Annotated in this window: 50 protein-coding genes, 2 tRNA genes and 1 other RNA gene (1 of these 53 running past the window's edge); 30 read left to right on the forward strand and 23 right to left on the reverse strand. The window is 68.3% G+C overall.

The features are described from left to right. Together PFX91_RS17360 and ffs are read right to left on the reverse strand one after the other, a co-directional pair. Positions 1–1,804, reverse strand: a 1,804-nt coding sequence (locus PFX91_RS17360; protein WP_285733190.1) for a DNA polymerase III subunit gamma and tau, incomplete at its 3' end; no start/stop codon positions are given. Between the two features lie 107 nt (positions 1,805–1,911). Beyond that, an RNA gene (ffs, locus tag PFX91_RS17365) (signal recognition particle sRNA small type) lies at positions 1,912–2,007 on the reverse strand. A gap of 179 nt (positions 2,008–2,186) precedes the next feature. Here ffs and PFX91_RS17370 point away from each other — a divergent pair. From PFX91_RS17370 to PFX91_RS17390, 5 genes are all read left to right on the forward strand, one after another. Next, on the forward strand, positions 2,187–3,566 hold the full coding sequence (locus PFX91_RS17370; RefSeq protein ID WP_285733192.1) for a DUF2252 domain-containing protein: 1,380 nt from the start codon (positions 2,187–2,189) through the stop codon (positions 3,564–3,566). 58 nt (positions 3,567–3,624) lie between these two features. Beyond that, positions 3,625–3,712: transfer RNA gene (locus PFX91_RS17375), tRNA-Ser, on the forward strand. Positions 3,713–4,019: 307 nt separating this feature from the next. Further along, positions 4,020–6,029: an oxidoreductase gene (locus PFX91_RS17380; RefSeq protein ID WP_285733194.1), complete on the forward strand. Its 2,010-nt coding sequence runs from the start codon at positions 4,020–4,022 to the stop codon at positions 6,027–6,029. Between the two features lie 89 nt (positions 6,030–6,118). After that, positions 6,119–6,976 carry a Rieske (2Fe-2S) protein gene (locus PFX91_RS17385; protein ID WP_285733196.1) on the forward strand — a complete coding sequence of 286 codons (858 nt, stop codon included), beginning with the start codon at positions 6,119–6,121 and terminating at the stop codon, positions 6,974–6,976. Between the two features lie 150 nt (positions 6,977–7,126). Beyond that, positions 7,127–7,663: a PadR family transcriptional regulator gene (locus PFX91_RS17390; RefSeq protein ID WP_285733198.1), complete on the forward strand. Its 537-nt coding sequence runs from the start codon at positions 7,127–7,129 to the stop codon at positions 7,661–7,663. A gap of 129 nt (positions 7,664–7,792) precedes the next feature. On the opposite strand, the gene PFX91_RS17395 is transcribed toward PFX91_RS17390, so the two are convergent. Continuing rightward, positions 7,793–9,037 (reverse strand): ROK family transcriptional regulator, encoded by a 1,245-nt coding sequence (locus PFX91_RS17395; RefSeq protein ID WP_285733200.1) that lies wholly within the window; start codon positions 9,035–9,037, stop codon positions 7,793–7,795. Positions 9,038–9,302: 265 nt separating this feature from the next. On the opposite strand from PFX91_RS17395, the gene PFX91_RS17400 reads away from it, so the two are divergent. The 4 genes from PFX91_RS17400 to PFX91_RS17415 all read left to right on the forward strand — a co-directional run bounded on the left by PFX91_RS17400 (position 9,303) and on the right by PFX91_RS17415 (position 14,551). Further along, positions 9,303–11,771, forward strand: a complete 2,469-nt coding sequence (locus tag PFX91_RS17400; protein ID WP_285733202.1) for a glycoside hydrolase family 2 protein — start codon at positions 9,303–9,305, stop codon at positions 11,769–11,771. Next, positions 11,771–12,631 (forward strand): LacI family DNA-binding transcriptional regulator, encoded by an 861-nt coding sequence (locus tag PFX91_RS17405; RefSeq protein ID WP_285733204.1) that lies wholly within the window; start codon positions 11,771–11,773, stop codon positions 12,629–12,631. Before PFX91_RS17400 ends, PFX91_RS17405 begins: the two co-directional genes overlap by 1 nt. A gap of 778 nt (positions 12,632–13,409) precedes the next feature. Next, positions 13,410–14,258, forward strand: a complete 849-nt coding sequence (locus PFX91_RS17410) for a hypothetical protein (RefSeq protein WP_285733206.1) — start codon at positions 13,410–13,412, stop codon at positions 14,256–14,258. Next, the gene (locus PFX91_RS17415; RefSeq protein WP_285733208.1) at positions 14,255–14,551 is read left to right on the forward strand and encodes a hypothetical protein; all 297 of its coding nucleotides are present in this window, start codon (positions 14,255–14,257) and stop codon (positions 14,549–14,551) included. Before PFX91_RS17410 ends, PFX91_RS17415 begins: the two co-directional genes overlap by 4 nt. A gap of 323 nt (positions 14,552–14,874) precedes the next feature. Here PFX91_RS17415 and PFX91_RS17420 read toward each other — a convergent pair whose 3' ends face one another. Beyond that, positions 14,875–15,600 (reverse strand): XRE family transcriptional regulator, encoded by a 726-nt coding sequence (locus PFX91_RS17420; RefSeq protein ID WP_285733210.1) that lies wholly within the window; start codon positions 15,598–15,600, stop codon positions 14,875–14,877. A 260-nt stretch (positions 15,601–15,860) separates the two neighbouring features. Between PFX91_RS17420 and PFX91_RS17425 the strand changes: the two genes are divergently transcribed. The 4 genes from PFX91_RS17425 (at position 15,861) to PFX91_RS17440 (ending at position 17,478) form a co-directional block, all read left to right on the forward strand. Further along, positions 15,861–16,190: a hypothetical protein gene (locus PFX91_RS17425; protein ID WP_285733212.1), complete on the forward strand. Its 330-nt coding sequence runs from the start codon at positions 15,861–15,863 to the stop codon at positions 16,188–16,190. After that, positions 16,187–16,345, forward strand: a complete 159-nt coding sequence (locus PFX91_RS17430; protein ID WP_285733214.1) for a hypothetical protein — start codon at positions 16,187–16,189, stop codon at positions 16,343–16,345. Before PFX91_RS17425 ends, PFX91_RS17430 begins: the two co-directional genes overlap by 4 nt. Positions 16,346–16,430: 85 nt before the next feature. Further along, positions 16,431–16,916, forward strand: a complete 486-nt coding sequence (locus tag PFX91_RS17435) for a GntR family transcriptional regulator (protein ID WP_285733216.1) — start codon at positions 16,431–16,433, stop codon at positions 16,914–16,916. A 124-nt stretch (positions 16,917–17,040) separates the two neighbouring features. Further along, the gene (locus PFX91_RS17440) at positions 17,041–17,478 is read left to right on the forward strand and encodes an HD domain-containing protein (RefSeq protein WP_502888330.1); all 438 of its coding nucleotides are present in this window, start codon (positions 17,041–17,043) and stop codon (positions 17,476–17,478) included. A gap of 3 nt (positions 17,479–17,481) precedes the next feature. Here PFX91_RS17440 and PFX91_RS17445 read toward each other — a convergent pair whose 3' ends face one another. The 6 genes from PFX91_RS17445 to PFX91_RS17470 all read right to left on the reverse strand — a co-directional run bounded on the left by PFX91_RS17445 (position 17,482) and on the right by PFX91_RS17470 (position 20,689). Then, positions 17,482–17,955, reverse strand: coding sequence for an NUDIX hydrolase (locus PFX91_RS17445; protein WP_285733220.1), 474 nt, complete (start codon positions 17,953–17,955; stop codon positions 17,482–17,484). 10 nt (positions 17,956–17,965) lie between these two features. Beyond that, the gene (locus PFX91_RS17450; RefSeq protein ID WP_285733222.1) at positions 17,966–18,703 is read right to left on the reverse strand and encodes an XRE family transcriptional regulator; all 738 of its coding nucleotides are present in this window, start codon (positions 18,701–18,703) and stop codon (positions 17,966–17,968) included. A gap of 380 nt (positions 18,704–19,083) precedes the next feature. Next, positions 19,084–19,171, reverse strand: a tRNA-Ser gene (locus tag PFX91_RS17455). 10 nt (positions 19,172–19,181) lie between these two features. After that, positions 19,182–19,658, reverse strand: coding sequence for a nucleoside deaminase (locus PFX91_RS17460; protein ID WP_285733224.1), 477 nt, complete (start codon positions 19,656–19,658; stop codon positions 19,182–19,184). After that, positions 19,655–20,143 (reverse strand): tRNA adenosine deaminase-associated protein, encoded by a 489-nt coding sequence (locus PFX91_RS17465; RefSeq protein ID WP_285733226.1) that lies wholly within the window; start codon positions 20,141–20,143, stop codon positions 19,655–19,657. The genes PFX91_RS17460 and PFX91_RS17465 overlap by 4 nt, the downstream gene beginning before the upstream one ends. A gap of 45 nt (positions 20,144–20,188) precedes the next feature. Continuing rightward, positions 20,189–20,689 carry a tRNA adenosine deaminase-associated protein gene (locus PFX91_RS17470; RefSeq protein WP_285733228.1) on the reverse strand — a complete coding sequence of 167 codons (501 nt, stop codon included), beginning with the start codon at positions 20,687–20,689 and terminating at the stop codon, positions 20,189–20,191. A gap of 319 nt (positions 20,690–21,008) precedes the next feature. On the opposite strand from PFX91_RS17470, the gene upp reads away from it, so the two are divergent. The 6 genes from upp to abc-f all read left to right on the forward strand — a co-directional run bounded on the left by upp (position 21,009) and on the right by abc-f (position 26,090). After that, positions 21,009–21,662, forward strand: a complete 654-nt coding sequence (upp, locus tag PFX91_RS17475; RefSeq protein WP_285733229.1) for a uracil phosphoribosyltransferase — start codon at positions 21,009–21,011, stop codon at positions 21,660–21,662. Between the two features lie 358 nt (positions 21,663–22,020). Continuing rightward, the gene (locus PFX91_RS17480) at positions 22,021–22,254 is read left to right on the forward strand and encodes a hypothetical protein (protein WP_285733231.1); all 234 of its coding nucleotides are present in this window, start codon (positions 22,021–22,023) and stop codon (positions 22,252–22,254) included. 433 nt (positions 22,255–22,687) lie between these two features. Next, positions 22,688–22,852: a hypothetical protein gene (locus PFX91_RS17485; protein ID WP_170293704.1), complete on the forward strand. Its 165-nt coding sequence runs from the start codon at positions 22,688–22,690 to the stop codon at positions 22,850–22,852. An 18-nt stretch (positions 22,853–22,870) separates the two neighbouring features. Continuing rightward, positions 22,871–23,380 (forward strand): PH domain-containing protein, encoded by a 510-nt coding sequence (locus PFX91_RS17490; RefSeq protein ID WP_285733235.1) that lies wholly within the window; start codon positions 22,871–22,873, stop codon positions 23,378–23,380. 370 nt (positions 23,381–23,750) lie between these two features. Continuing rightward, positions 23,751–23,981, forward strand: a complete 231-nt coding sequence (locus PFX91_RS17495) for a hypothetical protein (protein ID WP_285733237.1) — start codon at positions 23,751–23,753, stop codon at positions 23,979–23,981. Positions 23,982–24,437: 456 nt separating this feature from the next. Continuing rightward, positions 24,438–26,090: a ribosomal protection-like ABC-F family protein gene (gene abc-f / locus PFX91_RS17500; protein ID WP_285733239.1), complete on the forward strand. Its 1,653-nt coding sequence runs from the start codon at positions 24,438–24,440 to the stop codon at positions 26,088–26,090. 108 nt (positions 26,091–26,198) lie between these two features. Here abc-f and dnaB read toward each other — a convergent pair whose 3' ends face one another. After that, positions 26,199–28,604, reverse strand: coding sequence for a replicative DNA helicase (gene dnaB, locus PFX91_RS17505; RefSeq protein ID WP_285733241.1), 2,406 nt, complete (start codon positions 28,602–28,604; stop codon positions 26,199–26,201). A 349-nt stretch (positions 28,605–28,953) separates the two neighbouring features. Here dnaB and PFX91_RS17510 point away from each other — a divergent pair, with 349 nt between their 5' ends. After that, positions 28,954–30,303 (forward strand): MATE family efflux transporter, encoded by a 1,350-nt coding sequence (locus tag PFX91_RS17510; RefSeq protein ID WP_285733244.1) that lies wholly within the window; start codon positions 28,954–28,956, stop codon positions 30,301–30,303. A gap of 63 nt (positions 30,304–30,366) precedes the next feature. Here PFX91_RS17510 and PFX91_RS17515 read toward each other — a convergent pair whose 3' ends face one another. From PFX91_RS17515 to PFX91_RS17540, 6 genes are all read right to left on the reverse strand, one after another. Further along, positions 30,367–31,191, reverse strand: a complete 825-nt coding sequence (locus PFX91_RS17515; protein WP_285733246.1) for a peptidoglycan recognition protein family protein — start codon at positions 31,189–31,191, stop codon at positions 30,367–30,369. A 228-nt stretch (positions 31,192–31,419) separates the two neighbouring features. Then, complete coding sequence (gene rplI, locus PFX91_RS17520) at positions 31,420–31,866, reverse strand: 50S ribosomal protein L9 (protein ID WP_285733248.1); 447 nt, start codon at positions 31,864–31,866, stop codon at positions 31,420–31,422. A 26-nt stretch (positions 31,867–31,892) separates the two neighbouring features. Then, complete coding sequence (gene rpsR, locus PFX91_RS17525; protein ID WP_285733249.1) at positions 31,893–32,129, reverse strand: 30S ribosomal protein S18; 237 nt, start codon at positions 32,127–32,129, stop codon at positions 31,893–31,895. A gap of 126 nt (positions 32,130–32,255) precedes the next feature. Then, positions 32,256–32,831 (reverse strand): single-stranded DNA-binding protein, encoded by a 576-nt coding sequence (locus PFX91_RS17530; protein WP_285733250.1) that lies wholly within the window; start codon positions 32,829–32,831, stop codon positions 32,256–32,258. Between the two features lie 112 nt (positions 32,832–32,943). Beyond that, a complete protein-coding gene (gene rpsF / locus PFX91_RS17535) occupies positions 32,944–33,234 on the reverse strand; it encodes a 30S ribosomal protein S6 (RefSeq protein ID WP_285733251.1) in 291 nt (96 codons plus the stop codon). A 256-nt stretch (positions 33,235–33,490) separates the two neighbouring features. Then, positions 33,491–36,358: a transglycosylase domain-containing protein gene (locus PFX91_RS17540; RefSeq protein ID WP_285733252.1), complete on the reverse strand. Its 2,868-nt coding sequence runs from the start codon at positions 36,356–36,358 to the stop codon at positions 33,491–33,493. Between the two features lie 886 nt (positions 36,359–37,244). Between PFX91_RS17540 and PFX91_RS17545 the strand changes: the two genes are divergently transcribed. Both PFX91_RS17545 and PFX91_RS17550 read left to right on the forward strand, forming a co-directional pair. Next, on the forward strand, positions 37,245–38,315 hold the full coding sequence (locus PFX91_RS17545; RefSeq protein WP_285733253.1) for an inositol-3-phosphate synthase: 1,071 nt from the start codon (positions 37,245–37,247) through the stop codon (positions 38,313–38,315). Positions 38,316–38,396: 81 nt separating this feature from the next. Beyond that, positions 38,397–39,692 carry an MFS transporter gene (locus PFX91_RS17550; protein WP_285733254.1) on the forward strand — a complete coding sequence of 432 codons (1,296 nt, stop codon included), beginning with the start codon at positions 38,397–38,399 and terminating at the stop codon, positions 39,690–39,692. A 168-nt stretch (positions 39,693–39,860) separates the two neighbouring features. On the opposite strand, the gene PFX91_RS17555 is transcribed toward PFX91_RS17550, so the two are convergent. After that, positions 39,861–41,363 (reverse strand): CCA tRNA nucleotidyltransferase, encoded by a 1,503-nt coding sequence (locus tag PFX91_RS17555; RefSeq protein ID WP_285733255.1) that lies wholly within the window; start codon positions 41,361–41,363, stop codon positions 39,861–39,863. Between the two features lie 355 nt (positions 41,364–41,718). On the opposite strand from PFX91_RS17555, the gene PFX91_RS17560 reads away from it, so the two are divergent. From PFX91_RS17560 to trxA, 8 genes are all read left to right on the forward strand, one after another. Continuing rightward, positions 41,719–44,220, forward strand: coding sequence for a DUF6049 family protein (locus PFX91_RS17560; protein ID WP_502888331.1), 2,502 nt, complete (start codon positions 41,719–41,721; stop codon positions 44,218–44,220). Between the two features lie 175 nt (positions 44,221–44,395). Continuing rightward, complete coding sequence (murJ, locus tag PFX91_RS17565) at positions 44,396–46,237, forward strand: murein biosynthesis integral membrane protein MurJ (RefSeq protein ID WP_285733257.1); 1,842 nt, start codon at positions 44,396–44,398, stop codon at positions 46,235–46,237. A 135-nt stretch (positions 46,238–46,372) separates the two neighbouring features. Continuing rightward, positions 46,373–48,157, forward strand: coding sequence for a murein biosynthesis integral membrane protein MurJ (murJ, locus tag PFX91_RS17570; RefSeq protein ID WP_285733361.1), 1,785 nt, complete (start codon positions 46,373–46,375; stop codon positions 48,155–48,157). Between the two features lie 279 nt (positions 48,158–48,436). Continuing rightward, positions 48,437–50,053 carry a protein kinase family protein gene (locus tag PFX91_RS17575; protein WP_285733258.1) on the forward strand — a complete coding sequence of 539 codons (1,617 nt, stop codon included), beginning with the start codon at positions 48,437–48,439 and terminating at the stop codon, positions 50,051–50,053. A gap of 63 nt (positions 50,054–50,116) precedes the next feature. Further along, positions 50,117–50,743 (forward strand): RNA polymerase sigma factor SigM, encoded by a 627-nt coding sequence (gene sigM, locus PFX91_RS17580; RefSeq protein ID WP_285733259.1) that lies wholly within the window; start codon positions 50,117–50,119, stop codon positions 50,741–50,743. Beyond that, positions 50,740–51,618 (forward strand): cupin domain-containing protein, encoded by an 879-nt coding sequence (locus PFX91_RS17585; RefSeq protein ID WP_285733260.1) that lies wholly within the window; start codon positions 50,740–50,742, stop codon positions 51,616–51,618. Before sigM ends, PFX91_RS17585 begins: the two co-directional genes overlap by 4 nt. Positions 51,619–52,158: 540 nt before the next feature. Beyond that, on the forward strand, positions 52,159–53,091 hold the full coding sequence (gene trxB, locus PFX91_RS17590) for a thioredoxin-disulfide reductase (protein WP_285733261.1): 933 nt from the start codon (positions 52,159–52,161) through the stop codon (positions 53,089–53,091). 66 nt (positions 53,092–53,157) lie between these two features. After that, complete coding sequence (trxA, locus tag PFX91_RS17595) at positions 53,158–53,487, forward strand: thioredoxin (protein WP_285733262.1); 330 nt, start codon at positions 53,158–53,160, stop codon at positions 53,485–53,487. A gap of 146 nt (positions 53,488–53,633) precedes the next feature. Here trxA and PFX91_RS17600 read toward each other — a convergent pair whose 3' ends face one another. The 5 genes from PFX91_RS17600 to yidC all read right to left on the reverse strand — a co-directional run. Next, on the reverse strand, positions 53,634–54,575 hold the full coding sequence (locus PFX91_RS17600) for a ParB/RepB/Spo0J family partition protein (protein WP_285733263.1): 942 nt from the start codon (positions 54,573–54,575) through the stop codon (positions 53,634–53,636). A gap of 58 nt (positions 54,576–54,633) precedes the next feature. After that, positions 54,634–55,458 carry a ParA family protein gene (locus tag PFX91_RS17605; RefSeq protein ID WP_285733264.1) on the reverse strand — a complete coding sequence of 275 codons (825 nt, stop codon included), beginning with the start codon at positions 55,456–55,458 and terminating at the stop codon, positions 54,634–54,636. A 158-nt stretch (positions 55,459–55,616) separates the two neighbouring features. After that, complete coding sequence (gene rsmG / locus PFX91_RS17610) at positions 55,617–56,345, reverse strand: 16S rRNA (guanine(527)-N(7))-methyltransferase RsmG (protein WP_285733265.1); 729 nt, start codon at positions 56,343–56,345, stop codon at positions 55,617–55,619. A 348-nt stretch (positions 56,346–56,693) separates the two neighbouring features. After that, positions 56,694–57,182 carry a Jag family protein gene (locus PFX91_RS17615; RefSeq protein ID WP_285733266.1) on the reverse strand — a complete coding sequence of 163 codons (489 nt, stop codon included), beginning with the start codon at positions 57,180–57,182 and terminating at the stop codon, positions 56,694–56,696. 195 nt (positions 57,183–57,377) lie between these two features. Next, positions 57,378–57,671, reverse strand: partial view of a membrane protein insertase YidC gene (gene yidC, locus PFX91_RS17620; RefSeq protein ID WP_285733267.1) — the 3' end only. It continues 639 nt past the right edge of the window; the window shows 294 of its 933 coding nt (coding positions 640–933); its start codon lies beyond the right edge, outside the window — the gene reads right to left on this strand; it ends in the stop codon at positions 57,378–57,380.

Here is a 57,671-nt window from a genome sequence, read left to right on the forward strand (position 1 = left end):
TCCGCGCGAGGGGCTGGGCGGGCGCGGGTTCGGGCCGGGGCTCGGCCGGAGCGGGTCGCGTCGGCTGCGGCGCCGCTACGTCCCAACCGGAGGGCTCGGCGGGGCGCACGGGTTCGGGCCTGCGGGCGGGAGCGGCCGTGCCTCCGCCCGCGGCGGCGATGCGCACCTCCACCCCGAGCACCTGCTGGATGGCGGTGGCGACCACCTGGTCGCTGCCACTGTTGCCGAACCCCTTGGCGTCGTTGGGTCGGGCGAAGGCGAGCAGGACCGTGTTGCCCTCCACTCCGACCGGGCGGACGTCGCTGCCGGTCAACACCATCCAGGTGAAGCGCCGGAGCCCCTTGACCGCCTCCAGGATCTGGTTCCAGGCGCCCTGCACCCGGCCCAGGTCCAGGGCCCCTCCGGGCGCGGCCCCCGGGGCCGGGGCGGCGCTCCGCCGGGCCGGGACGTCCCAGCCCGCGGGTTCGGAGCGGTTCTCGGCCGGGGAGGGCTGGGACCGGGGTGCCGGGGCCGGATCGGGCCGGACCGCCGGAGCCGGGGCTGCCTGGGCCCGCACCGGTTCGGACGGGGCCGCCGGAGAGGGCTGTGCGACCGGAGCGGACACGGTCGGGGCCGGGGCGACGGGGGGCGCGACCGCCCCGGAGGACACCCGGCGCTCCAACTGCTCCAGACGGGCCAGCAAGGCCGGGCCCCGTTCTCCGTCGGTGCTCGGCAGCAGCACCCGCGCACACATGAGTTCCAGGACCAGTCGGGGCGCGGTGGCGCCGCGCATCTCGGTCAACCCCTGGTTGACGATGTCGGCGGCGCGGGTGAGTTCGGCCGATCCCAGACGGGAGGCCTGTGCCCTCATCTGTTCCGCCGCCTCGGGAGCGACGTTGACCAGGCCCTTGTCCAGGGCGTCGGGGACGGCGGAGAGGACGACCAGGTCGCGGAAGCGCTCCAGGAGGTCCGTGGCGAACCGACGCGGATCGTGTCCGCCCTCCACCACACGGTCGATCAGGCCGAACACCGCGGCACCGTCGCGCGCGCCGAGCGCGTCGACCATCTCACCGAGCAGGCTGGAGTCGGTGTAGCCCAGCAACGAGACGGCGCCCTCACGGGTGATGCCGCCCTCGTCCGAGCCGGCGATGAGCTGGTCCAGCACCGAGAGCGTGTCGCGCGCCGAACCCGCTCCCGCGCGTACGACCAACGGCAGGGCCGCCGGGTCGTAGGGGACGTCCTCCTGCTGGAGCAGGTCCTCCATGAGCTCCCTGAGGGTGCTCGGCGGGATGAGACGGAAGGGGTAGTGGTGGGTCCGCGAGCGGATCGTGCCGATGACCTTCTCCGGCTCGGTGGTCGCGAACACGAACTTCAGGTGCGGCGGGGGTTCCTCCACCAGTTTGAGCAGCGCGTTGAAACCCTCGCGGGTCACCATGTGCGCCTCGTCGATGATGTAGATCTTGTAGCGCGAGCTGACCGGGGAGAAGAAGGCGCGTTCGCGCAGGTCCCGGGCGTCGTCCACACCACCGTGCGAGGCGGCGTCGATCTCGATGACGTCGATGCTGCCGCCGCCGTCGGGGGCCAGCGCCACACAGGAGTCACAGGTGCCGCACGGGTCCGGGGTAGGGCCTTCCGCGCAGTTGAGGGAGCGGGCCAGGATGCGGGCGCTGGTCGTCTTGCCGCAACCGCGCGGACCACTGAACAGATAGGCGTGGTTGATCCGTCCGCTGCGCAGCGCCTGGCGCAGCGGTTCCGTCACGTGGTCCTGCCCGCGCACCTCGCCGAACGTCGCGGGCCGGTACTTGCGGTACAGCGCGATGCTCACGGTGTGATCACTCCCCTGGTCCCTGCCACGTGTCCATTCAACCCGCGGGTGGTGACAACTCGCGCCGGTTGGCATGGAACGGGAGGGGTTCGACCGGGCCGGAGAAAGAAAAGGACCCCCCGCGCACCCGCCAGAGCCTACTTATCCTTGCTGCCTTCCGGCCCTGGGGAGGTTCGTAGGGTGACGCCGCACGAGGGGTCTGCCCCGAGTGTAGCCCAAGCGCGGACCGCTCGGGCAACCGTCCCCAAGGCACCCGGGAACACGTCCTTCCGCCACGGGACACCCGTGGCGGACGGGGAACGCATCGACGCTTCGGCGCGTCTCATACCGCGCACGTGGCCCTCGCCGGCCCGGGCGCAGCACATCCACACCCCCACGGATCATGAACGGCATGAGCATGCTCGACCCCCTGGACTCCCCGGACGGCTCCTCCACGCGCCGCGACCTCATCGTGGACACCCTGGAGAACGCCTTCTCGGACCTGATGGCCGCCGACCCGGCCGCCTTCCGCGTCAAGTTCCGCAAGATGGCGGCCAACCCGTTCGCCTTCTACCGGGGCAGCGCCGCGCTCTTCTACACCGACGTCTCCACCATGGACGACCCCTGGGCCGACGACCGCACCTCGCGGGTGTGGATCCAGGGCGACCTGCACGCGGAGAACTTCGGGACCTACATGGACTCCACCGGCCGGCTGGTGTTCGACGTCAACGACTTCGACGAGGCCTACCTCGGCCACTTCACCTGGGACGTGCTCAGGTTCGTGGCCAGCATCGCCCTGATGGGCTGGCAGAAGGCCCTGTCCGACGAGGACATCAGCGCGCTCGTACCCCGCTACGTCGACGCCTACGTGTCCCAGGTGCGCGAGTTCGCGACGAGGGGCGGCGACTCGGAGTTCTCCCTCAAGCTGGACAACACCGACGGCACGGTGCACGACGTACTCCAGCGGGCCCGTCTCAACAGCCGCGCGGAGATGCTGCTGTCCATGACCACCCGCGACGGGTACAGCCGCCGGTTCCGGGAGGGTCCCCGAGCGCGCCTTCTGGACGATGGCGAACGCGAGAAGGTCCTGGCCGCCTACGCCTCCTACCTGGAGACCATCCCCGAGGACCAGCGCTTCGCCTCCCTGAGCTACGAGGTCAAGGACGTGGTGGGCAGCGGTGGCTTCGGGATCGGCTCGGCGGGCCTGCCCGCCTACAGCGTGCTCATCGAGGGCCAGTCGGAGGCGTGGGACAACGACGTCGTCCTGTCGGTGAAACAGGGCAACGTGGCCGCGCCCTCGCGGGTGGTGACCGACCGCGGGATCATGGCGTACTTCAAGCACCACGGCCACCGCACCGCCGTGTCCCAACGCGCGCTCCAGGCGCACGCCGACCCGCTGCTGGGGCACACCGAGATCGACGGTGTGGGCTTCGTGGTGAGCGAGGTCTCCCCCTACACCAACGACCTGGACTGGGACGGCCTGACCGAGCCCGGGCAGATCGCTCCGGTGCTGGACTACCTGGGCCGCGCCACCGCCAAGGCGCACTGCGTGTCCGACTCGCACGCGGACGCCACCCTGGTCAGCGGCGAGACCGAGGAGGCGATCATGAAGGTGCTCGACGGCCACGAGGCGGAGTTCACCCGGTGGTGCGTGGGCTTCGCCCACCGGTACGCCGCCCAGGCGCGGGCGGACCACTCGTTGTTCGTGGACGCCTTCCGCAACAACGCCATCAGCGTCCGCAACAACGCCATCAGCGGTGTGAGGTCCAGTCACGGGTCCTGAACCATGGCCGGTACGCGACCGTTCGAAGCACCCCTCGACGGCGTGTAGAGTTATCGGCGGAGGATTCGCCTAGTGGCCTAGGGCGCACGCTTGGAAAGCGTGTTGGGGGCAACCCCTCAAGGGTTCGAATCCCTTATCCTCCGCCACGGCTCACCAGCCGCAACGCAAGGCCCCGACCACACACCGGTCGGGGCCTTCGTCGTTCCTCGTCTCGGTTCTGGTCTCGGTCGGCCGCCGCCCGGCTTCGCCGTCCCGATGGCACACGGCTCGCCACCGAGCCCCACTCTCTCCGCCCGTGGAGGGCGACATCCCGATATGGCGGCACGTCGACGTGCCGCCATGTCGACTCCCCGGCTCACCCCGGGGTCGTCGCCCCTCCATTTTGCAACTTGTTGCATAATTGGTTCCGGGTCGGCCGGACACCGGCCCGCGAGGCACCCGCGAGGAGACGACATGAGCGAGTACCCCCACCTGCTGGAACCGCTGGACCTGGGCTTCACCACCCTCCCCAACCGCGTGATCATGGGCTCCATGCACGTCGGGCTGGAGGAGGTGCCCGGCGGCTTCGAGCGGATGGCCGCCTTCTACGCCGAGCGCGCCCGAGGCGGCGTCGGCCTCATCGTCACCGGCGGCATCGCCCCCAACGCCGAGGGCGCCACCTACAAGGGCGCCGCGAAGATGACCACCGAGGCGGAGGCCGAGCAGCACCGCGTGGTCACCGAGGCCGTGCACCGCGAGGGCGGGCGCATCGCCATGCAGATCCTGCACACCGGCCGCTACGCCTTCAACGAGGACGCGGTCGCCCCCAGTGCCGTCAAGGCGCCCATCAGCGCCTTCACCCCGCGGGCGCTCACCGGCGACGAGGTCGAGCGGACCATCGAGGACTTCGTCCGCGCCGCCGAACTGGCCAAGTACGCCGGATACGACGGCGTGGAGGTGATGGGCTCCGAGGGCTACCTGATCAACCAGTTCATCGCCTCGGCCACCAACCTGCGCGAGGACGAGTGGGGCGGCTCCTACGACAACCGCATGCGTCTTCCGGTGGAGATCGTGCGACGCGTGCGCGAGCGCGTCGGCGAGGACTTCATCCTCGTCTACCGACTGTCCATGCTCGACCTGGTGCCCGGCGGCTCCACGTTCGACGAGGTGGTCCGGCTCGCCCTGGCCGTGGAGGAGGCCGGGGCGACCATCATCAACACCGGCATCGGCTGGCACGAGGCGCGCATCCCCACCATCGCCACGTCGGTGCCCCGTGGCGCCTACACCTGGGTGACCCGCAAACTGAAGGGGCGGGTGTCCGTCCCACTCGTGGCGGTCAACCGCCTCAACACCCCCGAGGTCGCCGAACGGGTCCTGGCCGGTGGAGACGCGGACATGGTCTCCCTCGCCCGGCCCTTCCTCGCCGACCCCGACTTCGTCGCCAAGGCCGCAGCCGGGACCCCCGAGGAGATCAACACCTGCATCGGCTGCAACCAGGCCTGCCTGGACCACACATTCAGCCTCAAGGTGACCTCGTGCCTGGTCAACCCGCGCGCCTGTCACGAGACCGAACTCGTGCTCTCCCCCACCCGACTCCGTAAGAACGTGGCCGTGGTCGGCGCCGGACCCGCCGGGCTCGCCTTCTCCGTCTCCGCGGCCGAACGCGGGCACACGGTCACCCTGTTCGACGCCGCCGAGGAGATCGGTGGACAGTTGAACCTGGCCCGTCGCGTGCCGGGCAAGCAGGAGTTCGACGAGACCCTGCGCTACTACCGGGTCCAGCTCGACAAGCACGACGTGGACGTGCGCCTGGGCACCCTCGTGGAGACCTCCCACCTGGAGGGCTACGACGAGATCGTGATCGCCACGGGCGTCACCCCGCGCGTACCGGACATCCCCGGCGTGGACCACCCCAAGGTGGTCGGCTACGTCGACGTCCTGAACGGGAACGCGGAGGTCGGCGACCGGGTGGCCGTCATCGGCGCGGGCGGCATCGGCTTCGACGTCTCCGCCTTCCTCACCGACGGCGGCGGACAGGAGACCACCGAGGAGTTCCTGCGCAGATGGGGCGTGGACACCGACCTGGCGACCCCCGGAGGTCTCCGTGCACCCGAGCGCCCCGAACCGCCGCGCAGCCTGCACCTGCTCCAGCGCGGGAGCGGCAAGGTCGGCGCCGGGCTCGGCAAGACCACCGGATGGATCCACCGCCTGGAGCTGCGACACCGGAACGTGGAGACGGTCGCGGGCGCCTCCTATGACCGCATCGACGACGAGGGCCTGCACCTGTCCGTGGACGGGGTCAAGCGCGTGCTCGACGTGGACACGGTCGTGGTGTGCGCGGGACAGGAGCCGCGCCGGGACCTGGCCGAGGAACTGACCGCCGCGGGCCGCTCCGTGCACCTGATCGGCGGGGCCGACGAGGCGGCCGAACTGGACGCCAAGCGGGCTATCGACCAGGGCACGCGCCTGGCCGCCGCCCTGTGACGGTGGGAAAAGGGCAAGCACGGTTCAAGGATCCGTACCGGTCGGTCACCCACGAGTGACATCCGGCTGCGCGGGGTAGCCGCATCAGCATGAGACTCGGTGAAGACATCCGCACCATCGAACGGGAAGAGCGCCTTGACCCCGCGGTCTCCCGGCTGAAGCGCCTGGCCGAACGCATCCCGAAGGGCACGGTCCGCGACGTGCTCCACGGGGTGCAGCTGGGGCATCCCCTGCATCCGATCCTGGTGCAGATGCCCATCGGCACGTGGATGGCGGCGGTCCTGCTGGACATGCTTCCGGGGGACCACCGCCGCAGCGCGCACACACTGGTCAACGTCGGGCTGCTCGCCGCCCTGCCCGCGGCGGTGAGCGGCCTGGCGGACTGGTCGCAGCAGCACGAGAGGCAGCAGCGCGTGGGCGTGGTGCACGCGGCGACCAACGGCGTGGGGTCCGTGCTCTTCGGCGCCTCCTCGGTGGCCCGGGCGCGCGGACGCCAGGGATGGGGGAAGTTCCTGGCCCTGGCCGGCATGGGCGTCGTCGGGCTGAGCGGCTCCCTGGGCGGGCACATCGCCTACTATCGCGCGGGCGGCGCCAACAGCGCCGACCACCTCGCCGACCTGGTGCCCGACGGTTCGCACGACATCGGTCCGTTGAACGGGTTCCCCGACGGGGGGCTCGGCGGGGCCGAGGTGAACGGCGTCCCCGTCGTGGTGGCGCGGACCGGCGACTCGGTGAACGCGTTGTTGGGCACGTGCCCCCACATGGGCGCCCCTCTGGCCGACGGCGAACGGGTGGACGGGTGCGTCCGCTGCCCCTGGCACGGCAGCGAGTTCCGTCTGGAGGACGGAACGGTCGTCCACGGGCCCGCGACCGCGGCGCTGGAGCCCTTGGAGTCCTCGGTCGTGAACGGCCGGGTGATGGTCCGCCTGCGCAGGCCCGAGGAGTAGGACGGGGCTCGCGCCTTTCCGTTCCCGACGAACCCGCCCCCAGTGCCGCTTGCGATGGCCCACTGGGGGCACCGTCGTGCGAGGGGGCCTTCCGGGCGCGCGTCCGGCGCACGCCCGGCCCTGGGGCCGGTGACTTCCTAGAATGCGCTCATGTCCCTGCCCCACGCGATTTTGACCGCCCTGTTGGAGAAGCCGTCCTCCGGTCTGGAGTTGGCCCGGCGGTTCGACCGCTCGATCGGCTACTTCTGGTCGGCCAGCCACCAGCAGATCTACCGAGAACTGGGCAAGCTGGAGCGGGGGAAGCTGATCCGGGCCCTGCCGGCGGAGGTCCCCACGCGCGGCCGACGCAAGGAGTACGAGGTGCTGCCCGCCGGCCGCGAGGAGCTGGAACGATGGGTGGACACGCCCGAGGACCCCAAGACCGCCCGAGACCCGTTGCCACTGCGGTTGCGCGCGGCCGGGGTGGTCGGTGTGCGCGGCCTGGTGTCGGAACTGCGCCGCCACCGCGACCTGCATCTGTCGCGGTTGGAGGAGTACCGGGCCTTCGAGCGGCGCGACTATCCGGACGGGCCCAAGAACGAGCGTGAGCGGATTCAGCGCCTGGTGCTGCTCGGCGGCATCGACGTGGAGGCCGGATGGGTGTCGTGGCTGACCCGAGCCATCGAGGAGCTCGAAGAGGCCCGGTGAGCGGGCGGGGCCCTGGCCCCGGCCGCGCGGGTCGTCCCGGCCGCGCGCCGTCGGCGATCCGGTCGACGCACCACAGGCGCGTCGGTTCGGCGCCTTGCGACCCTCACCCGCGAGCCGGGGCGATCCTGCTCAGCGCCGGACCGCCCCGGCCTCCGACAGGTTCGCCGGCAGCCGGAGCCCGGGACGCAGCGGCACCAACTGTGACCGCAGGACCATGGTGGCCGCGCCGATGGCGGGCGCGGTCGCCGCGGAGGTGGACAGACGCACCTCCACGGCGTGGGTGGCGCGGGCGAAGAAGGCCCGGTCCAACTCCTCCCGGATGACCGGCAGGTAGATCGACCCGGCCACGGCCAGGCTCGGCCCGGTCAGCACCAACAGGTCCAGGTCCATGACATTGGCCAGGTTGCGCACCGCCACGGCCAGGTAGCGGGCGGAGCGGTCCAGCAACGAGCGTGCGGTGGGCTCTCCCCGGCGGGCCGCGCGCACCACGGCGGCGAACTCCGCCGCCACCGACGACCGACCGCCCTCGCGGACCAGACCGGCGTCGCGCGCGAGCCGCGCGTCCTCCCGGGCCGCGGCCACGACGGCGGCGGGGCCGGCGATCGCCTCGACGCATCCTCGCCCGCCGCACCAGCACAATGGCCCGTCCACGTCCAGGCACACGTGCCCGATCTCCCCGGCGTTCCCACTGGCCCCGTCATGGGGCACACCGTTGACCAACACTCCGGCGCCCACGCCGGTGCCCATGTACACGGCGGCGAAGATCGACGAGCCGCCGACCACCCCGGACCAGTACTCGCCGAGGGCTGCGGCGGTCGCGTCGTTGCCCGAGACCACGGGCAGGTCGACGGCGCTCCTCAGTTCCTCCACCATCGGATAGCCCGCCCAGTGGCGCAGTGAGGGCTGTCGTCGCAGGTCGCCGGTCGGCGTCACCAGGCCCACGCCGACCACCCTCCCGCGTTCGACCCCGGCGCCCTCCACGAGCGCGTCCACCTGCCGGGACATGCGGGCGGTGATCTCGGCGGGGTCCTCGTCCCTGACCCCGGTGCGGGTCAGGCGGGACACGACGGCGCCGGTGAGGTCGGTGAGCACATAGGTGATGCCGACGGGATCGATGTGCACTCCGACGGCGTACCGGGCCTCCTGGGCGAGCCGGAGCAGCACGCGGGGTTTGCCTCCGGTGGACTCGGCGCGACCGACCTCCCGGACCAGACCGTCGTCGATGAGCCCGCGGACGACGGTGGAGATCGTGGCCCCGGTGAAGCCGGTGGCCTCCACCAGTCCGACGCGGCTGATCGTGCCCGCGGCACGGATGACGTCGAGGACCGCCGCCCTGCTCGTCGTGTGCGGAATGGCCCGTGCCGAACCGCCCAATGCCACCTCCACCGCTCGCCATGGCGTGGTCCGCGAAGCCCCCGCCGTACACGTCGTACGACCGGAAGGGCGCGTATCAGCGTACCGTCGCCCCCTCGGCGCGGGACGCGTGCCTCGGCCGGATCCGGACACCTTCGCCACAGGCGTTGACTTACTTTGTTCACTGAAGTAAGAATCCAGAGCACGGCCGGACCGCACGACGAGCGGGCCCGCACACGAAAGAACCCCCGAGCGTCCCCCGACCCCGATTCCGGAGAAACCGAAGATGAACCGCCGGACCCTTCACGACGGATGGCGTCTGTCCGCCACGAGCGGACCCGTCCCCGAACACATCGCGGGTCGCTCCGTCCCCGCCCAGGTCCCCGGAAGCACCCACCTGGACCTGCTGGCCGCCGGGCTGATCCCCGAGCCCTACATGGACACCAACGAGAACGAACTGGCCTGGATGCACCGCGTCCACTGGCGGTACTCCCTCACCTTCGAGGCCCAGGCCTCCGCCCCCGACGAGCGTGTCGACCTGGCCTTCGACGGCCTGGACACGGTCGCGACCGTGGAGCTCAACGGCACCGAACTCGGCACCACCGCCAACATGCACCGGTCCCACCGCTTCGACGTGCGCGACGCACTGCGCACCGGCACCAACGAACTCGTGGTCTCCTTCCGTTCCGCGCTGGAGTACGCCGAGGAGATGCGTGAGCGCCTCGGCGCCCGCCCGCACGTCAACACCCACCCGTACAACATGGTCCGCAAGATGGCCTGCTCCTTCGGGTGGGACTGGGGCCCCGACCTCCAGACCGCCGGGATCTGGAAACCCGTGCGCCTGGAACGCTGGCGGACCGCGCGCCTGGCACGGACGCGCACCCTGGTCACCGTCGGGGAGGACGGCACCGGCAGGGTCGAGGTGCACGCCGACGTCGAGCGCGCGGGAGAGGGTGCGGCCCTGTCCCTCACCGCCGAGGTCGCCGGTCACCGGGCCACCGCCAAGGTGGCGCCCGGATCCGACGGCGGCACGGTCGTCGTCGAGGTGCCCGACGCCCGCCTGTGGTGGCCGGTCGGTCACGGTGACCAGCCCCTGTACGACCTGCACGTCGCCCTGACCACGGGCGGTGGGGACGAGCCGCTGGACTCCGTGAACCGCCGCGTCGGCTTCCGCACCATCACCGTGGACACCGAACCCGACGAGCACGGCACCCCCTTCACCGTCGTGGTCAACGGCAAGCCGATCTTCGTCAAGGGGGCCAACTGGATCCCCGACGACCACTTCCTCACCCGCATCACGCGCGAGCGCCTGGCCAGACGCGTCGACCAGGCCGTGGGCGCGCACATGAACATGCTGCGCGTGTGGGGCGGCGGCGTCTACGAAAGCGAGGACTTCTACGACCTCTGTGACGAGCGCGGTGTCCTGGTGTGGCAGGACTTCCTCCTCGCCTGCGCCTCCTATCCCGAGGAGGAACCGTTCTGGAGCGAGTTCGAGGCCGAGGCCAGGGAGAACGTCGCGCGCCTGAGCTCCCACGCCTCTCTCGCCCTGTGGAACGGGGGGAACGAGAACCTCTGGGGCTACATGGACTGGGGGTGGCGGGAACAGTTGGGGGACCGTACCTGGGGTCACGGCTACTACACCGACCTCTTCCCCCGGATCGTCGCCGAACTGGACCCCACCCGGTTCTACGCCGACGGCAGCCCCTACACACCGAGGTTCGCCCCGGAGGAGGTCCACCCCAACGACGAGGCCCACGGCACCCGACACGAATGGGACGTGTGGAACCGGACCGACTACCGGGCCTACCAGGACCACGTGCCCCGGTTCTGCTCCGAGTTCGGCTTCCAGGGCCCGCCGACCTGGGCCACCCTCACCGACTGGGTGCACGACGAGCCGCTCAGCCCCACCGGAGCCGCCTTCCTGCTGCACCAGAAGGCCGAGGACGGCAACGGCAAGCTCGAACGCGGCATGACCGCCCACCTGCCCACGCCTCACACCTTCGAGGACTGGCACTGGGCCGCCCAACTCAACCAGGCCCGCGCCGTCGCGTTCGGAGTCGAGCACTTCCGTTCCTGGTGGCCGCGGACCGCCGGTTCCCTGGTCTGGCAGATCAACGACTGCTGGCCGGTCACCTCCTGGGCCGCCGTGGACGGCGACGAGCGCCCCAAGCCGCTCTGGTACGGCCTGCGCCGCGCCCACGCCCCGCGTCTGCTCACCGTGCAGCCCCGGGACGGACGCCTGGTCCTGGTCGCCGTCAACGACACCGACGAGGCCTGGTCCGCGTCGGTGCGCGCCGAACGCCGGACCTTCGGGGGCGAGGTGCTGCACACCGAGGAGAGGGAACTGTCCGTACCCGCCCGTTCCGTCACGGAGGTCGAGCCGACGCGGGAGCTGTTCGCGGCCCGCGACACCAGGCGGGAGCTGCTCGTGGCCACGGCGGGGGACGTCCGCGTCGTACGGCCCTTCCGGGAGGACGTGCACCTGGCCTACGACCCCGACCCGCTGACCGCGGTCGCCACGCCCGTGGAGGGCGGATACCAGGTGCGGGTGCGCGCCACCTCCTTCGCCAGGGACGTCAGCGTGCTGGCCGACCGGGTGGCCCCCGACGCCGAGGTGGACGACATGCTCGTGGACCTGCCGGCCGGGGAGGAGCACACCTTCATGGTGCGGACCGCGCGGAAGGTGGACCCGGCCGAGCTGACCTCTGCTTCCGTCCTGCGCTCGGCCAACTCCCTGCACGCCCGGCGGTCCTGATGGTCGGCGGTGGCGCCTCGGGCGCGGTCGGGCTGGTGCTGGCCAGACCGCGTCCCCTGGTGAGCGCGGAGCTCTTCTTCATGGAGTTCGTCGCCGGTATCGAGGAGGGGCTCGCCGAACACGACATGGCGCTCCTGCTCCACCTGGTGAACGACGGGGAGGCCGAGCTGTCCGCCTACCGCAGGTGGTCGCGACGGCGTCTGGTGGACGCCGTCGTGGTGTTCAATCCCGCCGTGGACGACGAACGTCCCGCCGTGCTGGGCGAGCTGGGTCTTCCCGCCGTGATCGCGGGGGCGCCCTCCCCGGTCCCCGGCGTCCCCGGTGTACGCACCGACCACGCGACCCCGGCCCAGGAGGCGCTGACGCGCCTGCTGGAACTGGGTCACCGGGAGATCGCCAGGGTGACCGGCCCCGAAGGACTGCTGCACACCCGCGCCCGTACACAGGCCTTGGTGGAGGGATGCCGGAAGGCCGGGGTGCCCGACCCGGTACTCGTGGAGGGCGACTACTCGTCCGAGGCGGGCGCCCGGCTCACCGGTGAACTGCTCGGACGTCGGGAGCCGCCGACCGCGATCCTGTACGACAACGACGTGATGGCCGTGGCCGGACTGGACGTCGCGCGGGACCTCGGGGTCCCCGTTCCGGAGCGTCTGAGCATGGTGGCCTGGGACGACTCGGCCCTGTGCCGTCTGGCCACGCCCGCGCTGACCACCATGAGCGTGGACGTGTACCGGTACGGGGTCTCGGTGGCCGAGTCCGCATTGGAGTGCGCCGCGGGGCTTCCCGTCACGGAGCGGTGGTCGCCCACGGCGCGTTTCGTGCCTCGCGACAGCACGGGCCCCGCTCCCCCGGTGGGGTAGCGTTCCACGGTCCGTCGACATGTACCCGTGTCGACGGACCGCTTCGTCGACGAAGCGACACGCGGATCCCCCACACGAAAAACCGCCCCCGGGGATCCCCGAGGCGGCTGGTGACGGCGGAGGAGGGATTTGAATCCTCGAAGGGTTGGCCTCTCGGGACTGCGGAACCATCAGCGGCCCAATTCCGAAAATCGGCACTAACCTGCTGCGGAATACCCATGCGTTCCCACCGTTCCCGACCGCTTCCAGTCTCCGTGTGTAATAAATGTGCATTGCTCTGTACGCCAGGCATAGGCTCTTGCCCCAGGTAGACCGGGCGCTCTTGGGAGCCCTCGCCGTGGCTCTTCTGGCCCCAGTCTTCGACAACCATGTTTTCGGGCCGAGGCGCACGACAGCGCTGGGCCAGCGACCCAAGACAGACGCCTCCGCTGTCTGGTGACTCGGGGTCCGAACGCGCCAGGAACCACGGTTGCCCCCCAAAGCCGAACCTGTCGCTGTCAAATCAGTCCCGGTATTTCGCCTCCGAACCGGCCGCTGCATGGCTCGGGGCCGGGGGGGCAGCCCGCAGCCCGAGCCATGCAGCGGAGCACCGCAGCGGCGCTCGCGCCATCGCCTCGATCCCATCAAGCATGGTTCGGCAATCCTTACACCCCAGCGCCCATTAAGAGAAAATTAGGACGAAAGTCCTTCCTGTCATGATGGCCACATCTGGCCACTTTGCACCAGGCTTGCAGGTCATTGGACTAGATTGACTCCCATATCACACGAGGGAGCAGCCTTGCCCGAGAGCGGAAATAGCATTGTTGATCTTAATAACAAAATTGTTCTACTCAAAAGCTACATGGAATCCGCTCGAAGAAAATCCGTATACGGAACTCTTCTTATTGCCACTGGGTCTATAGGCGCGATCGCCTATGTTGTCGATTATTTTACGCTCGACTGGCAGGGAATTGCGCCCTATGTAAAGCTGATCATTTTGGGGACCTTTGTTGGTTTGCTCACTTGGGGAATTGCCCTGCGAGCAAACCCTGGCGTAAAGGTTCGCGAGCCTGAACTTTCGAATGAGCTAGTTACTTCAGACAGAAATGGGTATCGAACTGCGAGCCAGCTTGAAATTGAACTTCGGAGAATTCGAGACAAAAAGAAAGACCAGACACCAAATTCAGATGAAGACGTAGATGAACGCAGGAAGTCATACAGAGAGGAAGCGACTTTCTATATTGAGGAACTAAGGAGGGAGAGTCAGTACTACCGGAACGTAAGCAATATCGTTCAAGGAATCGTTATTGTTGGATCACTCCTAGGATCCTTCATGGCAGCCAGTTCCTTCTTTGTTCGGGAGTACTCTTGGTTTGTTGCGATTAATAGCCTTGCCATTGGAATTGCCTCCGGGTTTGCTGGGTATTGGAAATACAAGGAGCGCAGTTTTTATTCTCAGCAGACTGCTGACCTCATCGAACATGAGATCGAATCTTTTGATCTGCAGATTGGGCGATATGAAAAAGGCGGCACTGAGGAAAAGAATTTGCTCTTTGCAAGGGAGATTTTGCGCCTGCGACAGGATCAGAAGATGCGTGAGCAGAACCTTGATCAGCCTTCTTCTAGTGGGGAAGAGGCGAAAAAGTGATGAAGAGAGGAACGCAAGTTGCTCCCGCTCTCTTCGCGATTTTTATGCTGAGCGCCTGCTCTGCTTCGTACAATGAAAAGGTCAGGCATCTGGAGGAAGTTGCACAACGGGGGGTGGAGGTGCACAAAATTATTGAAGATCTCGAAGGCGAGGAAGCCGACGAAGAGCAGTGTCGTGAGGCGAGTAGAGTTCTAAATAAGGATCATCCCCACATTGAAAAGAAAGACAGAGAAGCTTGGCATGAACTCGTGGAAGGAGTCTTCGTAAGTGCCTGCATTTCGGGGAGATACTAAGGGCAGAAGCTCGTCAATCTTCACACCCAGACTTATATCGTTTGCTTTTTTGTTTTCCCTTATTTCGACTGGTTGCGCAGCCAGTTACCAAGAAAGAAACGACTACCTACTGCAAATGGCACAGAGGGGGGTCGAGGTTAATAAGCTATTTCGTGGTCAAGGGCAAGAGATCGATGAGGACCTCTGCCTGTCGGCAAACTCTGCCCTAAACGACGACATCCCGTCCAATCGATCTTGGGGATACGAGCCCACCCCAGAGTGGGAAGAGCTAGTGAGGGAGACATTTGTGAATGCGTGCATCTCTGGCGAATATTAAGAACCCCTTAACTTTTAGACCCCTTCCACGCAAGGTCAAAACTTGCAGAGTACATCCTGGACATATCGGGTGAATTTCTGCGATCTATCTCAATGACTGGAGATTTTGAAGCTGGCATGCCATAAATATGGTGATTAATTATCATCTTCCTCTCTGTTAAGTAGATAGAACTGTACAAGATCGTCGAATGTTTTCGAATCTCGACGCCGTCGACGTCCAGCAGGGCACGGAAGAGCAGCAGAGAGTTGAGTACCCTAGCAGAGAGGGCTTCTCCAATCTGCTCCTCTTGTCCGCGTTGCTTCACTGCTTGAGACTCGGGGTCTCCTAGAAGGATGCGGATATTTACTCCGTCTTGAGCTCGCGAGTTGAGCAACTCCAACATGCCAGCGTCGTCGGCGAGGAACAGGCCGCTGTAGACCAGGATGCCAATCTCTTGTTCAGCTTCACTGAACAGGTCCCACCACACTTCCCGAGGCACCTGCCAGCGGTGTGCGTAGACACGCTGGACGTGCTCAGACCCGGGGGTACGCTCTTTGGATTCCCGGCTTTCCTGTGGCCAGAGTCGGTCCTCTTGGACTTGGAGGAGTTCAGCCAGTGCCCAGCGGTGCCGGGGATAAGGACGTGTTCCGGACAGCCACCGGCGGACGGTCTTGGGGTCCACGCCGAGGTGTGCTGCCACGTCGGTCTCGGTGAGTTGGGCTGCGGCCAGCGCCTTGTGCAGTGCAGCGTTCACGTCGTGCCCTCCTGGGGGTACGGGAACCCGACGATAACAGAAGACGTCCCTAGACGTCCCTCAAGTTGTCCGATACGTGGTACACATGTCCACTCACCCAGAGCATCGTTGCCGCATGTACACCTGATCTGACCAGGGAGCATCATGCGGAACCACACCACGCGCCCCCATCACCGAAGGCGGCCCCTGCCCCGACTGGCCCGACGCGTTCGCCTGTACGTCCTGAGCGCGGTCCTCCCGTACGGGGAGGTGGACGTCTGATGTCGCTCCTCCAACCCCGCTGCGGTGACACCTGTCTGAGCCCTGCCGGGCGCCTGCGGACCTGTGAGCTGGATGCCGGCCACGACGGTCCCCATGAAGACGTCCGCGGAGACCGGTGGGAGTCCCCGGGCCTCGTGCTGGAACGTCTACGCGAGCGCTGGGGGCACACCCACCGGATCGTCTGGACCGGACGGCTGTGGATGGCGACGGCTCACCACCGGAACGCCTCATGGCGTACCGAGATCGAGCCCACCCCCGAGCAACTGGAAGAACGCCTTCGTACCCGAAGCACCTGCCCGCCCGTTCCTCTTCCGAGGAGTCAGCGATGAACCAACCAGCCGAGGACAAGCAGTGGGACCCGATCCCGGACGACCTCACCGAAGAAGAGCGTCGCGCGGTGGAGCGTCAGGGCAGGGCCATCGCACTGCAAGAAGAACTCGGGGTACCACGCCTGACCGAACGCGACTACGACTACGGCGACTAGCACCCCACTCGCCCATACTGATGTCCTGCAAACCTTGTCACACCTGCTGACGACGCTTCCGCTGTCTCGCCTCTAAGGAACCTGTTTGAGCTCGCCCACCCCCTGGGGGGCCTACCACCAGATCGCGGATTCCCTACGCTCCCGTGTCACGTCTGGGGAGCTCTCCCCCGGAGACGCTCTCCCCTCCGAGGCTGCCCTCGGCCAAGAGTTCAACGTCTCGCGCACCACCGTGCGCCGTGCTCTGGCCGAACTGGAAACCGAGCGGCTGATCAAGGCCCTACCGGGAACCGGCCGTGTCGTCTGCACTGCGGAAGATCGTGCGAGTACTGGCAAGGAGGACAGTCCGCCTGCCCGGTACCGGCGGATCGCCGCAGACCTGCGAGAGCGGATCACCAGTGGTGAACTCGCTCCGGGGGACGCCCTGCCCAGTGAGGCGGACGTGGTCCGCCAGTACTCGGTGTCACGCGGGACGGCCCGTCAAGCCCTCTCCGAACTGGAGGGGGCCGGGCTGGTGGTCGCTGTACACGGCAAGGGGCGGTTCGTCACCGGAGGCGAAACCGGCGCGCGTTAGCCTGGTGCATGTGGGACATGTTCACTGGGCGCGGGAGCTCGCGCGAGAACTGCTCGAACAACCGCTTCCCCGACGCTGGGCGCACTCCCAGGGGGTAGCCGAACAGGCGCGGTCCCTGCGAGTCGTGCTCGGTGAACATGCCGACCTGGTGGAAGCCTCCGCCTGGCTCCACGACATCGGGTACTCCCCGGACCTGGCGACCACGGGCTTTCATCCCCTCGACGGTGCCCGCTACCTGCGCGACGTCCAAGGGGCGGATGAAGCCCTGGTCTCCCTGGTGGCCTATCACTCCTGCGCTGTGGTGGAGGCCGAGGAACGGGGCCTTCTCGCCTCGCTCAAGGACGAGTTCGACGCTCCGCCCGAGGATCTGTTGGACGCGCTGACCTACTCGGACATGACCACCGGTCCGGACGGGACGCACCTGCCGGTCGAACGGCGCTTGTCAGAGATCCTGGAACGCTACGCCCCGGAAGACCTGGTCCACCGCTCCATCACTCGTTCCTCGCCGCTGCTGACGGCATCGGTACGGATTATGGAACGCCGATTGGCTAAGGTCGGCTAACCCTCATCCGATGTGGGTGGGGCCTCCGCTGAGGAACTGGTCCACGCGCATGCGCATGGAGCGGTTCATCCGGTACCCGGTCAGTTCGCTCTTGGGGACCCAGACGACTTCCTTGGACTCGTCGCTGGGCGTGGGCTCACCCGAGAGGGGGCGGGCGGTGAGGGCGATGGAGAACTCCTGGCGGGCCTCGCCGTTGCTGGTGTAGTAGATGATGTGCTTCGGGTCGCTGTAGACCCCGACGATTCCGGTGATCTGGCAGGTCACCCCGGTCTCTTCCAGGGTCTCGCGTACCGCGGCCTGGGGGACGGATTCGCCCGGGTCCACCGCACCCCCGGGTACCGCCCAGTTGTCGTTGTCGGTGCGGCGGATCATCAGCACCTCGTCGCGTTGGTTGACCACGAACACGTTCACCGACGGGACGAGGCTGTTCGCGGCTGGCGCCTGGGGGTCGTCGTAGTAGTCGATCCGCTTGCCCATGGACCTCTCCTCAGTCGAGCGGGGTCGCGTCCGTCCAGACCTTCTCGTAGCTCTCCAGGTAGGTGCCGGCCAGGGCCCCGCCAGGGATCTTGCGCAGATGGAACACCGGGGCCTCCGAGGCCATCGCGCCGTAGACATGGGTGTTTACGATCATCTGGTCGTCGGCGCGGTAGATCGAGTTGTACAACGTCGTCCCGTGAAGACGGAACTCCACCCCCGGCACCTGGCTCAACGACCGGTACAGCACGATCACGTTGCGGATCTTCGCGGCCAAAAGCTCGTCCAGACCCTCGTCCTTGCCGCGCTGTGCCACGGCCTCGCTGTCGGGGTCTCCCAGCAGGACGCGGACGCGGACTCCGGCCTTGGCCTTGTCCGTCAGCAGTTTGATCATGCTCGGGTCATCAGCGAGAAAGAATCCGCTGAAGACCAGGATCGAGATCTCTTCCCGAGCGCTTTCGAAGACGCTCCGCCACAACTCCGGCGGGACGCTCCACCGGTGCGGGTAGATCTCCACGATCTCGCTCTGTGAGGCGGCCTTGCTCTGCTCCGGAGTGAGGGCCTGGGGCCAGAGGTAGGTCTCCTCCACACCCAGGTAGGTCGCTGCCGCATAGCGGTGACGGCGGTAGGGGGTGCGCCCCTGGGTGATCCAGCGCTCCACGCTCTTGGCGTCCACGCCGATCTTCTCGGCCAGATCGGCCGGGGTGGCTCCGCGCTGAAGCAGCGCGGCTCGCAACCTTTCGTTCGGCATGGACCTCGGGGGTTCGCTGGACGTCTGGGGACGCGCTCACATTACCGAGACGTCCCGAACACGTCCAGCCATGTAGTGATCCCCGTCCCGGCCCCTTAGCGAATGGGGGTCATCGTCAGCACGACCTCGGACTTCTCCCGACCCGGCCAAGGATCTTCCTCCTGATCCTGTTTAGTCGAAGCCGCCTACGTCCAGACGAGGAGGCCATCGAGACGGTGGGGGCTACGGCGTGGGGTTCTTGGAAGGTCGAGTGATGAGCCCCGAAGGGGACCGCCCCGACCTGTCGACATGTACCCGTGTCGACGGATCGCCCCGTCGACGAAGCGACACGTGGCTCCCGCACACGAAAAACCGCCCCCGGGGATCCCGGAGGCGGCTGGTGGCGGTGGAGGAGGGATTTGAACCCTCGAAGGGTTGCCCCTTACCCGCTTTCGAGGCGGGCGCCATCGGCCACTAGGCGACTCCACCGCGGACAACTCTACAGTATTCGGCGCCCTGCGAAGAACTCGCTGAGGAGACGGGCACACCGATCGGCGATCTCCTCGGGGACCAGGTCGGGCGGCACGACCTCGGGGCGGTGGTTGAGGCGGGGATCGCGCACCAGGTCCCACACCGATCCGGCCGCGCCCGCCTTGGCGTCGCGGGCGCCGTAGACCACCCGGTCCACCCGGGAGAGCACCACCGCGCCCGCGCACATCGTGCAGGGTTCGAGCGTCACCACCAGGGTGCACCCGTCCAACCGCCACTCACCACGTCGGCGGGCGGCGGCCCGTAGCGCGAGCACCTCGGCGTGCGCGGTGGGGTCGCCCGTCGCCTCGCGCTCGTTGCGTCCCCTGCCCAGGACGGTGCCGTCGGAGTCCAGCACCACGGCGCCCACCGGTACGTCGCCCGTCTCCAGGGCGCGCTCGCCCTCGGCGATCGCCTCGCGCAGCGCCGCTTCGAGATCCTTGGTCACAGCCGCATGCCGTCGAGGAGGTCACCGAAGCCCGCGCGTTCGGCGACCACGGCGAGGACGTCGCCCGGCAGGACTCCCCCTCCCACCGACAGCGAGCGCAGTTCGTCCTCGGGCATCCCCAGGTCGGTGAGCAGGTCGCCGTCGCCGTCGGGCACCGGATCGGGGCGGGTACCCGCGCCGTCGGAAGGGGCGGCGGCCCCCAGCCCTCCGGCCTCGGAGAGCACGGAGGCCAACGGATGGTCGTGTACCACGCGTGCGTCGGAGAGGTACACGCGCGGTTCCTCCCCGTCGTCACCGGCGCGGACGATGGCGAACCACTCGTCGTCCGCCTCCACGAGCAGAAGGGAGAGGTCGCTGCCCCGGTCGGCCGCGAAGTCGAGCATCAGGTCGGTGACGTCATCGATGACTTCCACGTCGCCGAGTTCGAGCTCGGTTCCCCGCCATGTCTTCCCGTGGGGAGCGAAGACAGCTGCGAAGGTCGACACCGCGTGCTCTCCTGTTCGCCGGGATGCTGTTACTCCTGCTGGTCCTTACCCCATACTGTCAAGTACACGCTGAAAGGCCTGGGCGAATCCCAGCCGCTCGGACACGCTGGCCAACACCTCGTCCGGGTACAGGTCCAGGTCGCCCGCCAGCGCTCCCAACTCCATCTCGTCCAATCCCAGATCGGCCACGATGGACAGGTCGCCCGCGGGAAGCACCTGGTCCAGTTCGTCGTCGTACGGCAGGTCGATGTCCAGGTAGTCCAGGACGTCCCGGGCCACCTGCCAGTCCACGGACGCGGTCACGTCGGAGAGGAAGACGGAGACCTCACCGCCATAGACCCGCACGATGATGAAGAAGTCGTCGCCCACCGAGACCAGGCCGAGGGAACCGCTGATGCTCGGTTGCTGACGCAGTGCGTGGATCAGACCCTTGAGATCGTGCGTCAGGGTCACGGGCAGTAGATCGACGTCCCAGTGGTCCTCTTCCCTGTACGCGATCGCAGCGAAGTCGCCCGAGCCGTCGTCACCTTGATCGAGCACTGTCATCGTCACCCCAACCCGGCCGGTGTATCAGTGCGGACGAAGGTACCCCGGATCGCCCGTGCGAGTGCCATGGTAACGATCACTCCGGCACCGCTGCGGCCCTCGGTCCGTGTAAGTCCGGACCACGCTCTCATGAGAACGTGGTCCGCGCTCCCCCGAGGTGTCACGGCGGATCATGGAAGGCCGTCGGTCGGTGCACGCTTCTTTCCCAGGGCGGAGGGCCGACTCGCGGGGCGCCGGTCCGGTCGACGCGCACAGTTAGACTCGGGCTGCCCTCCTTCCCCATCACCACCCCGTCATCCCAGCTCAACCGGAGAACGTTTTGGAAACCCTGGTCGTCGACCACCCCCTGGTCGCGCACAAACTGACCGCCCTGCGCGACGTGCGGACCGACTCACCTACCTTCCGACGCCTGACCGACGAGTTGGTGACCCTGCTCACCTACGAGGCGACCAGGGACGTTCGAGTGACGGACGTCACCATCCGAACGCCGCTCATGGAGACCACCGGAACGCAGTTGTCGCGTCCCACACCCCTTGTGGTGCCGATCCTGCGCGCGGGCCTTGGCATGCTCGACGGGATGACCAGGCTCCTGCCCACCGCAGAGGTCGGCTTCCTCGGCATGGCCCGGGACGAGAGGACCCTACAGCCCGCCACCTACGCCGACCGGTTGCCACAGGACCTGTCCGGCCGCCAGTGCTACGTGCTCGACCCGATGCTGGCCACCGGCGGCACCCTGGCCGCGGCGCTCAAGCTCCTGGTCGAGCGGGGCGCCGACCACATCACCGCGATCTGTCTGCTGGCCGCGCCCGAGGGCCTGGCCTCCGTGGAACGAAAGCTGACCGAAACCCTGAGCCCCGACCACGGAGCCACCCTGCGCGTGGTGACGGCCGCGATGGACGAGAGGCTCGACGAGAACGGCTTCATCCTTCCGGGGCTGGGAGACGCGGGCGACCGCCTGTACGGCTGCTCCTGACTCGTCTCCGCTCCAGCGCCCTTCGGATCACCGGATGGGCGCTTTTTCGGCTCTTTTTGAGAGAGCATGAATGAATGTCCGAAAAGCGGGCATGCCCTCCGTGTCATTGACGTCTCCCCAGGTGGGCGGCGAAGTCCGGAGCAAGACGCATTCGTTTTGAGACTGGAACGTAACAGACAGAAGTGATCATGGTTCCTGACCACCCGTAACGGGGAGACCTGCCGAACCAAAACCTCCACCTGGAGTTCACCGGGCCGGCCGCGCGCTTTCCGTCACGGTCTCCACGCCACCCTCTCGCCATTACCGAAAGACCCCGAGCGAACACCCAGAGCAACGCCCGCAGTCCCCAAGGAGTGAGATGCCCCAGTCCCCCTCCCACTCGACCACCCGCGACTCTCGCTTCGACCCCGTCCTGGAACGGCTGTCCACCGAGTTCTCCGGCGTACACCACCAGGCCACCATCAGCCGGTGCGTCGAGGCCGCCAGACACGGCGCGGAGGACGTCACCGGCCGAGCCACGCCCGACCTCGTCGAACGGATCGCCCGCCAGCACCTCCAGGTACTGGCGATGGCCTTCGCCGAGAACGCCTAGGAGCCGTCCGGCGGGGTTCCCGAGGAGCCGCAGGCGGGTCGGCCGACCATGAGCCGACCCCCCGGTGTCCCGACGCCTCCCCTCTGTCTGTGAGATTCCCGAGAGGGCGAGGTCCGAGGAGGTCACCGCCGTGAAGTCGGACCGACTCGGGGTTTTCGGACCGTCCGCCTCCGGCAACGGGGCTGGGGCTTAAGAAACCTCCGCTTATATTTGCTTATGTCCCAAATGCCCTGACCTGGCCTGGGACGGAATCGTATTCCGGACCACCAGTCACTGGGTTACCAACACCACCGGAACCGGACAGAGTCCGCAAGAAAGGAAGGCCGGTCATACCGCCACGCCGAGGGTGCACCCCAGGCTTTACGGGCATGATGGTCAGTGCGAGAATCACTTCTGGGTCGGTGGGTCAGGTGGATTCCAAAGGGAGTCAGTCGTGGCGAAGTTGAAAAAATGGGGCGGCTACGCGCTCATCGGTTTCGTGGCGTTCTATCTGCTCACGCAACCGGAAAGCGCCGCCGGGGTGATCCAGAGTGCACTGGGCGGTCTGATGGGTGGCGCGGAGTCGATGTCCCGCTTCGTCAACGCACTGCTGCCGTAGTAGGGATGGTCTGGTGCCATGCGGCTCGTAGCGTCGAGTAACAGCGCTCCAGCTTCGGTCAACCGGTATCTCCTGCCGCACGAGCAGGACGTGGTGACCATCCGACGGCATCCGGCGGTCCTGATCGGACCGGTCGGAGCGGTGCTGGGCGCGCTGGTCGTCGCGGGGATCCTGAGCAACACCGCCATCGCGGACAACACGGCCGCCCTGGCCATCATCTGGTGGCTGTGGTTGCTGGTGCTGGTGTGGTTCGTCTGGCAGGTCGCGGAGTGGTCGGTGGACTACTTCGTCATCACCTCGGCACGGCTCCTGCTGACCACCGGTCTGATCACCCGGCAGGTGAACATGATGCCACTCGGCAAGGTCACCGACATGAGGTTCGAGCGCACCCTGATGGGGCGCTTCCTCGGCTACGGGACCTTCGTCATGGAATCGGCCGGTCAGGACCAGGCGTTGAGCAAGATCTCGTTCATTCCGTACCCGGAGCAGCTCTACCTGGAAGTCGTGGGGCTGATCTTCAAGGAGTGACACGGCCGTACGACGCCGGCACAGAACTCGGGCACCCGCCGTCGTGGCGGGTGCCTTCGCCTGTTCTCGGACCGGGAGCCCCGCCACCGGAGAATCGGGGGCGAGGAGCACACGGGAGGCCACCGATTCCCAATGTGTTCATCTTCTGTTCACCTTGCCCCGAAGACACACCTCTCTACCCTCATCATCGGTGACGTATTCATCACCCAGAGTACCGGCAGCTCACATCAACCCCCTCTGAACTGCGAAAACAAGAGAACCCCGGATGCTACCCAGGGTTTCCGTGACGCAACTCTCCGAAAGAGAAGTTGACTCCAAGGTGAACATCGGGTTAACTTAGGTCATCTGAGACGGGAAAGAGGAGGGCTTCATGGCGCATAGGACGGATCGTGCCCCCAGGCCCGCCCACTCCGTCACGACCCGTCGGCGCATCCGCACCTCGGCCGAGACCCGCCGCCTCTCCGGACTTCCGCTTGAGCCGGCCCCTGTCCCGCAGCCGCGTGAGGACGCCGACGCCATCGCTTCCGAGCACCCCATCATGCACTGGGTGCTGGTCACTGACGAGAATGGGCGCAGCCGCCCCGAGGCACGCTGGCTCTGACTCTGAGCCGGATCGCGCTTCCTGTGGGCCCCCGCCGGTGGACGGCGGGGGCCCACGGTCTTCGCCCAGGCACCACGGCGACGCTTCGTCGACAAGACGCTTCGGTGCGAAGAGCCGTCCGTACGTCCTCAACACGTCTCCCCCGTACCGGGAACGACGTCCTCTCCCGCCGGAACTCCCTTGACGTCTTCCTCGGGACGAACGTAACGTCGCTCTCATGAGGCTCTACTTCTTCCTGTAGCCGCGCACCGGACACCGCGTCGAGTACGCCGCCGGCGCTTTTCGCGTCGTACAGCGGGCGCTCCGCGGGGTCCCACCGCGATCGACCGCGGAAGGCCTCACCGTTTCCTTCGCGGGCCCGTTTCTCGTAGCGGTCCCCGTCCGAAATCCCATGACGCAGGTACTCCGCCGTCGGTCCGTGATCTTTTCCCTACCGCATACCAAGGAGGTGCGTCCATGCTCGCGGCCCGGGTACGAGCGCAGTCCCAGCTCACTTTCCACGAGGTCACCAAACGTTACGGCGACCACACCGTGTTCGACCGTGTCAGCCTCACCATCGGTCCCGGTGAGCGCGTCGGAGTCATCGGAGACAACGGCTCGGGCAAGAGCACGCTGTTACACCTGATCGCCGGGAAGGAGACCGCCGACAACGGAGAGGTCGTGGTCAGGGCGCCGGGAGGCACGGGTCACCTGCCACAGACCCTCGAAGGCTCCGGTCCGCGGATCGGCACCGTGGGCGAGGCGATCGACTCCGCTCTGGCCGTCCTGCGTCGGATGGAGGCACGCCTGCATCAGGTCGAGGCGACCCTGGGGTCGGCCACCGCGGAGGAACTGGACGCCTATGGCGACCTGCTCTCGGAGTTCGAGGCGTGTGGCGGCTACGACGCCGACGCCCGGGTCGACGCCGGTCTGCACGGTCTTGGGCTACCCGGACTGGAAAGAGACCGCCCCTTGCGCACGCTCTCGGGAGGGGAACGCTCGCGGCTGGCACTGGCGGCGATGTTGGCCGCCTCGCCCGAGCTGCTCCTGTTGGACGAGCCCACCAACGACCTGGACGACCGCGCGGTCTCCTGGTTGGAGGATCGGCTCCGCCGGCATCGGGGCACGGTCGTGGCCGTCACCCACGACAGGGCCTTCCTGGCCAACGTGACCGACACCGTCCTGGAGGTCGATCACGAACTCCGTCGTGTCCACCGGTACGGCAACGGGTACGGCGGTTTCCTGGCGGCGAAGGCCGCGGCACGGGAGCGTCGGGTCCGCGAGTACCAGGAGTGGAGAGCCGATCTGGACCGTCAGCGACGCCTGGTGAAGAACAACGTCCGGCGTCTGGACACCATCCCCCGCAAGATGGAGAAGGCCGCGTTCGGACACGGGGCGTTCTCGATGCGAGGGGCCGCTCACGGCGCGATGAGCCGGGTCCGTCAGGCCAAGGAACGGGCGCAACGACTGACGGAGAACCCGGTGGCGCCACCACCGGTGCCGTTACGGATGAGGGCGGAGTTCGCCGGGGCCCGAGAGAGCGACGAGGTGGCGGCCTCCCTGACCGGGGTTCGGGTCGGCGACCGGTTGGACGTTCCCGCGCTGGAGCTGGCCCAGGGCGAACGCGTCCTCGTCACCGGACCCAACGGGGCGGGAAAGACCACCCTGCTGCGTGTGATGGCCGGCGAGACGACCCCCGACACGGGCCGGGTCCTCGTGTTCGGTCGGGTCGGTCACCTGCGTCAGGAGGAGGGGAGCTTCACCGCCGACCAGACCGTCCTGCACGCCTACGCCGCCGGGCTTCCCGGTGTGCCGGAGGACCACCGGGACGCACTGGCCTCTTCGGGACTGTTCCGGCCCTGGGAATTGGACCAGCCCGTGTCCTGCCTTTCGGTCGGACAACAGCGCAGGATCGAGGTGGCCCGTCTGACCTGCGGCGTGTACGCACTGCTCCTGCTCGACGAGCCGACCAACCATCTCTCCCCCGGGTTGGTGGAGGACCTGGAGGAGGCGTTGTCCCACTACGACGGCGCTCTGGTGATGGTCAGCCACGACCGCGGCATCCGCAGGAGTTTCCTCGGTCGGCGCATCGAACTCCGAGAGGGCACCATCGTCGATGACTCCGAGTGAGGACTCCTCAGCGATTTGTCGACAAATCGGTTTGACCATAAACAGGCATCTCGACTGACCGATATAGAGGCTCACCGTGGTGGGGCGAGCCCGCCCTCGCCGGTCCGTCTAGCCGGGCGCCATGTCGACGAATCGACTGTAGTGCCCCTGGAAGGCCACGGTCACATCGGCGGTGGGACCGTTACGGTGCTTGGCCACGATGATGTCCGCCTCACCCGCGCGCGGTGACTCTTTGTCGTGCACGTCCTCACGGTAGAGCAGAATGACCATGTCGGCGTCCTGCTCGATGCTTCCCGACTCACGCAGGTCGGACACCTGTGGACGCTTGTCGGTCCGCTGCTCGGGACCACGGTTGAGCTGGGAGAGCGCCACCACCGGAACCTCCAGCTCCTTGGCCAGGAGCTTGAGGGACCGGGACATCTCCGAGACCTCCTGCTGCCGGCTCTCCACCCGACCGGGTGAGCTCATCAGCTGGAGATAGTCGACGATGACCAGTTTGAGGTCGTGCTGTTGTTTGAGCCGCCGGCACTTGGCCCTGATCTCCATCATCGACATGTTCGGAGAGTCGTCGATGAACAAAGGGGCGTTGGCCACCTCCCCCATGCGTCTGGCCAACCGGGCCCAGTCCTCGTCGGTCATCAGTCCCGAGCGCATGGTGTGCAGCGGCACGCGTGCCTCCGCCGACAGCAGGCGCATGACGATCTCGTTACGCCCCATCTCCAGGCTGAAGAAGACCGTGGTCATGTCGTTCTTGATCGACGCCGCGCGAGCGAAGTCCAGAGCCAGCGTGGAGTTGTGCGTGGGGATCATGGACCGGGTGGCCAGGAAGAGGTGGTCGGGGTGGTCGACCTGCACGCAGCGGACCGGAACGCTCGCCACCGGGCGCACCTCGGTGATGAACCGGGAGCCGATCCGTACGTGTTCGCGGTCCGCGCCCCGTTCCCGGTGAGCCCTGCGCCGACGTTCGGTCCTGAAGACCTCCTCCGTGGAGGCGAAGACGACCGTGTGACGGGTGGAGGAGCTCTCCGCACCGCCGTGGACCCGCTCGGTCGACGTCCGCGTGCGGTGTCCCAGGCTGTGCACCAGTTCCCCGAACCCGTTCGCCAGACACTCGTCGGTGGTCTGGAAGCGGAGGGAGCCGTCGGCCTCCACCGTTCCGCCGGCGTCCAGGAGCCCGGCCAGGAGCGCTCTGCGCTGGGCGACCGAGGCGCGCAGATACTCCTGGGGGATGTGCTTGTTCCCCAGGACACCGAGGGCGCGCAGCAGCGCCGGGACACCACCGTCGTGTTCGAGTGGCGAGAGCACGTCGAAGACCGCTCCGGTGGGGTCGGCCGGTTTGGTGACGAGCCCCTCCGCCTCGACGTGGAGCAGGATCTCGGGGTCGTCGACGGTGATCCGGGCCGCGTGGGAGGCACCATCACCGAGCCAGACCCCGAGAAAGTAGGGCGGCAGGGGAAGCTCACGTTCGGGCAGCTCGACCGGGGCGGTGTTGGCCACGGAGTGGTTCGCTCCCCGCTCCCCCGTCTCAGGTCTCAGGGTCCGGGCGATCTCGCGGGTGGTGCGCACCTGGGGAAGGGCCCCTGGAGCGGCGTCCCCCGTCCCGACCTCCCGGACGGCGTGCCGTGAGGCGTGCGTGTGGGTGGACCACTGGTGTTCGGCGTCCGCGACGACGGTGGTGCCGTCGTCGAAGACGACCTCGAAACACGGACGATCGGTCATCACCTCGGTGGCCGCGACCACGCGGGTGGGCGTGCCGTCGGCGGCGATCAGCCTGCCGCCGACCTCCACCTCCCCCATGGTGGTCCACCCGTCGGGGGTCGGCAGCGGGGTGTCCAGGGCCAGCGCCTTGCCCACCGCGGGCCGTGCGGCGATGATGATCATCTGACCGGGATGGAGACCGTTGGTGAGCGCGTCGAAGTCGGCGAACCCGGTGGGGACACCGGTCAGGGTGCCGTCGTGGGCGCTGATGGCCTCGATCTCGTCCAGGGCCCCCGGCATGATGTCCGCCAGGGCGAGGTAGTCCTCGCCCGTGCGCTTCTCCGCGACCTTGTAGATCTCGGCCTGCGCGTGGTCGACGAGATCGTCCACCTCCCCGTCGCCGGAGTAACCGATCTGCGCGATGCGGGTGCCCACCTCGACCAGACGACGCAGGATCGCGCGGTCGGAGACGATCTTGGCGTAGTACCCCGCGTTGGCCGCGGTGGGGATGGCCTCGGTGAGGGTGTGCAGGTACAGCGCACCGCCCACCCGGGCTGCCTCGCCGCGCTTGGTCAGCTCCGCGTTCACCGAGACGGCGTCCACGGGCTCACCCCGGGAGAAGAGGTCGACGATGCTGTCGTAGATGATCTGGTGCGCGGGGCGGTAGAAATCCGCGGAGCGGATGATCTCCACGACCTGGGTGATGGCGTCCTTGGACAGCAGCATGCCGCCGAGCACGCTCTGCTCGGCCTGGATGTCATGGGGTGGGGTGCGCTCGTATCCGCCTTCTTCGGGTGGTTGCTCAGCCACACTCACGAACGCTCTCCCCCAGGACGGAACTCCAACGGGCCCGGGAACGGGCCGCCCCTTCCAGGATGCCCCATGACGAGTGCAAGGGACGCCCCGGCCGAGGGTTGTGGACGAGTCCCTTACCACCATGTCCGGTGCCTCGTGGGGCATTGCGAACATAGGTTGTGCACATCACCTGTGGATAACTTTGCCACGACCCTCGCATATAGCCATTGACCTGCGAAAACATGCCACACAGGCAGGGCGTGCAAGATGCCTCACAGGACGTGTTTCCACAGGTTATCCACAGGCTCGCGAGTAGCTGTGGACAACTCCACATCCGTGTAGAACCCCTGTCCGATACCGTGGGTTCGCCATGCTGAAACCGCTCTCGGCCGCTCCCTTCCGGCACCGCCATGACCGCGAGATCTTCGCGTTGGCGATCCCGTCCTTCTTCGCCCTCATCAGCGAACCACTGTTCCTGCTCACCGACTCGGCGATCGTCGGCACCCTGGGGACCCAGGAACTCGGTGGGCTCGGAGTCGCCGGCCAGGTACTGCTCACCCTGGTGGCCGTCTGCATCTTCCTCGCCTACGGCACGACCGCCGCGGTCTCGCGCAAGATGGGGGCGGGCGACATCCCCGGCGGCGTCCGCGACGGTGTGAACGGCATGTGGCTCGCGGTCCTCCTGGGGATCGGGGCGGTCGCGATCGGCTGGCCGCTGGGGCCGGTCCTGGTGGACGCGCTCGGCGCCTCCGAGGGCGTGGCTCCGCACGCCCTGACCTACCTACGGATCAGCCTGCTCAGCACCCCCTTCCTCCTCCTCGTCATGGCCGGCACGGGTGTCCTGCGCGGTCTACAGGACGCCCGTACGCCCTTGGTGGTGGCGGTCGCCTCCTACGCCGGGAACGCGCTGCTGTGCGCGCTGTTCGTGCTCGTCCTGGACTGGGGGGTGGCGGGCTCCGCCTGGTCGACGGTGATCGCCCAGGGCGCGGGCGCCTTCTGGTACACGGCGATGATCATCCGATCCGCCAGGCGCGTGGGCGTCTCCCTCGCCCCCACCGCGGCCGGACTGCGTTCCTCCGCCTCGGCCGGGTTCGCGCTGTTCCTGCGCAGCGTGTCGATGCGCGTGGTGGCTCTGGTGACCACCGCGGTGGCGGCGCGGCTGGGCGACACGTCGATCGCCGCGCATCAGGTGAGCCACAACATCTGGGGGCTGTTGGTGTTCGCCATGGACGCGATCGCCATCGCCGGACAGGCGATCGTGGGCCGCTACCTGGGCGCCGGGGACGTTCGGGGGACCCGGGACGCCACTCGGCGCATGGTGGAGTGGGGCGTGATGCTGGGTCTGGTGTTCATGGTGATGGTGTTGCTGGTCCTGCCGTGGGCGTGGCTCCCCTTCACCTCCGACCCCGAGGTGCGGGCGCTCATCATGGCCTCGCTGGTGGTGGTCGCCCTGATCCAGCCCCTGAGCGGGGTGACCATGGTCCTGGACGGCGTGTTGATGGGCGCCGGGGACCAGCGCTACCTGGCGTGGGCCTCCCTGTGGACGATGCTGGCCTTCCTCCCCTTCGCCCTGGTCCTGCCACAGGTGATGAGCGGTGCGGTGTGGAGCCTGGTGGGTCTGTGGATCGCCTTCGCCGTATGGATCCTGGCCCGCGCCCTCACACTGGGCCTCCGGGCGAGGGGCACGGCGTGGCTGGTCACCGGCGCGAGCCGCACCTGAACGACGAGGGACTCCGCCCGGTCGTGACGGAGCCCCTCGTCCACGCACCGGCGGGCCGCGCGCTCACGGTGCCGTGTCGTTCCCTCCGACGGTGGGACCGTGGTAGAAGGTCGCCGTGCTCTCCGTGAGCGGGACCGTGGGGTAGGTCGGGAGCTCCTCCACCGCGGGCTCGGCGCCCGCCTGGTGGCTCAGGCGTCCGCGCATCCTCCTTCGCACCTCCGAACGCAGCCGGGGCAGCATCGCGTAGAGCCGGTCCCCGGGGCAGCCCGTGGGGTTGTAGTCGCGATGGCCCACGATGGCCTGCTCGGGGTCCAGTCGGTAGGCCAGGCACAGCCAGACGCAGGTGTCCACCAGTGCGGAGAACAGGACCCGGGGCGGGGTCGCCGAGGTATAGGTGCCCTCGTTCTCGATACCGATGGCGTGCCCGTTGTGGTCGGCCGTGTGCGCGCCGACCACGTGGTGCCCCGCGCTGATGGCGCGCAGGGTCTGGTCCCGGCCCTCCATGACGTGTCCGCCGCGGCTGATGGTGAGCTGCTGCCCGATGTCGCTCCATCCGTTGCCGTCCATGTGGTGACGCTGGATGTTGCGGGAGAGCGCGGCGGCGTGCGAGGTCGAGGTGCTGGACACGTTCGCCGTGGCGGTGTGGTGCACGACGATGTGCGTGGGTCCTCGCCCCAGGACATCGATCCTGCTCGTCGGTTCGCGGGCCCCCCAGTCGGCGCGTGTGTACACCTTGGGTCCGGTGGCCGCGGAGGCTTCGCCCGCAGTGGAGATCCCCGTCATCCCACCGAGGAGCACTCCTCCGGCGACGAGGGCGCTGTCCCGCAGAAGGGTCCTGCGGTCCACCCGTGTGCGTCGGCCCGACTCGTCTCTGCTTTCCTCGTGCATAGGTCTGCCGTCCTCTCCGTGCGGGATGACGCAACATACGACACCCACACAGGGACACGATAAATTACAAAGAGTAACCAAAGGGCCGCTTTCCGCGACCACGGCGTGTCAATGGGTGAGACCGGGAGCACGAAGCACCGCCCTACTGGGCGGTTCGTCGAAGCCGGGAACGGCGAAGGCCCCGCCTCCTCGGAAAGGAGACGGGGCCCGACGCGTTCGATGCCCGGATCAGGCGCCGACGATGTCCAGCTTGATCGTCGCGGAGACCTCGGGGTGCAGGCGGACCTGAGCCTTGTGGTTCCCGACCGTCTTGATCGGGTTCTTGATCTCGATCCGACGCTTGTCCAGGTCGGGACCACCGGTGGCCTTGACGGCCTCGGCGATGTCCGAGGGCGTGACCGATCCGAACAGGCGGCCACCCTCGCCGGCGCGCTGCTTGAGGCGCACGGTGAGAGCGTTGACCTGCCCGGCGATCTGCTGCGCCTCCTCCAGGGTCCGGACCTCACGCACCGAGCGCGCACGCCGGATCAGATCGATCTGCTTCTGACCACCGCGCGTCCACCGGATGGCGAGACCACGGGGCATCAGGTAGTTGCGGCCGTAGCCGTCCTTCACCTCGACGACATCGCCGGGGGCTCCGAGACCGTTGACCTCGTGGGTCAAAATCAGCTTCACGACAAAAACCTCCCTCGATATCGCCGTCAGCGGGCGCTGCTGGTGTAGGGCAGCAGGGCCACCTCGCGCGCGTTCTTGATCGCGGTCGCGACGTCACGCTGGTGCTGGGTGCAGTTACCCGTGACGCGGCGGGCACGGATCTTGCCACGCTCGGAGATGAACTTGCGGAGAAGCGTGGTGTCCTTGTAGTCGATGTAGGACTGCTTCTCGTGGCAGAAGAGGCAAACCTTCTTCTTGGGCTTGCGCACTGCCGGCTTCGCCATCGTGGTGCTCCTTCGCAAGAGCCCCGGATTCCTTCCGGGGATGGGCTGGGACATGTGGAAAACGACCTGGCGCCTCGGGGCGCCCGGCCGGGTACTGCGGACCGACCTCGGGAGACCTCGGACCGGCTAGAACGGGGGTTCGTCGGAGAAGCCTCCGCCGCCGAAACCGCCGCCACCACCGCCGCTGTTGGTCGCCCAGGGGTCGTCGGCGGGGGGACCGCTGCGGCCTCCGCCGCCCTGGCCGCCGCCGAAGCCGCCGCCCTGGTTCCCGTAGCCGCCGCCCTGGGGCTGGCCGCCACCGAAACCGCCGCCACCGCCGAAACCGCCGCCGCCCTGGCGCTGCGTCTTGGTCACCTTGGCGGTGGCGCTGCGCAGGGCCGGGCCGACCTCTTCGACGTCGATCTCGAAGACGGTCCGCTTCTCACCCTCGCGGGTCTCGTACGAACGCTGCTTCAGGCGGCCCTGCACGATGACGCGCATACCGCGCTGGAGACTCTCTGCCACGTTCTCCGCGTACTGCCGCCAGACGGTGCACGTGAGGAACATGGACTCGCCGTCCTTCCACTCCCCCGACTGTCGGTCGAAGGTGCGGGGGGTCGAGGCCACACGGAAGTTGGCGACCGCGGCTCCACTGGGAGTGAAGCGCAGTTCAGGGTCGTCGACCAGGTTGCCGACGAGCGTGATCTGGGTTTCGCCTGCCATGGATGGGCTCCGGTTCGAGGTAGTCGGATCAGGCGGTTTCGCCTGTTCCCCCGATCATCCCCGCCGGTACTGACAAGCGCGGGGGTGTCGGGGCCAGGGGTGTGGTGCCGCCTCAGCGGGCCTCGGGACGGAGCACCTTCGTGCGGATGACGGCCTCGGCCAGACCGAGCTGACGGTCCAACTCCTTGACCGTCTCGGGCTTGGCGCTGAGGTCGATGACCGCGTAGATGCCCTCGGAGTTCTTCTCGATGTCGTAGGCCAGGCGGCGCTTGCCCCAGATGTCGACCTTCTCGACCGAGCCGCCGTCGTTGCGGACGACGCCGAGGAAGTTCTCCAGCGACGGGGCGACGGTGCGCTCGTCGAGGTTCGGGTCGAGGATGATCATGATTTCGTAACGACGCATAGGCGTACGTTCCTCCTCTGGACTGTCGCGGCCATGGAATCTCCATGGCAGGAGGGCAGGAGTCCGTGGTGTGCGCGCCGCTTCGGGCAGACGCCCCGCGGACTCTGAGCCATACGGGAGGCAAGGTTATCAGCAGACGGACACCACCTTTGTTCCGCCTGTGGACGGCGCCGGGGCGCAAGGGTCCGTGGAAGACACGTGGGGCCGGTGCGCTCGCACCGGCCCCACGCCCTCGCCATCTCAGCCCGTCACGGTGTCAGTCGTTACGGCCCAGGGTGAGCAATCTGTTGTTCTCGGTACCGCTGGCGCCACCGCGCCCCCACGGCCAGGACGGCCTCTCGTCGTCCTCGCCGTCCGTGGGGTCCTCGCCCGGGCCGGGGATGCTCTCACAGTGCTCGGGCGGGTTGGGACCGGCGCAGTCGTGCGGCGGGTCCGGCTCAGGGCTCTGGTTGCAGCGCCAGTCCAGCGGGTGGCAGTCCTCCTCGACGGGTTCCTCCTCGCACTCCGGCCCGTACGGGTCCTGCTCGCACGGGTCGAGCTCGGTCGGCTCGTCGCTGGGCTCCGCGCTCTCCTCGTCGGAGGCGTCGTCGCTCGGGCTCGGGGAGGGCACGAAGCTCTGCTCGGTGCCGACGTACTTCGGCGGGGGGAACTGCTCGACCGGCTCCCCCTCCATGGCGACCTCCATGAAGGCCTTCCACACCTTCGCGGAGGTGCCTCCACCGAAGACCTCGTCGTTGCTCATCCCCTCGAAGTACAGGGGCTCGGCGCTGTGTCGGCTCAGCCCCACCGCGGCGGAGAGCTGGGGGGTGTAACCGACGAACCACGCGGAGACGGCGTCGGTGGAGGTACCGGTCTTGCCCGCGACGGGACGACCGTCGGACAGGGCGGCGTTACCGCCACCGCCGTTCTCGACCACCTGGGTCATGGCGAAGGTGGCGTCGGCCGCGACGTCGGCGCTGATCGCCTCGACCCCCCTCTCGATCTCCTCCTTGTCCGTGGGCTCGATCACGTTGCCGTCGATGTCGCGGACCTCCCGGACCATGTGCGCGGGGTAGTGCCTGCCCCCGGCCGCGAAGGTCGCGTAGGCGGACGCCTGGTCCAGCGCGTTGACCTGGTGCGTGCCCAGGGCGATCAGCGGACCACGGGTGGAGGTGGTGATCCGGTCGGGGTTCACGCCCAGGGCCACGGCACGGTCGTCGACCTGCTGCGTACCGACCTGGATGGCCAGTTCCACGAACGAGGTGTTGACCGAGTCCGCGGTGGACCGGATCAGGTCGACCGGCCCGTAGCTGGCGCCGCCGGCGTTCTGGACGGAGTTCTGCAACCCCGGGAACTCCTGCGGGGAGTCGCCGTCGAACACGCTCTTCAGGCCGATGCCCTGGCTGAGCGCCTCGGCCAGCACGTAGGGCTTGTACGAGGAGCCCGCCTGGGTCTGGTGCGTCAGGGAGTTGTTGATCACCTGGGAGGCGTCCGGGCCTCCGTTGAAGGCGACGATCTCCCCCGTGTCCGGCCGGACGGCGGTCAGGCCGAACATGGTGTCGTCCGCGCCCGGGGGCAGGACGTCGAAGGCGTCGGTGGCCGCCTGCATCAGCTCGGGGTCGAGGGAGGTCTCGATGACGTAGCCCTTGGTGGCGATGTCCGTGCCGTCGATGCCCTCGTAACGCTCCTCGACCTCGGCGACGATGGCGTTGTACATGTAGCCGACCTTGGGGTCGCTACCGCCCTCGTCGTAGGGGACCGGCTCGGGGAACTCCAGGGCGTCGGCCTCGCTCTTGGGGAGCCCCAGTGAGGGGTCGATCTCGTGCAGCTTGGCCAGCTGGTCCTTCATGTAGTCCCAGCGCTCGCCGCGCATGTACCTGTCGTGCCAGCTGCCGGGCTCGGGGTTGGCGAAGCCGCTCGGCTGCTGGATGATCATGCCGATGAAGGCGCCCTCGGCGTCGTCGAGCTCGGACACGCTCTTGTCGAAGTAGGCCTGCGCCGCGGCCTCGACGCCCGAGGCGTTGCGGCCGAAGTAGATCGTGTTGAGGTAGGCCTCGAGGATCTTGTCCGGGTCCTCCTGTTGGGCGAGCTTGATCGCGATGAAGATCTCGCGGACCTTACGGGTGATGGTCTGCTCGTTCGACAGGGTGTCGTAGTAGTTGCGGGCCATCTGCTGGGTGATGGTGGAGCCACCGCCCGCCTCGCCTCCCGAGAGGAGGGCACGCCCGATACCGGCGATGTTGATGCCGGGGTCGTCGTAGTAGGTCAGCTGCTCCGCCGCGAGCACACCGCTGATGACGGTGGGGGGGATCTCCTCGCGGTCGACGCTGATCCGGTTGACCTCACCGGTGGTGAAGGCCACCTCGGGCTCCTCCTCGCCCTGGGAGGCCCACATGACCTGGGTGGCGTTGAGCTGGGTCTCCGCCTTCTCGTCCAGATCCCCGACGTCGGGAGCCTGGGAGTACAGGATCGCGAAGGCCGCCACGCCGCCGATGATCATCAGGCCGCAGAAGGCCAGGACGGGCTTCCACACCTTGGACAGGAAGCGCTTGAACCACGGACGGTCGTCCGGTTCCTCCTCGCGGGCGCGGCGGCGGCCACCGCCGCCCCTGCCCCCCGAACCCCCCGCGGCACGGGTACCGCGCCCCGGGGCCCTGCGTCCCTCGGAGCGTGCGGCGTGCTCGCGTTCGCGTCCGCGCTCACGGGGATCACGCGGACCGTTCCCCGGAGCCCTGCGACGGCCCCGGGGGTCCTCGGCCGGTCGACGACGCTGGCCCTCGGAACGGGAACGCTCGCCGTCCTGGGGTCGCCGGGGGCGTTCGCCCTCGGGACGACGGCGGGGACGGTCCATGTCGTCGGGGCGTCGGCGCCGTCCCTCGGGGCGGGGACGCTCCTCCTCGCGGCGACGGGTGCCGCGCCCCTCCGAACCGGCCTCCCGCTCCGGCGGTCGCCTCCGGCGCGGACTCTCGGGTCCGGAGTCCTCTCCCCAAAAACCGCCCTCGGCGTCCGCCCTGCGGCGGGAACCTCCGGCACGTTCACCTGGGGCCGGGCCGTCGGCCCGGCGCCGCCCGCCGCGTGGACCGTCAGCCGGGCCCTCGGCCCGGCGACGGCCGCCTTCGGCGTTCCGTCGTCTTTCGGTACTCACGTGGTCCTCGATTGCCTCTCACGGCCGGTCGGCCTGACGATTCCTTGGTGGAAGCGGGGGAACGGTCCCCCTGGGGGTCGGTGGTCCGCGACCTGCTCTCTCGCGGTGACCGGCGTGGAACGGCCCGGTGCGGCCGTGTCCACCGTTGTCTGCCTGTCGTTCAAGGCTTGATAAAGGACGCCCGAGTACAGGCGGGGGTTTTCATCAACAGGTCACGAAGGCGTTGGCCGCTGGTTCCTCCTGATCGTTGGCCTGCGGGAGCACGGGCCCGTGCCGTTACTTCCGTGCCGACGGAACACCGCCGTGGCAGGGGCTCGGTCCGGGGGCTCTACCGGCTACGCACGCAAATCACTGGTCACGTTAGAGCGATCGAACGGTCTAGCACAACCCAAGCGTGAGATTATCGCGCGTCATGGGACACCTGGTCGCGATCTCCCCGGAATCGCCCGTCATGCCAGTTCAGGGCGGCCTGGACGGCGGGGAGGGGCAGAGTGGCGTGCACGTGCGCACGGACCCGGACGCGGCATCGAGGCAGGTGGGGGCGTGCCTGTGAGATTTTCCCCCCAGTGTCCACGAAAGTCCACCCCTCTGACCGGGGCCGAACGCCCCCGCCGCGGCCCGTCCCCGGCCTGACATGCGGGCCCGCCGGTGGGCGGGGATAGAGTCAGACCTGAACAAAACAGCCAGACATGCACGTTCCCCCGCTCTTGTGGGCAGTGGAAGAGGACCACGTCCGTGACAGCCCGCACGGTGGGGGAACAGAAACGCCGTGTGCGCTGCTGACCACATACGGAAAACGAACGTGGGACGACTCACCGCCATCGTCGCGGGCCCGTCGTCGTGCGCCGTGGAATCCATGTTCGCGAAGAAGAAGGAGCAAGGACCAATGGGTTCGGTACGTGTAGCCGTCGTGGGCGTCGGCAACTGTGCGGCGTCGCTCGTCCAGGGCGTGCACTACTACAAGGACGCCAACCCCGAGTCCCGGGTACCCGGCCTGATGCATGTGCAGTTCGGGCCGTACCACGTGAGCGACGTCGAGTTCGTCGCGGCCTTCGACGTGGACGCCAAGAAGGTCGGCCAGGACCTGGCCGACGCCATCACGGCCAGTGAGAACAACACCGTCAAGATCTGCGACGTGCCGCCGACGGGCGTCACCGTCCTGCGCGGACCGACCTATGACGGACTCGGCAAGTACTACCGCGAGATGATCCAGGAGTCCCCCGAGGACGCCGTGGACGTGGTCGCCACCCTCAAGGCCAGCAAGGCCGACGTGCTCGTCTCCTACCTCCCGGTGGGCTCGGAGGAGGCCGGTAAGTTCTACGCCCAGTGCGCGATCGACGCCGGTGTGGCCTTCGTCAACGCCCTTCCGGTGTTCATCGCCTCCGACCCCGAGTGGGCCGAGAAGTTCACCCGGGCGGGGGTGCCGATCATCGGTGACGACATCAAGTCGCAGATCGGCGCGACCATCACCCACCGTGTGCTGTCCAAGCTCTTCGAGGACCGCGGCGTGATCGTGGACCGCACCTACCAGCTCAACTTCGGCGGCAACATGGACTTCAAGAACATGTTGGAGCGCGACCGTCTGGAGTCCAAGAAGATCTCCAAGACGCAGTCGGTCACCTCGCAGATCCCGCACGAGCTGAACGCGGGTTCGGTGCACATCGGCCCGTCGGACCACGTGCCGTGGTTGGACGACCGGAAGTGGGCCTACATCCGGTTGGAGGGCCGCGCGTTCGGCGACGTCCCGCTGAACCTGGAGTACAAGCTGGAGGTCTGGGACTCCCCCAACTCCGCGGGCATCATCATCGACGCGGTCCGCGCGGCGAAGATCGCCAAGGACCGCGGGATCGGCGGCCCCCTCCTGGCCCCGTCCTCGTACTTCATGAAGTCCCCGCCCGAGCAGTACAGCGACGCCGAGGCGCACGAGAGGGTCGAGCGCTTCATCGCCGGCGAGTAGTGCTCCGTTCCGCGGCGGCACTCGGCCGGGAGCCGCCGCGGCCTGGGATCCCCCGCTCCGGGCACGCCCTACCCTGATGAGGTGTCCTTCTTCGGCGATCTGCGCGTGGTCCTTCGGGGATCCCGGTTCCGCCGGCTGTTCGGTACCCGGCTGGTCTCGCAGTTCTCCGACGGGGTCTACCAGGCCGGGCTGGCCGGTTTCGTCTTCTTCACCCCCGAACAGCACACCAGCGCCGGAGCCGTCGCCGCGGCCTTCGCGGTGCTGCTCCTGCCCTTCTCGGTGGTGGCCCCGTTCGCCGGGGTGCTGATCGACCGGTGGCCCCGCCGTCAGGTCCTTCTGCTGTCGTCCCTGGCCAAGGCGGCGCTCGCGGCGGTGAGCGCGCTCGTGGTGGCCGGTGGCGAGAACCCGGCCTTCTTCGTCGCCGCGCTCCTGGTCCTGAGCGTCAACCGCTTCTTCCTGTCCGGGCTGTCCGCCGGGCTGCCGTACGTGGTGCCCCGGGAGAAGTTGATGATGGCCAACGCGGTGACCCCCACCAGCGGCACCGCCGCGAGCTTCCTCGGCGCGGGAACCGGTGCGGCGATCGGGCTCCTGGGCGGTGACGAAGCCCTGGGCACCGGAGCCATCCTGTTCGTGGCCGCGCTGGGCTTCGCCGGCGCCGCGTTGGTGTCCCTGACGCTGCGCCACCGGGAACTGGGACCGCACTTGGAGTCGGAGCCCGAGGAGGTCCGCACGGCCGTCCGCAACGTCGTGCGGGGCATGCTCTCGGGCGTACGGCATTTGTGGGCGCGCCCCGAACCCCGGGACGCACTGGCCACGATCGGGGCCCACCGTGTGCTCTTCGGGGTCTCCACGGTGATGACCCTGCTGCTGTACAACAACACCTTCACCGGCGGCGGCGTGGCCGGCCTGGCCGGTTTCTCCGTGGCGATGGGCCTCTCCGGCGCGGGTTTCCTCCTCGGGGCCGTGGCCACCCCCTGGGCGACCGCACGGATGGCGGAGGGAACGTGGATCGCCTCGCAGTTGGCCGTGGCCTCCGTGGTCCTGCTGGTGTTCGGACTTCCGTTCTCACCCGTGCTGTTCCCGGTGGCCGCCTTCTGCCTGGGTTTCGTCTCCCAGGGGGTGAAGGTCACGGTCGACACGTTGGTCCAGCGACATGTCGACGACGCGTTCCGGGGACGGGTGTTCTCCGTCTACGACGTGATGTTCAACGCCACGTTCGTGCTCGGCGCGGCACTGGCCGCGGCCCTGATCCCGCCCTCGGGGGTCGGCCCCGTCGTGGTCACCGCCATGGCCGTCGCCTACCTGGCGATCAGTGCCCTGTGGGTCGCTCGGGGACTCCGCGTTCCCAAGCCGGAGACGGTACGAAGGTCGGCCTGACGACATGTCGACAGGGTGACAGGACGACGGATCACCTTGTCGCCACGTACCTTCGTGCGTCCCGCGGTCGCCCCGGAGCGCCGCCCGGAGCCGTTCCCCGGTCCCACGGCTCGCTCTTCGCCCGCGCGGGAGCCCACGCCTGCCCCGCGCGGACGCGTCTGAGCGGCCTCACAGATGCTCGGCGGCCCAGGCCCGCAGCGCCTCGGTCGCGGCCTCCTTGCCCATCGGACCGTTCTCCAGACGCAACTCCAGCAGGTAGCGGTACGCGCGTCCCACCATGGGCCCGGGCTTGATCCCCAGGATCTCCTGGATCTCGTTGCCGTCCAGGTCCGGGCGGATACGGTTCAGTTCCTCCTGCTCGGCGAGCTCCTTGATGCGTCGCTCGATGTCGTCGTAGGCACGCGACAACGCCGCCGCCTTGCGTCGGTTCCGGGTGGTGCAGTCGGCCCGGGTGAGAATGTGCAGCCGCTCCAACTGGGGACCCGCGTCACGGGCGTAACGGCGCACCGCCGAGTCGGTCCACTCCCCCTTGCCGTAGCCGTGGAAACGCAGGTGCAGTTCGACCAGGGTGCTGACGTCGGACACCACGTCCTTGGAGAAGCGCAGTGCGCCGAGCCTCTTGCGGCTCATCGAGGCGCCCACCACCTCGTGGTGGTGGAAGGTCACCCGCCCGCCCGACTCGAAGGCGCGCGTCTTGGGCTTGCCGATGTCGTGCAGCAGAGCGGCCAGGCGCAACACCAGGTCGGGCTCGTGGCCGCGTTCCCTCTCCAGCTGGACGGCCTGGTCCAGGACCGTGAGCGAGTGCTCGTAGACGTCCTTGTGCCGATGGTGCTCGTCGATCTCCAGACGCAGCTTGGGGATCTCCGGCAGCACGTACGGGGCCACGCCCAGATCCACCATCAGTTCGATCCCACGGCGCGGGTTCGGGCTGAGCATGAGTTTGCTCAGCTCGTCGCGGATGCGCTCGGCTGAGACGATGGACAGGCGGTCGACCATGCCACGGGCGGCCTCGACCACCTCGGGCGCCAGGGAGAAATCGAGCTGGGCCGCGAAGCGCACCGCGCGCATGATGCGCAGCGGGTCGTCGTTGAAGGAGTCCTCGGGCCTTCCCGGGGTTCGCAGCACCTTCTCCCTCAGGTCGGCCAGGCCACCGAAGGGGTCGACGAACTCCAAGGTCGGCAGACGCACCGCCATGGCGTTGACGGTGAAGTCGCGACGTAGGAGATCGTCCTCGATGTCGGTGCCGTAGGCGACCTCGGGCTTGCGGGACTTGGGCGAGTAGGACTCACTGCGGTAGGTGGTGATCTCCAGTTGCAGGCCCTTCTTGCGCAGCCCCACGGTGCCGAAGTCGATGCCGACGGTCCACACGGCGTCGGCCCAACCGTCCACGAGCTCCAGGATGCGCTGGGGCACCGCGTCGGTGGTCAGGTCGATGTCGTTGGACGACCTTCCCAAAAGTGCGTCGCGCACCGGCCCACCGACGAGGGCGAGCTGTTGGTCGTGCACGGCGAAGCGCTCTCCCAGCTCCTCCGACACCAGGGGGAAGGAATCGGCCAACGCCGTCACCGCCGCCCGTTGGGCCCCGGTCAGCTTCACCCTCTCCGGTGCCGAGGCCTCGGCATCATGCTGCTGGGCGGTGTCGCTCTCATGCGAAAACTCTGTGTTCGGCACACAACGAGATTAAGTGTCGCCCGCCGCAAACCGCGAATCGTTTCCTCTGAGGACGACCACGCCGTGCGTGGATCGGGCACGCCCGCGACGGATCGCCGCCGTTCGATGGGGGACGGGGCGCCCACCACACGCCGCCCGGCTATCCTTACCCGACTCAGGGTGCGGGGAAGGCGGTATCTTCGGGGAAGTGGTGGGACGCCCTGGTTACCCCGCGTCCACCCGACCCGCGTACGCCGTCGCGCCGTGCGGGTACTCCCGACCGTCCCCTCCACCACAGTCCTGGCGGGACGGCCACCTGGACCCGAATCAGGAAACCGGTCAAGCGTTGCGTCGATTTGCCTCCGCGACGGTGGTCATGGCCATGGCCACCGCGTTGTTCCCGATACCGGCCACGCCCGCGCACGCCGAACCCGAGGGCGGGGCGGCCGAGCCGCTCATCGTCGAGCGCATCACACCGGACGCCGTGAGCGAGGACAGCACTCTGCGGGTCACCGGCGAGGTGGCCAACACCACCTCGGAGAGTATCAACGAGGTCACCGTACGGATCCGCTATTCGCGACACCCCTTCACCGTCCGCGACGAGTTGGACGGATTCGCCTCGGGCCAGGGCTGGCAGCCGGACGCCCCCGGTCCGGACGAGGAGGTCGCCGAGGAGCTCTCACCCGGGTCCAGTCAGGAGTACTCCCTGAGCGTGCCGGTCGAGGACCTGGGGCTGCGTTCCTATGGCGTCTACCCCCTGGTCGTCGAGGCGGTGGACGGCGACGGCGGGGTCGTCGGCGCCCAGTACACCTTCCTTCCCTACACGGGCGAGGACGACGACACGCCCTCGGTCGACCTCGCCTGGGTGTGGCCGCTCATGGAGCGGCCCCAGCGCGCGGACGAGGACACCTTCCTCAGTGGCGGACTGGACGGTTCCGTCACGGAGGAGGGCCGACTGGGACGCCTGTTGGCCGCGGGAGCGCAGACGCCCCTGTCCTTCGACGCCGGCGACGAGGACCTGGCCGAGGTGCTCGGCCTCGAAGCCTCGCCGGAGGAGTCCCCCGACGACGCCACCGACGAGGAGACGGCGCGGCCCCTGCCCACGGAGGAGGCGACCGGGGACGAGGACGAGGAGGACGACGACGACCAGGAGGCTCCGGAGAGGCCCGCGCGCACCGAGGGCGTGCCCGTCACCTGGGCGGTCGATCCCAGCACTCTCGACGACATCCTCCGCATGGCCGTCGACGACCACGAAGTCGTGGAGGACGTGCTCGCGGTGCCCGCGGAGGACGAGCCCGAGCGGTACGAGGCCGAGGCGAGCGAGGCCGCCCAGGTGTGGCTGCGCGAGGCCCGCCGGGTACTGGCCGCCGACACCGTGGTGGCCGCGCCCTACGCCAACGCCGACCTGGTCGCCCTGGTGCGCAACGGCATGGAGTCCGACGCCGAGACCTCTCTCAGGATCGGCCAGGAGGCCGTCCTGCGGGCGTTGGAACTGGAGGCCGACCGGTCGTTCGCCCTGCCTCCGAACGGTCTGATGGACGAGGACGTCCACGCCCTGCTCGCCTCGCACGGTGCCACCCGCTTCCTGCTGGCCGAGGACGCCATGCCTCCGGCCTCCTGGCTGTCCACGACCCCCGGAGCACAGGCCCCGTTGCCCGACCCGAAGGACGGGTCCGACGAGGAGTCGTTCGCCCTGGTCGCCGACGCGGCGATCACCGACGTGCTGTCCATGCCGACCTGGGAGCCCGGTCAGACCGCGCTCGCCCTCCAGCGCTTCGCGGCCGAGACCGCGATGATCGCGGGCGAGAGCGCCGGCGATGACCGTGTCGTCATCGCCTCCCCCCTCCCCGGGTGGAACCCCAGCCCGGAGTTCGCCCAAGGCGTGCTGGCCGCGTCCGAGGACCTGCCGTGGCTCTCCCCCGAGCGGCTGGACACGGTCGAGCCGCCCGCACCGGAGGAGCGTGAGAACACCCGCCGGGGCCTGACCTACCCCGACCGCGCCTACGGGGAGGAACTCAGTTCCACCTACCTGGACCAGGTCGAGGACGTGCGCCGGGACGTACGCCTGTTCAACAGCATCCTGGTCGAGGACGAGGACCCGTTCCGTCCGGCGCTGCTGCGCCTGGAGTCGGCGTACTGGCGGGAGGAGGAGGCCTTGGCCGGCGCCACCCGCTCCCTGGTCGCCGCGGCGCTACAGGACCGCATGCACGACGTACGGATCATCCCCGGTGAACCGGTCACCCTGGCCAGCCGGACGGGGACCACCGGCATCCTGGTCGCCAACGACCTGGAGGACGAGACCGTCCACGTGCACCTTTCGGTGTTCTCGGAGAACTCCGAACGTCTGAGCGTCGGCGAGTACACGCACTCCTTCGAGATCGAACCCGGCGCCAAGACCACGGTGTACGTCCCGCTGTCGGCCCGCATCAACGGCCGGACGGTTCTGAACGTGAGCCTTCAGAACGCCGAGGGCGAGCCCATCAGCAGCCAGGACACCGAGATCCCGGTGAACGCCACCGGCCTGGGCACGCAGGCGCTGATGATCAGCGGGATCGGCCTGCTGATCCTCGTGGCGGCCCTGGCTCCGCGCGCACTGCGCAAGTGGGTGCGCAGGCAGGCGCGTCCCGGCGCCTCCGCGCCCGGGACGACCGAGGCCGAGGGCGACGCGACACCGACCGCCGAAGGTTCCGGGGTCGAGGGCGACGCCGCGAACCCGGAGGAGGAGGCGCGGGAGGACGCCTCCGAGGAGGGCACCGGGGACACGCCCGCCACGGACTCCTCGGACCCCGGGGACGGTGATCCGGACCCCGGGCGCGGCTCCGCCGCGGTCCCCGAGCGGAACAGCGCGGAGCGCGACTCCGGCGGTACGGGAAAATGACCGAGCTCCCCGCTGGTCGGCGGGTGACATGACCCCTTACCGACAGGGCGCCATGTCGACACACCGGCACGTCTCCACAGCGGTGTACGCCGTACTCGTACCCGACCCGCGGGCGTCGGCCCACGGCGCCGCACCCGGACATTCCCCAGTCGGACGAAAGGAACCCTGATCCACCGTGGTCACCGACTCTCCGAACGGCGGCGGCGAACATCGCCGTCCCGTCCAGCCTGAAGGCGCTCTCCCCGGTGAGAGCGCGGTCCGCCCCGGCGGCGGCCCCTCCCCCTCCTTCGAGGAGGGGGAGTTGCCCCGGACCGAAACCGTGCCTTCGACGACCGAGGCGCCCCGGACCGACTCCGAGGGCGGCGAGGGCGACGGCGGCTCCGAGGCCGGCACCACCGGCGGCGGCATGATGAGGTCCAGCGCCATCATGGCCGTGGGCACCATGGCCTCCCGTATCACCGGGTTCGCCCGCACCATCGTGCTGGGCGCCGCCATCGGTACGCACCTGCTCGGTGACGCCTACCACACGGCCCACACGATCCCGTTCATCCTGAACGACCTGCTCATCGGCGGGCTGATGGCCAGTGTCATCATCCCGTTCCTGGTCAAGCGGCGTAAGCGCGACGCGGACGGCGGCAAGGCCACCGAGGACCGGCTGTTCACCACCACGGTGTTGGCGCTGTTCCTGCTCACCGCGGCCGCGATCCTGGCCGCCGAGTACCTCATCCTGATGTACGGCTCCCGGTTCACCCCGGTGCAGTTCGACACCTCGGTCTACCTGGCGCGTTACCTGCTCGCGCAGATCTTCTTCGTGGGACTGAGCGGCCTGCTCAGCGCCATGCTCAACACGCGGGGCCGCTTCGGCGCCGCCGTCTGGGCGCCCGTACTGAACAACGTCGTCATCATGTGCGTGGCGGGCGTGTTCCTGTGGGTGGCCGGGCCCGGCCGCACTCCCGAGACCGTCACCGACGGCCAGCTCACCCTGCTGGGCGCGGGCACCGCGGGCGGCATGGCGCTCCAGGCGCTGGTGCTGTTCGTGGCCCTGAGCCGTACCGGCTACCGCTGGCGTCCCCGTATGGACCTGCGCGGCTCCGGCCTCGGGGAGGCCCTGCGCACCGCGGGCTGGATGATGCTCTACACCCTCCTCACCCAGGCGGGACTGTGGATCACCACCAACATCGCCAACGCCGCGAACGTGGCGAGCATCGAGCGGGGTCTGGACGTCGGTGCGGGCATCAGCGCCTACAACCTGGCCTATCAGCTCTTCCAACTGCCGTACGCGATCATCGCGGTCTCCCTCATCACCGTGCTTCTGCCCACGATGAGCGCCCACGCCGACGACCGGAACTGGGACGCGGTGCGCGCGGACTTCTCCCGCACGATGCGGATCTCGGCGTTCGTCCTGGTGCCGACCGCGTTCGCGGTGGCGATCTTCGCCGAGCCGTTGTCCATCCTCGCCTTCGCGCGCGGCTCCATCTCCGTACAGGACGCGGCCAGTATCGGTCAGATCCTCGCTGTCATGTCGCTGGGCCTGGTCCCGTTCACCACGTTCCAGCTGATGTTGCGCGTGTTCTTCGCGATGGGCGACACCCGGACCCCGGCGATGATCGGCGCCGCGAACCTGGCCGTCCACAGCCTCCTGGCCATGACGTCCTACCTGTTGCTCCCACCGAACATGGTGGTGGTGGGCGTGGCCGCGGGCTTCATGTTCTCGTTCCTGTCGGGTCTGACCATCGCCGGTCTGGTCCTGAGCCGGCGTATCGGAGGACTTGACGGAAAACACGTCATTGGCACAATGTTGCGCCTGCACCTGGCCGTCCTTCCGAGCATCGCGGCCGGCCTCGGTGTGCTCTGGGCCTTCGACTTCCACGTCGGCCCCGGCCTGGTCACCTACATCGGCGCCCCGGCCGCCGGATGCGCTCTCGGTCTGCTGCTCTTCCTCGGTTCCGCACGGCTGCTGCGCGTACCGGAGTTGAGCGCGGCGGTGGAACTGGTCCGCGGTCGCCTGCGTCGTTGATGCCGACACCCCGGCTCTGAACCCGCCGAGACCCGAAGCCTCCAGAACGAGAGTAAGGACAGCCCCACGGTGTCCAGCGACCAATCCCGGCACGTGCCTTCGGCCGAGCCCGAAAGAGAACCCCTCGGTCGTCACATGGTGATGCCCGAGGACGTGCTCGACGCCTATGAGCGCGAGGAGCCGGCCACCACGCCCGAGACCGGTCTGCGCACGCTCCGGGATCCGAGCGACATCGGTGACGTGGGCACCGCCGACCGGATGGAGGACGGCGACGAGATCGGGGGCAGTGCCCACACCGCCCCCGGCAACATCGCCAAGTCCAGTCTGATCATGGCGTTGGGCACCATCGTCTCCCGTGTGACGGGGTTCGTGCGCACCATCATCCTGGCGGCGGCGATCGGCACCCAGTTGCTGGGCGACGCCTACCAGACCGCCGGCATGGTCCCGTACATGATCTACGACCTGCTCATCGGCGGGTTGTTGGCCAGCGTCTTCGTTCCGTTCCTGGTCAAACGGCGCAAGCTGGATCCGGACGGAGGCGACAAGACCGAACAGCGTCTGGTCACGCTGATGCTGCTCGGGCTCTTCGTGCTCACGCTGGTGTCGGTGCTGATCGCGGAGTGGTTCATCCGGATCTACGCGGGCGGCTTCTCCGGCGCCCAGTACGACGTCTCGGTCGTCCTGGCCCGGTACCTGGTCACGCAGATCTTCTTCATCGGTGCGAGCGGTCTGGCGAGCGCGATGCTCAACGCGCGCAACAGGTTCGGTGCCCCCATGTGGGCTCCGGTGTTGAACAACCTGGTCATCATCGGTGTCTGCCTGTGGTTCCTGAACCTGGCGGGGCCGGGTCGCACCCCCGAGACCGTGACCTCCGGTGAGCTGATGCTGCTGGGCCTGGGCACGGCCGCGGGACAGGTGGTCCAGGCATCGGTGCTGCTGTGGGCGCTGGCGGCGGCGGGCTTCCGCTGGCGCCCCCGGCTGGACCTGCGGGGCTCGGGGCTGGGCGAGGCGGCCGGCGCGGCCTCGTGGATGATGCTCTACATCGTCGTGGCGCAGCTGGGCGCTCTCGTGTCCACCAACGTGGCGACCCGCGCCGGTGCCCGCGCGGCCGAGGCGGGCTTCGACTCCGGGGCCGGTATCGCGGCCTACAAATTCGCGTCGATGCTGTTCCAGTTGCCGTACGCGATCATCGCGGTCTCCGTGATCACCGCGCTCCTGCCGCGTATGAGCGAGCACGTCGCGGCCGGGCGCAAGGACCAGGTACGCAGTGACTTCTCACGTGGTTTCCGGTTGTCGTCGGTGCTGATCGTGCCGATCTCGGTCGCGATGATCGTCTTCGCGATCCCGTTCTGCGTGATGATCTACGCGCAGGGCAGCACCAGCGCCCAGGACGCCGAGGCCATCGGCCGCATCCTCATGGTCTTCTGCGTGATGCTGATCCCCTTCACGCTGTTCCAGCTCCAGATGCGCGTGTTCTACGCCCTGGGCGACACCCGGACCCCGGCCCTGGTGTCGATTCCCTCCGAGTTCGCCCACGCGACGACCGCGATCAGCCTGCTGTTCTTCATGGAGCCGCAACATATCGTGGTGTGGTTGCCGGTGCCCTACGGTCTGTACTACATCGTGGGTTCCGTCATCATGTGGTACCTCCTGAACAGGAGGTTGAACGGCCTCGACGGCCGCCGGACCGTGTCCACCCTGTTCAAGCTGCATCTGGCGACCGTCCCCTCGGTGGTCTTCGGAGTGGTGTCGATCCATCTCTTCCAGGGCCTGCCGGGCGACCTGTGGCCGGGACTGGCGGCGATCACGACGGGCGGCGTCGTCGGTGGCGTGCTGTTCGTGGCCACCGCCAAACTCCTCAATGTGACGGAAGTCACATCTTTCCTCGATTTGCTCAAAACCAGGCTACGACGCCGCTGATCACCAGGAATAGACGATGTTGGGTGGTCACGCGCCGATACGTCCCGAAGGGTGTATGGGTATCCAGTGTCCTCCGACGATGCTGTTCAGGCGTCCTAGCATGGACAGGCATCGCTTTACCGCTATAGCAATGTTCATCCGAGCTGCCCGAAGGGAGGCTGGGGACAGCAGACAGGGCCGATGACCCCCTCGCGCACATCCCGTACCGCTCTGGTCCACAAGCGGACCCGGAGCGGCCACAGGCGCGAAACCACGGCACCTGCACCCGTCACTCCCATCATGAGCACCTTCCTCATCGAACCCGGGGCGAAGCTGGCCAACCGCTACCGTCTCGACCAAGTGGTGAGCGAGACAGGTGGCGCCACCCGCTGGAAGGCCACCGACGAGACGCTCGCCCGACCCGTCGCCGTGTGGACCTTCACCGAGGGATTCCCGCGCACCTCCGAGGTCGTGCGCGCCGCCCGGGCCACGAGCCGCATCCCCGACGCGCGCGTCACCCAGGTCTTCGACGCCGACGACTCCTCCCCCATCCCCTACGTGGTCGAGGAATGGGTCATCGGATCCTCCCTGGCCGACCTTCTCTCCCAAGGCCCCATGGAGCCCGAACGCGCCGCCGGGTTGGTCGCCGAGGCGGCCGAGGCCATCGCCGCCGCGCACGCGGGCGGCCTGCACCACCTGTGCCTGACCCCGGGCAAGCTCATGTGGAGCAGCGGAGGCGCGGTCAAGGTGACCGGCATCGGCGTGGACGCCGCGCTGCTGGGCGCCAACACCGCCGATCCCGCGGCGGCCGACGCCCAAGGGCTCGGCAACCTGCTCTACGCGGCGCTCACCGGATACTGGCCCGGAGGACCGCAGAGCGGTCTGCACGCGGCGCCCCAGGGCCCGGCGGGCCCCTACCCACCACACCAGATCCGGCAGGGCATCACCGAACCGCTGGCCACCATCACCACGCGTGCCGCCCTCCCGCAGCTCGCGGGACAACTGGTGCCGGGGCCCCCGATCACCTCTCCGGCCGAGTTCTGCGCGGCCTTGGCCGAGGTTCCCCGTCTCATCCCGCTCCCGGTCGCCCCCGCCGAGGAGTCTCCACCGCCGGAGCCGGGCACCTCCCGGCGTACCGGGGAATTCGACAGCACCACCGGGCCCCGCCGCAGCGCGCGAGGCGGCGCGGCGGGAGCGCGGGGTGGCTCCGGTGCGCGGAACGGGGAGGGCCCCCAGGAAAAGAGCCGGGAACGCTCGGCCCCCTCCCGTATGGACCGTCGCGCCGCGCGCACGCAGCCCTCTCCCCGTAAGATCCTGGTCGGCGTCCTGGCGATGGTGCTGTTCGCCGCCGTGGTCGTGGGCGCGTGGACGATCGGCGCCAACATGCGTTCGGCCGAGGACGAGGCCGCGGGCGGCGACGGTGCCGTCGAGGAGGAGACGGACGGCGACCAGACCCGGGAACTGGTGGAGCTGACCATCGGCGGAGCCACCGGGTTCGACCCCTTCGGCGACGGCGACGAGCACTCGGACAAGGCCGGCAGGGCGCTGGACGGCGACGCCTCCACCGAGTGGAACACCGAGGGCTACAAGGACCCCATGGGCGTCGGCAAGTCCGGAGTGGGTTTCCTGATCGAACTGGAGTCCAGCCAGGAGGTCCACGCGGTCGAGCTGGAGATGCCCGACCATGACTACGGCGTGCAGATCCGCGTCGGCGACGACAACGCGGTCGGCGGTGACCAGGCCTCCCTGGACGAGAAACTGCCCGTCGCGGCGGAGCAGAGCGTGTCCGGTTCCACCACCGTCGAGATCGAGGGCGGCGCCACCGGGCGGTACGTGCTGGTCTGGTTCACCGAACTGCCCAACGTGGACGGGCGCTGGCGTGGGACCATCAACGAGGTCGGAGTACTCGGTCTTTGACACGGGCGAGGAGGAGACCGGAACTTCGACGGCACCGATGTGTGGGGTATGTGATCAGTACTGATGGACGCGGTCCAGGAGCTTCCTGACCAGGAGCTGTTGAAGAGGCACGCTCAGGGCGACGACCAGGCCTTCGCGGTCCTGGTCCGTCGGCACCGTGAGCGCCTGTGGGCTGTCGCCGTGCGTGTCATGGGCGACCCCGAGGAGGCCTCCGACGCGCTCCAGGACGCTTTCCTGTCCGCGTTCCGCGCGGCCGACCGCTTCCGGGGCGAGTCACAGGTGAGCACATGGCTGCACCGGATCGTGGTGAACGCCTGCAACGACCGCCTTCGCCGCCGTAAGGTGCGCCCGGCCACCCCCACGGAGGACTCCACCCTGGACGTGATGTCCAACGAGCGGATGGGCCGTATGGGCGGGGCCCGGGACCACGCCTCGCAGACCGAGGCCCGCCTGGACGTGTACGCGGCGTTGGAGAAACTTCCGCTGGACCAGCGCATGGCGCTGACCCTCGTGGACATGCTCGGGTACCGGGTGGACGAGGCGGCACAGATCCTGGACGTGGCCTCGGGAACGGTCAAGAGCAGGTGTGCGCGAGGTCGCGCGAAACTTCTTCCCTCCCTGGCCCATCTAAGGAACCCTCGGCAACGCGGAGACGTCACAACTAGGAGAGGAGGTGCCAACACATCGTGACGTCCCATCCAGACGTGGAGGCACTCGCCTTCCTCGCCGAGGAACTCCTGGAACCCGACGAGGAAAGCATTGTCGCAGCCCATGTGGAGACCTGTGAGACCTGCGCGGCGACCCTGGACGAGCTGACCGAGGTCGGCGACGTCCTGGCCGCCGTACCGGCCCCGACCATGCCGCAGGACGTCGCCGACCTCCTTGACCGGCGCATCGCGGAGGCGGCGCGCGAGCGTTCGACCGAGGCCTCGAATCGGGCCCCCGTCGAGGATCCCGCCGAGAGGCCACGGAAGCGGGGCGGTGCCACCGTGGTCCCCTTCCCGCGCGGGCACAGGGGGCCGGGAGGCTTCAGCCTGCCGCGACTGATGATGGTGGCCGCCGCCGCGGTCGTCATCGGAGGCGGTGGCGCGGCGGTGTTCAACGGCGTGCTCTCGCATGGACAGGAGGAGGCCGGAGTCGCGGCCCCGCTCCAGGAGAACGCCGAGGAGGAGGTCGCCCCGGACACCGCGCAGTCCTACGCTCCCCAGGTGGTGCGCAGCGGAACCGTCTACACCGAGGCCTCCCTGTCCGAACAGGCCGCTCGCACACTCGACCTGTCCCCCGTGGGCGGACCTCCCGTGGGCGAGGAGGCCGCGCCCATGGATCCGTTGGAGACCGAACCGCCCGGCATGGTGGAGTGCGCCATGCTCCTCGAGAGGAGTTTCGGAGCGCACTTCACCCTGGTGGACGACGCCCACTACGGCGACGACACGTCCCGGGCGTGGGTACTGTTCACCGCTCCTCGGGGAGAGGAGACCGAGGTGTACGTGGTCGATCCCCGCTGTGCCCAGGGCGGCGACGCCGAGCGCAGCGTCCTGGCCCGGGAGACCATCCGGACTCCGTGACCTCGATGTCGACAGGGCGCCTTGGAGACCCGTCGACACGACGCCCTGTCGACCCGCTCACCCGCCCGGACGGACCAGGCCGTCTCGTGGGCGATCGCCGCACAGGCCGTCTCGTCCGCGGACGAAGAGCCCGTCCGGACCGCGCCCACCGACCCCTTCGGTCGAGTCAGGGGGCGGCGTGGTCGTCGACGGGCTCGCCCCGGCTGCGTCCACGGCTCTCCGAGGCCGCCAGAACGATGCTCGCGCGTCAGGGAGAGCGGGACCGCCACCCGGGGTTGCCCGGAAGACCACGACGCCCCCTCGGGGCCTCTGCGCGCTTTCGAGGCGTTCGACCACAGAAGGCTCCGTGTCGGGGCCGCCGGCCCTCCTTCCGGGTCCGCCGGAACGAACGATCCGACCATCTGTGGATATACCCCACCCCGGTAAGCTGAGCGATGTCCGAGCGGGAATGCCCTGCGCCTACCATCGGTTGTGCTAACCATCTTCCCCTGGGGTCACACCGCGTGGCCAGGGCAGTGACTGTGTGAAGGGCCAACGAGCGTGAGTGACGTCCGTAATGTCATCATCATCGGTTCCGGACCGGCGGGCTACACCGCCGCCGTGTACGCCGCCCGTGCCGAGCTGCGACCCCTGGTGTTCGAGGGGTCCATCACGGCCGGGGGTGCGCTTATGAACACCACCGATGTCGAGAACTTCCCCGGTTTTCCCGACGGCGTCATGGGTCCGGACCTCATGGACCAGATGCGCAAGCAGGCCGAGCGCTTCGGTGCGGAACTGGTGCCCGAGGACGTCACCTCCGTGGAGCTGACCAAGCCCGTCAAGGAGGTCGTGGCGGGCGGTGAGACCTTCCTCGCCCACACGGTGATCCTCGCCACCGGTTCCGGCTACCGCGAGTTGGGCGTGCCCGGGGAGAAGGAGCTGTCCGGACGCGGCACCTCCTGGTGCGCCACCTGTGACGGATTCTTCTTCCGCGACCAGGACATCGCCGTGGTCGGTGGTGGCGACACCGCCATGGAGGAGGCCCTCTTCCTCACCCGCTTCGCCCGCTCGGTGACCATCGTCCACCGACGCGACGAGCTGCGCGCCAGCCGCATCATGGCCGATCGCGCCCGCGCCAACGACAAGATCCGCTTCCTCTGGAACACCGAGGTGACCCGGGTCCTGGGCGAGGAGCGCGTCTCCGGCCTGGGCATCGTCAACAACAAGACCGGCGAGGAGGGCACCCTGGACGTGACCGGGCTGTTCGTCGCGATCGGTCACGACCCTCGTGTGGAGCTGTTCGACAAGCAGCTCGAACTCGACGAGGAGGGCTACGTGAAGGTGGACTTCCCGTCCACACGCACCAGCCTGGAGGGCGTCTTCGCCGCGGGTGACGTGGTCGACCACCAGTACCGTCAGGCGATCACCGCCGCGGGAACCGGCTGCGCGGCCTCACTGGACGCCGAGCGCTACCTCGCCGAGCGCGGCAACTGACCGACCAGGCGGCCGGACACGGCCACCGACCACCCCCCGTCCCGGTTCCGTCGAACAAGGAGAAGCATGTCCGCTGTCAAGCACGTCACCGACGACACCTTCAAGGAAGAGGTCCTCTCCAGCGACAAGCCCGTCCTGGTGGACTTCTGGGCCGACTGGTGCGGCCCGTGCAAGCAGATGTCCCCGGTCCTGGACAAGCTGGCCGAGGAGCACGGCGACAAGATCGAGGTCGTCAAGCTGAACACGGACCAGAACCCCGAGACGACGCGGGCGTACAACATCATGTCCCTGCCGACCATGAACCTCTTCGCGAAGGGTCAGGTCGTCAAGCAGATCATCGGCGCCAAGCCCAAGCGCGCTCTGGAGAAGGACCTGGCCGAATACCTGGACCAGTAGTCGCCCTCCGACCGGATTCCTCGGTCCCGACGACTCGGTCGGCACCACGCGCCGAAGGCCCTCGGACTTCCTCCGGGGGCCTTCGCTGTTTCACGTGAAACACGAAGCGGCCGTGTTTCACGTGAAACACGGCCGCCGATGGATGTTCAGGACTCCATCTGCCTGATGATGCGCTCCAGGTCCTCCATCGTCGCGAACTCCACGACGATCTTGCCCTTCTTCTTTCCGATGTCCACCTTGACGGTGGTGTCCAACCGGTCTCCCAGACGTGTCGCCCACTCCTCCACCTGAGGAGGGGCGGTGATCCTCGTCGAGGCGCGGCGAGGCCTGTCCTCGTCCGGCTCCTCTCGGAGCGCGACCATCTCCTCCAGCGAACGGACCGAGATCCCCTCTTGGACCACGCGGGTGGCCAGGCGATCCTGGAGGTCGGGGTCCTCCACCCCCAGCAACGCCCGCGCGTGTCCCGCGCTGAGCACCCCGGCCGCCACCCGCGTCTGCACCTTCGGGGTCAGGTTCAGCAACCTCAGGGTGTTGCTGATGTGCGACCGGGATCGACCGATCCTCTGGGCCAACTCCCCGTGCGTGGCACCGAAGTCGTCCAGCAGCTGCTGGTAGGCCGCCGCCTCCTCCAGAGGGTTGAGCTCCTGTCGATGCAGGTTCTCCAGCAGGGCGTCACGAAGGAGTTCGTCGTCGCTGGTGCTCCGGACGATCGCCGGGATGCGGTCGAGACCAGCCTCCTTGCTCGCCCGCCACCGGCGTTCGCCCATGATGAGCTCGTACCGCGGAGCCCCGCCCCCCTCCAGCTTGCGCACGACGACGGGTTGGAGGAGGCCGACCTCGCTGATGGAGTCCCGCAGTTCCTCCAGGGCCTGGTCGTCGAAGTAGTGCCGCGGCTGACGGGGGTTCGGGGTGATCGAGCCGAGTTCGATCTCCTCCAGGTACGTCCCGTCCGGCAGGCCCGCCACCTCACGCTGTTCCACCGGCTCGGGCACGGGTCCTCTCACGCTCTCCGACGGCGCGGGGCCCGTCGGCCCCTGCGGGATGAGCGCCCCGAGTCCCTTGCCCAGTCCGCGCCGCTGCTGGCTCACCGGCAATTCCCTCCACACTTCTCACAAGCCCAGCGGCGCCCGCCGGGCGGTCCCTTCGTCAGGTCCTGACACCCTGCGCTCGGTGGGCGATCTCCCGGGCCGCCTCCAGGTAGGCCACCGCCCCGGTGGACCCGGGGTCGTAGGTCATCACCGACTGGCCATAGCTCGGTGCCTCCGAGACCCGGACGCTACGGGGGATCAGCGTCTCCAGGACGGTGTCCCCGAAGTGCGAGCGCACCTCCTCGGCCACCTGCTGCGAGAGCCTGGTCCGGCCGTCGTACATCGTCAACAGGATGGTGCTGACCGCCAACCCCGGGTTCAGGTGGGACTGCACGAGCTCCACGTTGCGAAGCAGCTGGCCGAGCCCCTCCAGGGCGTAGTACTCGCACTGGATCGGGATCATGACCTCGTCGCACGCCACCATCGCGTTCACCGTGAGCAGGCCGAGCGAGGGCGGGCAGTCGATGAGGATGTAGTCCAGCTCGGAGGTGTCGTAGGCGGCGAAGGCCCGCTTGAGCCGCGCCTCCCTCGCGACGAGGGAGACCAACTCGATCTCCGCGCCGGCCAGGTCGATGGTGGCCGGCGCGCACCACAGATCAGGGATGCCCGGCACCGGTTGGGCGAGCTTGCGGATCTCCTCGTCCTCCACCAGGCAGTGGTAGATGGAACGGGTCTGGTTGTCACGCTCCATACCGAGAGCGGTGGACGCGTTGCCCTGGGGGTCGAGGTCGACCACGAGAACACGCTGTCCGTGCATCGCCAGGGCCGCGGCGATGTTGACCGTGGTGGTCGTCTTGCCGACACCGCCCTTCTGGTTCGCGACTCCGATCACCCGACAGGAACCGGGGCGCGGCCAGACCTCGTCGTGCCCGCGAACCGCCATGGCCGCATGGGCCGCGCGAGCGAGTGGAGTGTCGGGGATGCCGTAGGAATCTTCAGGCGATGTTTCACGTGAAACATCGAGCAGGTCTCCATAGCCCCCCGAAGGTGTTTCACGTGAAACAGCAGGCTTTTCGGCTGGGTTCTGGGGCACGAATGAGTTCACCTCTTCCGTCCGCGTTTCTTCTTGCCACCCCGCGCCTTCTTCTGTGATCCGGGCGGGGGTGGACCACCGTCGGATGTCACCGTGACGCGAACGACCGTGGTAGCGGGATCGACTTTACCCCGACCCACCCGTATCACATCGCTAACGCTCGGCCGCAGTTTCGAAACTTCTTGCTTCGCCGCGGCCAACTCGGCCTCCGCCTGCTCCCCCTTGAGCGCGAGAAGACTTCCGCCCTTCCGCAGCAACGGAAGGGACCATCCGGCCAGACGCGTCAGAGGGGCGACCGCCCGCGCGGTCACGAAATCGGTGTACAGCTCACCGTGGACCTCCTCCGCCCTTCCTCTCCGCACCTCCACGTTGGGCAGGTCCAGCAGCGCGACGGCTTCGTCGAGGAAGATCGTCCGACGCAGAAGGGGCTCCAACAGGACCATCCGGATGTCGGGACGCATGAGGCCGAGCACCAGGCCCGGCAGGCCGGCGCCCGAACCGACGTCCACCACCTCGGCTCCTTCGGGAAGCAACTCCTCGACGACGGCGCAGTTGATGAGGTGCCTCTCCCACAGGCGAGGCACCTCCCGAGGCCCGATCAGCCCACGCCGCACCCCGTCGTCGGCGAGCAGCTCCGCGTAGTGGCGCGCCTTCGGCAGGGAGTCGCCGAAAACGACCTCCGCCTGGTCGGGCGGAGCCGGGAGCACCTCGCCGGCCTCCTCAGCGCCCGAGGTCATCGGTCATCACCTGCGCACTCGTCCATCATCACTTCCATGCTCGATCCGCCATGGCAGCCGCACAACGGCGCACCGACCGGCGAGGGGGTGGCGCGCTGCGGACAAGGGTTCCGCGCGCGGGGAAAGAAGATCCTTCCTGATCCTACGCGCGTGGGGCACCATCGTTTCACGTCGGCTTCCCCGACTCCGGAGAACTCCCCTTCTCCCCCGCTCCCCGAGGTCGTTCCCCTGAAGGAGAAGGGCGCACGGCACCATCGGCACTCCGACCTCGACGCGATGTTTCACGTGAAACAAGAAGAGGGGGCGATGTTTCACGTGAAACATCGCCCCCTCGGGGAATACGTGCCCCTACGACGCGGGGTGCACCACCACGTAGCGGTGCGGCTCCTCGCCCTCGGACTCACTGCGCAGACCCGCGGCGGCCACGGCATCGTGCACCACCTTGCGCTCGAACGGGGTCATCGGCTCCAGCGGGTACACCTCGCCGGTCTCCTTGACCCTCTTGGCGGCGTCCGTTCCGACCTGGAAGAGCACCTTGCGACGCCCCTCCCGGTACCCGCCGATGTCCAGCATCAGACGGCTGCGCTCACCGGTCGTCCGATGCACGGCCAACCGGGTCAGCTCCTGAAGCGCCTCCAGGACCTCACCGCGCTCACCGATCAATTCGGTGAGCGTGGCGCCCACCACGGAGACCAGTGCGCGGTCGCCCTCGACGTCCATGTCGATGTCGCCATCGAAATCCGCGATGTCGAGAAGTCCCTCGATGTAGTCCGCGGCGATGTCACCCTCGTTCTCCAGGGCCTCGATATCGATTCCGCCCTCAGGTGTCTCAGCCACCGCTACTCCGCCGCTCTCTTCCTGACTACCTGCCACAGCGTTCCCGTCTCCTCGATCCTTCACCCTGGCCACCGTACGCCTCAGGGGCATTATCGCCTGCGCACTCGAACGTTCTGCGCAACCGGGGCCAAGCGGAGCGGGTCTCGTTCGGCCGGCACCCACTCTGTTCGGTGGGCGGCGCCCACCGAACACTCCCTAGCGGGAACCGCCACCGGTGCGCTTGGCACGCGACTGCTTCTTCGGCTGCTTGCGTTCGATCTTAGGCTGTTCCTTCGGCTCAGGCGTGGTTTCGGCCACCTTCTTTCGGCTGAGCATGCCCTTGGCCGACCCGTTGCCCTCGTTCTTGGTCTGCGCCGCACCGGCGACCGGCTGGTTCCGGTAGAGGAAGTGCTGCTGGCCCATGGTCCAGACGTTGGAGGTGACCCAGTAGACCAGCACACCGACCGGCATCATGAGGCCGAAGAGCCCGAAGAGGGGCGCCATGTACAT

It is taken from the genome of Nocardiopsis sp. ATB16-24 (assembly GCF_030271535.1).
GTDB lineage: Bacteria > Actinomycetota > Actinomycetes > Streptosporangiales > Streptosporangiaceae > Nocardiopsis.

Coding starts and splice junctions, on each gene's coding strand:
- PFX91_RS17370 (WP_285733192.1), top strand. CDS start 2,187: ATGAACGGCATGAGCATGCTCGACCCCCTGGACTCCCCGGACGGCTCC.
- PFX91_RS17380 (WP_285733194.1), top strand. CDS start 4,020: ATGAGCGAGTACCCCCACCTGCTGGAACCGCTGGACCTGGGCTTCACC.
- PFX91_RS17385 (WP_285733196.1), top strand. CDS start 6,119: ATGAGACTCGGTGAAGACATCCGCACCATCGAACGGGAAGAGCGCCTT.
- PFX91_RS17390 (WP_285733198.1), top strand. CDS start 7,127: ATGTCCCTGCCCCACGCGATTTTGACCGCCCTGTTGGAGAAGCCGTCC.
- PFX91_RS17400 (WP_285733202.1), top strand. CDS start 9,303: ATGAACCGCCGGACCCTTCACGACGGATGGCGTCTGTCCGCCACGAGC.
- PFX91_RS17405 (WP_285733204.1), top strand. CDS start 11,771: ATGGTCGGCGGTGGCGCCTCGGGCGCGGTCGGGCTGGTGCTGGCCAGA.
- PFX91_RS17425 (WP_285733212.1), top strand. CDS start 15,861: ATGTCGCTCCTCCAACCCCGCTGCGGTGACACCTGTCTGAGCCCTGCC.
- PFX91_RS17430 (WP_285733214.1), top strand. CDS start 16,187: ATGAACCAACCAGCCGAGGACAAGCAGTGGGACCCGATCCCGGACGAC.
- PFX91_RS17445 (WP_285733220.1), bottom strand. CDS start 17,955: ATGGGCAAGCGGATCGACTACTACGACGACCCCCAGGCGCCAGCCGCG.
- PFX91_RS17450 (WP_285733222.1), bottom strand. CDS start 18,703: ATGCCGAACGAAAGGTTGCGAGCCGCGCTGCTTCAGCGCGGAGCCACC.
- PFX91_RS17470 (WP_285733228.1), bottom strand. CDS start 20,689: ATGACAGTGCTCGATCAAGGTGACGACGGCTCGGGCGACTTCGCTGCG.
- PFX91_RS17480 (WP_285733231.1), top strand. CDS start 22,021: ATGCCCCAGTCCCCCTCCCACTCGACCACCCGCGACTCTCGCTTCGAC.
- PFX91_RS17490 (WP_285733235.1), top strand. CDS start 22,871: ATGCGGCTCGTAGCGTCGAGTAACAGCGCTCCAGCTTCGGTCAACCGG.
- PFX91_RS17495 (WP_285733237.1), top strand. CDS start 23,751: ATGGCGCATAGGACGGATCGTGCCCCCAGGCCCGCCCACTCCGTCACG.
- abc-f (WP_285733239.1), top strand. CDS start 24,438: ATGCTCGCGGCCCGGGTACGAGCGCAGTCCCAGCTCACTTTCCACGAG.
- PFX91_RS17510 (WP_285733244.1), top strand. CDS start 28,954: ATGCTGAAACCGCTCTCGGCCGCTCCCTTCCGGCACCGCCATGACCGC.
- PFX91_RS17515 (WP_285733246.1), bottom strand. CDS start 31,191: ATGCACGAGGAAAGCAGAGACGAGTCGGGCCGACGCACACGGGTGGAC.
- rpsR (WP_285733249.1), bottom strand. CDS start 32,129: ATGGCGAAGCCGGCAGTGCGCAAGCCCAAGAAGAAGGTTTGCCTCTTC.
- PFX91_RS17530 (WP_285733250.1), bottom strand. CDS start 32,831: ATGGCAGGCGAAACCCAGATCACGCTCGTCGGCAACCTGGTCGACGAC.
- rpsF (WP_285733251.1), bottom strand. CDS start 33,234: ATGCGTCGTTACGAAATCATGATCATCCTCGACCCGAACCTCGACGAG.
- PFX91_RS17545 (WP_285733253.1), top strand. CDS start 37,245: ATGGGTTCGGTACGTGTAGCCGTCGTGGGCGTCGGCAACTGTGCGGCG.
- PFX91_RS17560 (WP_502888331.1), top strand. CDS start 41,719: ATGGCCATGGCCACCGCGTTGTTCCCGATACCGGCCACGCCCGCGCAC.
- murJ (WP_285733361.1), top strand. CDS start 46,373: ATGGTGATGCCCGAGGACGTGCTCGACGCCTATGAGCGCGAGGAGCCG.
- PFX91_RS17575 (WP_285733258.1), top strand. CDS start 48,437: ATGAGCACCTTCCTCATCGAACCCGGGGCGAAGCTGGCCAACCGCTAC.
- sigM (WP_285733259.1), top strand. CDS start 50,117: ATGGACGCGGTCCAGGAGCTTCCTGACCAGGAGCTGTTGAAGAGGCAC.
- trxA (WP_285733262.1), top strand. CDS start 53,158: ATGTCCGCTGTCAAGCACGTCACCGACGACACCTTCAAGGAAGAGGTC.
- PFX91_RS17605 (WP_285733264.1), bottom strand. CDS start 55,458: ATGGCGGTTCGCGGGCACGACGAGGTCTGGCCGCGCCCCGGTTCCTGT.
- rsmG (WP_285733265.1), bottom strand. CDS start 56,345: ATGACCTCGGGCGCTGAGGAGGCCGGCGAGGTGCTCCCGGCTCCGCCC.